Origin of the sequence: Dactylosporangium sp. NPDC000555, from assembly GCF_040300025.1 — a bacterium.
In the GTDB taxonomy this organism is placed as follows: domain Bacteria; phylum Actinomycetota; class Actinomycetes; order Mycobacteriales; family Micromonosporaceae; genus Dactylosporangium.
Genome location: NZ_JBEPDB010000028.1, coordinates 1 through 57671 on the forward strand (window position 1 = coordinate 1; position 57671 = coordinate 57671).

The 57671-nt window shown below is 73.0% G+C and carries 49 protein-coding genes and 1 pseudogene (1 of these 50 running past the window's edge); 31 read left to right on the forward strand and 19 right to left on the reverse strand.

Annotated elements, in window-relative coordinates; translation table 11 throughout:
* Both ABT297_RS18660 and ligD read left to right on the forward strand, forming a co-directional pair.
* Window positions 1-186, forward strand: a 186-nt coding sequence (locus ABT297_RS18660) for a hypothetical protein (RefSeq protein ID WP_350550819.1), incomplete at its 5' end; no start/stop codon positions are given.
* A 69-nt stretch (window positions 187-255) separates the two neighbouring features.
* Window positions 256-1269: a non-homologous end-joining DNA ligase gene (gene ligD / locus ABT297_RS18665; protein ID WP_350550822.1), complete on the forward strand. Its 1014-nt coding sequence runs from the start codon at window positions 256-258 to the stop codon at window positions 1267-1269.
* Between the two features lie 53 nt (window positions 1270-1322).
* Here ligD and ABT297_RS18670 read toward each other — a convergent pair whose 3' ends face one another.
* From ABT297_RS18670 to ABT297_RS18705, 8 genes are all read right to left on the reverse strand, one after another.
* Entirely contained in the window at window positions 1323-2897 is a 1575-nt protein-coding gene (locus ABT297_RS18670) for an alpha/beta hydrolase (RefSeq protein ID WP_350550825.1), read from the reverse strand.
* Window positions 2894-3979, reverse strand: coding sequence for an ATP-dependent DNA ligase (locus ABT297_RS18675; protein ID WP_502885591.1), 1086 nt, complete (start codon window positions 3977-3979; stop codon window positions 2894-2896). Before ABT297_RS18675 ends, ABT297_RS18670 begins: the two co-directional genes overlap by 4 nt.
* A gap of 79 nt (window positions 3980-4058) precedes the next feature.
* Window positions 4059-4910 (reverse strand): DNA-3-methyladenine glycosylase family protein, encoded by an 852-nt coding sequence (locus ABT297_RS18680; RefSeq protein WP_350551024.1) that lies wholly within the window; start codon window positions 4908-4910, stop codon window positions 4059-4061.
* A 32-nt stretch (window positions 4911-4942) separates the two neighbouring features.
* Complete coding sequence (locus ABT297_RS18685) at window positions 4943-5884, reverse strand: hypothetical protein (RefSeq protein ID WP_350550830.1); 942 nt, start codon at window positions 5882-5884, stop codon at window positions 4943-4945.
* A complete protein-coding gene (locus ABT297_RS18690; RefSeq protein ID WP_350550832.1) occupies window positions 5881-8358 on the reverse strand; it encodes an AAA family ATPase in 2478 nt (825 codons plus the stop codon). The genes ABT297_RS18685 and ABT297_RS18690 overlap by 4 nt, the downstream gene beginning before the upstream one ends.
* An 85-nt stretch (window positions 8359-8443) precedes the next feature.
* Window positions 8444-9592, reverse strand: a complete 1149-nt coding sequence (locus tag ABT297_RS18695; protein ID WP_350550835.1) for an exonuclease SbcCD subunit D — start codon at window positions 9590-9592, stop codon at window positions 8444-8446.
* Between the two features lie 29 nt (window positions 9593-9621).
* Complete coding sequence (locus ABT297_RS18700; RefSeq protein WP_350550837.1) at window positions 9622-11391, reverse strand: ATP-binding protein; 1770 nt, start codon at window positions 11389-11391, stop codon at window positions 9622-9624.
* 202 nt (window positions 11392-11593) lie between these two features.
* Window positions 11594-12304 (reverse strand): pyrimidine reductase family protein, encoded by a 711-nt coding sequence (locus tag ABT297_RS18705; RefSeq protein WP_502885589.1) that lies wholly within the window; start codon window positions 12302-12304, stop codon window positions 11594-11596.
* Between the two features lie 177 nt (window positions 12305-12481).
* On the opposite strand from ABT297_RS18705, the gene ABT297_RS18710 reads away from it, so the two are divergent.
* From ABT297_RS18710 to ABT297_RS18745, 8 genes are all read left to right on the forward strand, one after another.
* A complete protein-coding gene (locus ABT297_RS18710; RefSeq protein ID WP_350550839.1) occupies window positions 12482-13027 on the forward strand; it encodes a plasmid pRiA4b ORF-3 family protein in 546 nt (181 codons plus the stop codon).
* Between the two features lie 951 nt (window positions 13028-13978).
* A complete protein-coding gene (locus tag ABT297_RS18715; protein WP_350550841.1) occupies window positions 13979-15292 on the forward strand; it encodes an extracellular solute-binding protein in 1314 nt (437 codons plus the stop codon).
* A gap of 96 nt (window positions 15293-15388) precedes the next feature.
* A complete protein-coding gene (locus ABT297_RS18720; RefSeq protein ID WP_350550843.1) occupies window positions 15389-16366 on the forward strand; it encodes a carbohydrate ABC transporter permease in 978 nt (325 codons plus the stop codon).
* 5 nt (window positions 16367-16371) lie between these two features.
* Window positions 16372-17295: a carbohydrate ABC transporter permease gene (locus ABT297_RS18725; RefSeq protein WP_502885592.1), complete on the forward strand. Its 924-nt coding sequence runs from the start codon at window positions 16372-16374 to the stop codon at window positions 17293-17295.
* Entirely contained in the window at window positions 17292-18695 is a 1404-nt protein-coding gene (locus ABT297_RS18730; RefSeq protein ID WP_350550847.1) for a GH1 family beta-glucosidase, read from the forward strand. Before ABT297_RS18725 ends, ABT297_RS18730 begins: the two co-directional genes overlap by 4 nt.
* A 1-nt stretch (window position 18696) precedes the next feature.
* Window positions 18697-19749, forward strand: coding sequence for a LacI family DNA-binding transcriptional regulator (locus ABT297_RS18735; protein WP_350550849.1), 1053 nt, complete (start codon window positions 18697-18699; stop codon window positions 19747-19749).
* A gap of 135 nt (window positions 19750-19884) precedes the next feature.
* Window positions 19885-20952 (forward strand): LacI family DNA-binding transcriptional regulator, encoded by a 1068-nt coding sequence (locus ABT297_RS18740; RefSeq protein ID WP_350551029.1) that lies wholly within the window; start codon window positions 19885-19887, stop codon window positions 20950-20952.
* A gap of 60 nt (window positions 20953-21012) precedes the next feature.
* On the forward strand, window positions 21013-21495 hold the full coding sequence (locus ABT297_RS18745; RefSeq protein ID WP_350550851.1) for a hypothetical protein: 483 nt from the start codon (window positions 21013-21015) through the stop codon (window positions 21493-21495).
* Between the two features lie 50 nt (window positions 21496-21545).
* On the opposite strand, the gene ABT297_RS18750 is transcribed toward ABT297_RS18745, so the two are convergent.
* Together ABT297_RS18750 and ABT297_RS18755 are read right to left on the reverse strand one after the other, a co-directional pair.
* Entirely contained in the window at window positions 21546-22757 is a 1212-nt protein-coding gene (locus ABT297_RS18750; RefSeq protein WP_350550854.1) for an acyl-CoA dehydrogenase family protein, read from the reverse strand.
* Window positions 22757-23803 carry a phosphotransferase family protein gene (locus ABT297_RS18755; protein ID WP_502885593.1) on the reverse strand — a complete coding sequence of 349 codons (1047 nt, stop codon included), beginning with the start codon at window positions 23801-23803 and terminating at the stop codon, window positions 22757-22759. The genes ABT297_RS18750 and ABT297_RS18755 overlap by 1 nt, the downstream gene beginning before the upstream one ends.
* Window positions 23804-23955: 152 nt before the next feature.
* Here ABT297_RS18755 and ABT297_RS18760 point away from each other — a divergent pair, with 152 nt between their 5' ends.
* The 7 genes from ABT297_RS18760 (at window position 23956) to ABT297_RS18790 (ending at window position 31796) form a co-directional block, all read left to right on the forward strand.
* Complete coding sequence (locus ABT297_RS18760) at window positions 23956-24741, forward strand: ACT domain-containing protein (protein ID WP_350550859.1); 786 nt, start codon at window positions 23956-23958, stop codon at window positions 24739-24741.
* Between the two features lie 23 nt (window positions 24742-24764).
* Window positions 24765-25298: an ACT domain-containing protein gene (locus ABT297_RS18765; RefSeq protein WP_350550862.1), complete on the forward strand. Its 534-nt coding sequence runs from the start codon at window positions 24765-24767 to the stop codon at window positions 25296-25298.
* A 107-nt stretch (window positions 25299-25405) separates the two neighbouring features.
* Complete coding sequence (locus ABT297_RS18770; protein WP_350550865.1) at window positions 25406-26698, forward strand: cytochrome ubiquinol oxidase subunit I; 1293 nt, start codon at window positions 25406-25408, stop codon at window positions 26696-26698.
* Window positions 26695-27702 carry a cytochrome d ubiquinol oxidase subunit II gene (locus ABT297_RS18775; protein WP_350550868.1) on the forward strand — a complete coding sequence of 336 codons (1008 nt, stop codon included), beginning with the start codon at window positions 26695-26697 and terminating at the stop codon, window positions 27700-27702. The genes ABT297_RS18770 and ABT297_RS18775 overlap by 4 nt, the downstream gene beginning before the upstream one ends.
* A gap of 10 nt (window positions 27703-27712) precedes the next feature.
* Window positions 27713-29362, forward strand: coding sequence for a thiol reductant ABC exporter subunit CydD (cydD, locus tag ABT297_RS18780; protein WP_350550871.1), 1650 nt, complete (start codon window positions 27713-27715; stop codon window positions 29360-29362).
* Window positions 29359-31017, forward strand: a complete 1659-nt coding sequence (gene cydC / locus ABT297_RS18785) for a thiol reductant ABC exporter subunit CydC (protein ID WP_350550874.1) — start codon at window positions 29359-29361, stop codon at window positions 31015-31017. The genes cydD and cydC overlap by 4 nt, the downstream gene beginning before the upstream one ends.
* Window positions 31018-31070: 53 nt before the next feature.
* Window positions 31071-31796 carry a permease prefix domain 1-containing protein gene (locus tag ABT297_RS18790; protein WP_350550876.1) on the forward strand — a complete coding sequence of 242 codons (726 nt, stop codon included), beginning with the start codon at window positions 31071-31073 and terminating at the stop codon, window positions 31794-31796.
* A 25-nt stretch (window positions 31797-31821) separates the two neighbouring features.
* Here the strand turns inward: ABT297_RS18790 and ABT297_RS18795 are convergent, their stop codons facing one another.
* Window positions 31822-32157, reverse strand: coding sequence for a PadR family transcriptional regulator (locus ABT297_RS18795; RefSeq protein WP_350550879.1), 336 nt, complete (start codon window positions 32155-32157; stop codon window positions 31822-31824).
* 145 nt (window positions 32158-32302) lie between these two features.
* Here ABT297_RS18795 and ABT297_RS18800 point away from each other — a divergent pair, with 145 nt between their 5' ends.
* Window positions 32303-33601: a hypothetical protein gene (locus tag ABT297_RS18800; protein WP_350550882.1), complete on the forward strand. Its 1299-nt coding sequence runs from the start codon at window positions 32303-32305 to the stop codon at window positions 33599-33601.
* 28 nt (window positions 33602-33629) lie between these two features.
* Here the strand turns inward: ABT297_RS18800 and ABT297_RS18805 are convergent, their stop codons facing one another.
* Window positions 33630-34457 (reverse strand): hypothetical protein, encoded by an 828-nt coding sequence (locus ABT297_RS18805; RefSeq protein WP_350550884.1) that lies wholly within the window; start codon window positions 34455-34457, stop codon window positions 33630-33632.
* A gap of 221 nt (window positions 34458-34678) precedes the next feature.
* Complete coding sequence (locus tag ABT297_RS18810) at window positions 34679-35947, reverse strand: L,D-transpeptidase (protein ID WP_350550887.1); 1269 nt, start codon at window positions 35945-35947, stop codon at window positions 34679-34681.
* A 423-nt stretch (window positions 35948-36370) separates the two neighbouring features.
* Between ABT297_RS18810 and gltB the strand changes: the two genes are divergently transcribed.
* The 10 genes from gltB to ABT297_RS18860 all read left to right on the forward strand — a co-directional run bounded on the left by gltB (window position 36371) and on the right by ABT297_RS18860 (window position 50042).
* On the forward strand, window positions 36371-40915 hold the full coding sequence (gene gltB / locus ABT297_RS18815; RefSeq protein WP_350550890.1) for a glutamate synthase large subunit: 4545 nt from the start codon (window positions 36371-36373) through the stop codon (window positions 40913-40915).
* Entirely contained in the window at window positions 40908-42383 is a 1476-nt protein-coding gene (locus ABT297_RS18820) for a glutamate synthase subunit beta (RefSeq protein WP_350550893.1), read from the forward strand. The genes gltB and ABT297_RS18820 overlap by 8 nt, the downstream gene beginning before the upstream one ends.
* Before the next feature lie 120 nt (window positions 42384-42503).
* On the forward strand, window positions 42504-42896 hold the full coding sequence (locus ABT297_RS18825) for a hypothetical protein (protein ID WP_350550896.1): 393 nt from the start codon (window positions 42504-42506) through the stop codon (window positions 42894-42896).
* Complete coding sequence (locus ABT297_RS18830) at window positions 42896-44095, forward strand: hypothetical protein (RefSeq protein WP_350550899.1); 1200 nt, start codon at window positions 42896-42898, stop codon at window positions 44093-44095. The genes ABT297_RS18825 and ABT297_RS18830 overlap by 1 nt, the downstream gene beginning before the upstream one ends.
* On the forward strand, window positions 44092-45198 hold the full coding sequence (locus tag ABT297_RS18835) for a S8 family serine peptidase (protein ID WP_350550902.1): 1107 nt from the start codon (window positions 44092-44094) through the stop codon (window positions 45196-45198). Before ABT297_RS18830 ends, ABT297_RS18835 begins: the two co-directional genes overlap by 4 nt.
* Window positions 45199-45249: 51 nt before the next feature.
* The gene (locus ABT297_RS18840; RefSeq protein ID WP_502885590.1) at window positions 45250-46401 is read left to right on the forward strand and encodes a mechanosensitive ion channel family protein; all 1152 of its coding nucleotides are present in this window, start codon (window positions 45250-45252) and stop codon (window positions 46399-46401) included.
* Between the two features lie 211 nt (window positions 46402-46612).
* Window positions 46613-48034 carry a pyruvate kinase gene (pyk, locus tag ABT297_RS18845; protein WP_350550905.1) on the forward strand — a complete coding sequence of 474 codons (1422 nt, stop codon included), beginning with the start codon at window positions 46613-46615 and terminating at the stop codon, window positions 48032-48034.
* A gap of 47 nt (window positions 48035-48081) precedes the next feature.
* Window positions 48082-48951, forward strand: coding sequence for an acyl-CoA thioesterase (locus ABT297_RS18850; RefSeq protein ID WP_350551035.1), 870 nt, complete (start codon window positions 48082-48084; stop codon window positions 48949-48951).
* A 4-nt stretch (window positions 48952-48955) separates the two neighbouring features.
* Window positions 48956-49411: an RrF2 family transcriptional regulator gene (locus ABT297_RS18855; protein ID WP_350550908.1), complete on the forward strand. Its 456-nt coding sequence runs from the start codon at window positions 48956-48958 to the stop codon at window positions 49409-49411.
* Window positions 49412-49541: 130 nt separating this feature from the next.
* Window positions 49542-50042: an NADPH-dependent FMN reductase gene (locus ABT297_RS18860; protein WP_350550911.1), complete on the forward strand. Its 501-nt coding sequence runs from the start codon at window positions 49542-49544 to the stop codon at window positions 50040-50042.
* 41 nt (window positions 50043-50083) lie between these two features.
* Here the strand turns inward: ABT297_RS18860 and ABT297_RS18865 are convergent, their stop codons facing one another.
* Window positions 50084-50302 carry a hypothetical protein gene (locus ABT297_RS18865; RefSeq protein ID WP_350550914.1) on the reverse strand — a complete coding sequence of 73 codons (219 nt, stop codon included), beginning with the start codon at window positions 50300-50302 and terminating at the stop codon, window positions 50084-50086.
* Between the two features lie 139 nt (window positions 50303-50441).
* Window positions 50442-50897: an RrF2 family transcriptional regulator gene (locus ABT297_RS18870; RefSeq protein WP_350550916.1), complete on the reverse strand. Its 456-nt coding sequence runs from the start codon at window positions 50895-50897 to the stop codon at window positions 50442-50444.
* 1028 nt (window positions 50898-51925) lie between these two features.
* Here ABT297_RS18870 and ABT297_RS18875 point away from each other — a divergent pair.
* The 3 genes from ABT297_RS18875 (at window position 51926) to xylB (ending at window position 55592) form a co-directional block, all read left to right on the forward strand.
* On the forward strand, window positions 51926-52852 hold the full coding sequence (locus ABT297_RS18875; RefSeq protein WP_350550918.1) for an ROK family protein: 927 nt from the start codon (window positions 51926-51928) through the stop codon (window positions 52850-52852).
* Window positions 52853-53002: 150 nt separating this feature from the next.
* Window positions 53003-54163, forward strand: a complete 1161-nt coding sequence (gene xylA, locus ABT297_RS18880; protein ID WP_350550921.1) for a xylose isomerase — start codon at window positions 53003-53005, stop codon at window positions 54161-54163.
* 34 nt (window positions 54164-54197) lie between these two features.
* A complete protein-coding gene (gene xylB, locus ABT297_RS18885) occupies window positions 54198-55592 on the forward strand; it encodes a xylulokinase (RefSeq protein ID WP_350550924.1) in 1395 nt (464 codons plus the stop codon).
* A 291-nt stretch (window positions 55593-55883) separates the two neighbouring features.
* Here the strand turns inward: xylB and ABT297_RS18890 are convergent, their stop codons facing one another.
* The 4 genes and pseudogenes from ABT297_RS18890 to ABT297_RS18905 form a co-directional block, all read right to left on the reverse strand.
* Window positions 55884-56150 (reverse strand): DUF4235 domain-containing protein, encoded by a 267-nt coding sequence (locus tag ABT297_RS18890; protein ID WP_350550927.1) that lies wholly within the window; start codon window positions 56148-56150, stop codon window positions 55884-55886.
* A gap of 220 nt (window positions 56151-56370) precedes the next feature.
* A pseudogene (locus ABT297_RS43170) lies at window positions 56371-56505 on the reverse strand (DUF3618 domain-containing protein); the annotation flags it as partial.
* 89 nt (window positions 56506-56594) lie between these two features.
* On the reverse strand, window positions 56595-57068 hold the full coding sequence (locus ABT297_RS18900; RefSeq protein ID WP_350550933.1) for a phage holin family protein: 474 nt from the start codon (window positions 57066-57068) through the stop codon (window positions 56595-56597).
* A gap of 49 nt (window positions 57069-57117) precedes the next feature.
* A protein-coding gene (locus ABT297_RS18905; RefSeq protein WP_350550935.1) for an MFS transporter crosses the window boundary here: on the reverse strand, window positions 57118-57671 show its 3' portion. Its footprint extends 943 nt past the window's final position; only the last 554 of its 1497 coding nucleotides appear in the window; its start codon lies beyond the right edge, outside the window; the stop codon is at window positions 57118-57120.

The following is a 57671-nucleotide window of genomic DNA, read 5'->3' on the forward strand; positions in this document are numbered from 1 at the left end:
GGCCCGGCCCGCGTGCCGGGCCCGCGCCGCCGCCTCGCGCGCGGCGACCGCACCGGGCGGGGCGATCGCACCGCGTGGGACGAGAGCACCGGCACTGCCATCGCCACCTCCGCCGCCACGTCGGCCGCCAGCCCTGCCGGTGCCGCGCGCCGCCCGCGCCCGCAGCCGGCCCGGCGCACCCGCTGATGCCGGTCCCGCTCGTTGTGCCCCTCGTGTGACGGCCGCGGGGCGGTCCGGCGGCGTAAGGTCCTTGGCATGGCCGATGCGCTGGAGATCGAGGTCGCGGGGCGGGCGGTACGGCTCAGCAGCCCGGAGCGGATCGTGTTCCCCGAGCGGGGGTACACCAAGCGGGACGTGTTCGAGTACTACCTGGCCGTCGGGGACGGGATCATGCGCGCCCTCGGCAACCGGCCGACGACGCTGCAGCGCTTCCCCGAGGGCATCGGCGGCGAGGCGTTCTTCCAGAAGCGGGTGCCGACCCGCGGGGTACCGTCGTGGATCGAGACCGCGAAGATCGCCTTTCCCAGCGGCCGCAAGGCCGACGAGCTGTGCCCGGCCGACCTCGCGCACGTCGCGTGGGCCGCGCAGATGGGCACCATCGTGTTCCACCCCTGGCCGGTGCGCCGCGACCACGTCGACCACCCCGATGAGCTGCGCATCGACCTTGACCCGCAGCCCGGCACCGACTTCGCCGACGCCGCGGTCGTGGCCGGCGAGCTCAAGGCGGTCCTGGACGAGCTCGGCTTCACCGGCTGGCCGAAGACCTCCGGCGGGCGGGGCGTCCACGTGTACGTCAGGATCCAGCCCAAGTGGACGTTCGTCGAGGCCAGGCGTGCGGTGATCGCGCTGGCTCGCGAGCTGGAGCGCCGCCGCCCCGACCTGGTGACCACGAAGTGGTGGAAGGAGGAGCGCGGCGAGCGGGTGTTCGTGGACTTCAACCAGATGGCGCGCGACCGCACGATCGCATGCGCCTACTCGCTGCGCGCCAACCCGAGGGCGACCGCGTCGACCCCGCTACGGTGGGACGAGCTCCCGGACGTCGAGCCGGACGACTTCGACCTGCGCACGGTGCCGGCCCGCATCGCCACCACCGGAGACCCCCACGCCGGCATCGACGAGGTGGCGCACGACATCACCGAACTCCTGGAATGGTCGGAGCGCGACGCCGTCAACGGCGAGGGCGACATGCCGTATCCGCCGGAGTACCCAAAGATGGAGGGCGAGCCCATGCGCGTGCAGCCCAGCCGCGCGAAGAAGCCCGCCTCCTGACGCGACTCACTCGATGCGCGGCCCCGGCTCCGGCCGGGGCCGCGGCGGTGGCGTTACTTCGCGCAGGTTGTGCCGGCCGGGGGGACTTTCAGGTCGATCAGGTAGCGGTTGACGGCGTCGATGATGCAGCCCGTCTGGGGGTAGGCGGTGTGGCCCTCGCCCTTCCAGGTGAGCAGGGTGCCGACGCCCAGCATCTTGGCCAGCGCGGGGGCCTGCTCATACGGGGTCGCCGGGTCGCCCAGCGTGCCGATCACGAGGATGGGGGCGGAGCCCTTCGCGGGGCCCGTGGGGTAGGGGTCGCGCTTGCCCGGCCACTGGGCGCAGATCAGGTTCAGGGCCAGGGCGCCGCCGAACAGCGGGTACTTCGCGCGCCACTGGCTCTGCAGGGTGCGGGACTGCTCGACCGTCGGGGTGTCGTCGCTGTCGGCGCAGCCGACCGCCGAGTTGGCGTCGAACATGTTCGTGTAGTGGCCCTCGGCGTCGCGCTCGGCATAGGTGTCCGCCAGCTGGAACATTTTGTCGGGCTTGCCGTTGCGCAGGTCCTGCATCGCCTGGGCCAGCATGCGCCACGACGACTCGCTGTACAGCGACGAAACCACCGCCGTGAACACCCACCCGGTGGTCGCCTTGCGGCCGGTGCCCTGGACGGGGGCGGTGCGCGAGTCGGCGATCGCCTGCATGACCACGGCGCGGGCGTCGGGACCGATCGGGCAGTTGGCCGGGTTGTTCGAGCACCACGTGCTGAAGTTGGAGAACGCCAGCTCGAAGCCGGCCGCCTGCTTCTCCGCGGACTGCTGCATCGACTGCGCCGGGTCGACGGCGCCGTCGAGGACCAGCGCCCGCACGTTCTTCGGGAACAGCTGGGCGTAGACGGCGCCGAGCAGCGTGCCGTAGCTGTAGCCGAGGTAGGTCAGCTGCCGCTCGCCGACCGCGGCGCGCAGCGCGTCCATGTCCCGGGCGGCCTGCTCGGTGGAGAACAGCGGCAGCTTGTCGCCATACTTCTCGCCGCAGGACTGCGCCAGCTTCCGGGCCAGCGCCACGGTCTGCTGGAAGCCCTGGTCGCTGACCGGGTCGGGGTCGATGCCGAAGTTCTCGTCGAGGTCGGCGTCCGAGAAGCACTTGACCGGCGTCGAGCGGCCCACGCCGCGCGGGTCGAAGCCGATGATGTCGAAGCGGCGGGTGATCTCGGCCGGCAGGTAGACGGCCCGGTAGACGCCGTAGTCGAAGCCGGAGCCGCCGGGGCCGCCGGGGTTGATGAACAGCGAGCCGACCCGGTCGCGCTGGGTCGAGGACCGGCCGCGGACCAGGGCGATGTCGAACGTGCCGGAGTCCTTCGGGTGCGCCCAGTCCTGCGGGACCTTGACGGTGGCGCAGCTGAAGGTGACGTTCTGCGGCGGGGTCGGGAAGACGCCCTTGGACGCGTCCGGGCACGGCTTCCAGTCGGCCGGCGGGATGGTGAGGTCGCCCGACCGGGACACGGGGCCCGACGACGCCGCGGACGGGCTGCCCAGCGCGCGGCCGGACGTCGGCGTGGTGAACTGCGGGGGATTGGTGCAGCCGGCTAGCAGGGCCGCGACGAGCAGCAGGGGCGCCAGCCGGCGGGCGCGCCCGATCTTCGGCAACGTCACGGACGACCCGCCAGCACCGATTCGACGTCGAAGCGCAGCGGGCGATCGAGCTGCTCGTAGGTGCAGGATCGCGGGTCCCGGTCGGGCCGCCAGCGCTTGAACTGGGCGGTGTGGCGGAACCGGTCGCCCTCCATCGCGTCGTAGCCGACCTCGACGACCAGCTCGGGCCGCAGCGGCACGAACGACAGGTCCTTCTTGCCGGTCCACCGGCTCACCCCGCCGGGCAGCCGGGTGGCCGCGTCGCCGGCCGGCACCGACTCGATGCTCGCCGCCGGGCTGCCGGGGGCGAGGCCGGCCCAGTTCCACGGGTGGTCGACGACGCCCTCGCGATACGGCGCGAGCTCCTCGACCAGCTCGGCGCGGCGCTCGCGGGTGAACGACGCGGCGACGCCGACGTGGTGCAGGCGCCCCTCGTCGTCATACAGGCCCAGCAGCAGCGATCCCACGATCGGCCCGTCTTTGTGCCAGCGGAACCCGGCCACCACGAGGTCCGCCGTCCGGGCGTGTTTGATCTTGTACATCGCGCGCTTTCCCGGCTCGTAGACACCCTCGGCCGGCTTGGCGATGACCCCGTCGAGCCCGGCACCCTCGAAGCGCTCGAACCAGTCCCGTGCCACGTCGGCGTCGGTCGTCACGGGCGTGACGTGCACGGGTGGCTTGACGCCGTCGAGCGCCTCGACCAGCCGGGCCCGGCGCTGGGCGTAGCCCTGCCCGACGAGCGCCTCATCGTCGATGGCCAGCAGGTCGAACGCCACGAACGAGGCCGGCGTCTGCTCGGCGAGCAGCCGCACCCGGGAGGCGGCCGGGTGGATGCGCTGGCCGAGCAGCTCGAAGTCGAGCCGCGGCGCTCCCGTATCGCGCCGGATCACGATGATCTCCCCGTCGACGACGCAGCGGGCGGGCAGCTGGGCCCGCACCTGCTCGACGACCTCGGGAAAATACCTGGTCAGGGTCTTGCCGCCGCGGCTGGCGAGCTCAACCTCGTCGCCGTCGCGGAACACGATGCAGCGGAACCCGTCCCACTTCGGCTCGAAGCTCATGCCGGGCGCACTGGGCAGGCTGGGAATGCTCTTGGCGAGCATCGGCTCGACTGGCGGCAGGACTGGCAGCTCCACGTCGCCAAGTCAACCACACAGGTACGACAACTTTTCCGAACCGGTTTCAGAAGCGTGCGAACGACCGGACCGGCATCCGCGGCCCGAATCGGGGCGCGCCGATCCCGGCGGCGGCGATCAGCGCGCAGACCCGCCCCCGGTGCGGCGCGAACGGCGCCAGCAGCTCGAGCATGTGCTCGTCGGTGCCGCGGGCCGCCCCGGTCAGCGCGAACGCCACGTTGTTCTTGATGTTGTAGTCGCCGACGGAGACCGCGTCGGCGTCGCCGTACACGGCCCGGGTCACCTCGGCCGCCGTCCACGGCCCGATGCCGGGGATGCTGACCAGCCGCGCCGTGCAGGCGGCGGCGTCCGCGGACCGCTCCAGCGCCGCCGCCCGGGCGGCCGCCCGGCGCAGCGTCTCGGCCCGCTTCTGCTCGATGCCGAGCGGGTGGAAGGCCCAGTACGGCGTGGCGGCGACGACCTCCGGCTCGGGCGGCAGCAGCAGCCCCTCCCGCGGCCCGGGCGCCGGCTGCGAGAACTTCCGCAACATTCGGACGTATCCGTGGTGGGCCTCCTTGCCGGTCACCTTCTGCCCGAGGATCGCCGGCACAAGATGGTGGAAGACCCGCCCGGTCGCGCCGATGCGCAGCCCGGCGTGCTCCCGGGCGAGCCGGGCGACGAGCGGGTGCTGCCGGGACAGCTCGGCGAAGCCGGTGACGTCGTCGCGCAGCCCGGCGATGGCGTCGGCGCGCGCCAGGAGCCAGTCCGCCCCCGGGCCGTACGCCTCGAAGGAGAGCTCGTCGCCACCGAGCACGAGCCGCAGCGTGCCCGGGCCGTCGGGGGTGCGGGTCGCGAACCAGCACGAGCGGGGCGAGATTGACAGCGTCGGGTCACCCTGGATCAGCGCCAGGCCGCGCATGGTGCGGCCCAGGTCGTAGCGCGGCGGGACCTTCACGCCGCGACCCGGGACAGGGCGCGGTGCAGCAGCCGGGCGTCGCCGAGCATGGCGCGCAGCTTACGCTCCAACCCGGCGATCGGCACCAGGTTCTGCGGCGCCCGCGGGTCCTTGTACGCCTGCGACGCGAACCGCGGCAGCGTCACCGCCGACAGGTGCGCGAGCGCGACGGCGCCGGCGTGGGTCAGGTCGGCCGAGCACTCCGCCCGCACGATCCCGGACCACGGCGCCCCGGCCGGGCCGGGCAGCCGCAGGTACCACGCGAAACGGTGCCACGACGTGCCCAGCAGGAACACGGGCGTGCGCTGCCCGCCGCGCAGCGCGGTCACCACGGCGGTGAGGCCGGCCGGGAGGTACTCCACCCGGTGGGTCTTGATGTAGCCCAGCGCCCGGGGCAGGTGCCCGCGCTCCTGCAGCGGCCCGTCGACGATGAGCAGGTCGCCGTCGGCCCGCTCCTCGTTCGACACGCCCACCTCCAGGGCGCGCATGTGCCGCTGCACGCCCAGCGAGAGGTCCTTCGGCTCGCCACGGGAGACCCGCCGGCCGGGGTACCGGATGTTGCCCGCCACGACCGGCGGCAGGTCCTCGGCGGGCGTGAACAGCCCGCGCTCGATCCGCGTGGTGGCCACCCGCGCCGCGCCGCGGCCGAGCTCGCAACGCACCACCCCGGCGGCGTAGGAGGCCGCGACCCCGGGGTGGGTCGTGCCGGCGTCGTCGGTGATCCAGACCCGGGCGTCGATGCGCTGCACCCCGTCGACGATGAGCACGGTCCCCGGCGGTTCCAGGCCCGCCGGCGGGTCGAGCGGGCGCCAGGCGTCCGCGGGCAGCTCGACGTCGGGCTGGATCTGGGCGCTGCTCTGCGCCTGCGGCCCGGAGGTCTCGGCCGCCTCGAACGACAGCCCGTACGCCGGGTCCCACGCGTCGACGTGGAGCCTCACAGCCCCACCCGCTCGATGCGCGCGGTCCGGGCGTCGCGGCGCACCTCGAAGCGCACCGGTATCCGCTCGGCGAGCGCCCCGACGTGGGTGACGACGCCGACCATGCGGTCGCCGCGCGCGGCGAGGTTCTCCAGCGTCACCGCGACCGTGTCCAGCGTGGACGCGTCGAGGGTGCCGAAACCCTCGTCGAGCACGATCGACTCGAGGCTCGCCGACGCCGCCGACATGCCGGCGAGCTGCTCGGACAGGGCGAGCGCGAGCGAGAGGGAGGCCTGGAACGTCTCGCCGCCGGACAGCGTGCGCACCGCGCGGCGCAGCCCGGCGTCGTGGTGGTCCACGACGTAGAACTCGCCCTTGTCGTGGCCGAGGTCGTACTGGCCGCCGGAGAGCTCCCGCAGGGTCCGCGACGCGCCCTCGACGAGGGTGTCGAGGGCCTCGGCGAGCAGCCACCGCTCGAACCGGTCGGCCCGCAGGTGCTGGGCGAGGGCCTTGGCGACCTGGCCCTCCCGCGCGATCGCGTCGCGCTGGGCGCGCAGCCGCTCGGAGTCGGCGCGCCGCTCCTCGACGCGCCGCCGCGCCGCCTCCGCGCGTTCGACGGCGACGGCCGCCTCCCGCGCCGGGTCCCCGCCCGGCGCCGTAAGCCCGGCCCCGGTGAACAGCGCGGCGAGCTCGTCGCGCACCGCGGCGACGCGCCGCTCGGCCCCCCGGACCTCGTCGAGCGCGGCCGGCCGCCCGGCGCGGCGGCGGCTCGCCTCGCCGGTGGCCCAGCCGTGCAGCGTCGCCCAGGCGTCGGCGAGGTCGTCGCGGTTGGCCGGCGCCGGCCCGAACGCGGCGAGGCCGTCGCGGGCGGTGTCGAAGGCGCGCCACGCGGACCGCAGCCGCTCCTCGGCCCGGTCGGCGCCGCCGGCGGCGGCGCGGTGCGCCTCACGGGCCTTGCGCACGTCGGCGCCGGCCTTCTCCAGGCCCTTGGTGAGCCGGTCGATGCCGTCGAGGTCGCGCTGCAGCGCCTCGGGCTGGGGAGCGCCCTCCAGCTCGGCGTCCAGGGCGACGATCCGCTGCTCGACTTGCTGCGCGTGGGCGCGGGCGGCGGCGAGGGCCCGGTCGAGGTCCCGTAGCGTCCGGTCGCGCTCCTCCACGGTCCGGTCCGCGGCGTTGCTGCGCTTCCGGGCCAGCTCACCGGCGGCCTTGGCCGCGACCACGGCCGGCTCGTGCGGCAGATCGGGCAGGTCGTGGACGGTCTGGGTGCACACGGGGCACGCCTCGCCGGCCCGCAGCTGCGGGCGCAGGGCCGCGGCCTGGTCGACGGCCATCGCGGCGTTGTAGGCCTCGAAGGCCGCCTCCAATGCCCGCTTGGCCGCCGAAGCCTCGGCCCGAGCCGCCTCCACGGCCCGCGCGGCCCGGTCGTGCTCCTGGGAGGCCGAGGCGACCCGATCGTGGACCGTGGTGGCCTCCGCGGCCAGGCCTGCCCGTTCGGCGTGCCGGTCGAGCAGGCGGCGCAGCGCGGTCGCGTCGCCGGCGGCCCGCAGCTCGCCGCGCAGCTTCTCCTCGCGCTCCTCGGCGGCCCGGGCGCCATCCACCGCCCCGGCGACGGCGGCGCGCGCGGCCGCGGCCGCCGCGGCCAGCCCGGCCGCCTCGGCGGGCACCGCGACCGCGCGGAGCCGGTCGATCTCCGCGTCCAGGGTGGCCAGCGCGGTCGTGGCCTGCCCGGCGATCCGGCCGGCCTCCTCCAGCCGGGGCGCGATCGCGTCGACGGCCCCGGCGACGCCGCGCAGCGCCTCGACCCGCGCGGCCGCCGCGGTCAGCGCCGCTTCGTCGACGTCGGACAGCGCGGCGAGCTGCTCATCGAGCACCTTGAGCTTGGCCTCGGCGGCGGAGCCCTCGGCCGCGGCCCGCTCCCGGATCCGCCCATACACGTCCAGGCCGAGCAGGTTGACCAGGATCTTCTGCCGCTCGGCCGGCTTGGCGTGCAGGAACGCGGCGAACTCGCCCTGCGGGAGCACCACGCACTTGGTGAACTGCTCGTACGGCAGCCCGACGACGGTCAGCACCGCCTCGTCGACCTCGCTGGGGGTGCCGGCCAGCACCTCGGCGACGTCGTCGGCGTCCAGGCCGGACTCCAGCTTCGACAGGTCCAGCCCTGGCGCGAGCGCCTCCAGCCCGGCGTGCTTGGTGGTGACGGCGCCCTTGGCGTCGCGGCGCACCACCCGGGACAGCAAGTAGCGCACCCCGGCCGACTCGAAGACCAGCCGCACGCGCGCCTCGGCCGCCGACGGGGCGAGCGCGTTGGCGATCGCGCGCCGGTCGCCCCAGCGCGGGACCGTGCCGTACAACGCGAAACAGATGGCGTCGAGGACCGTGGACTTGCCGGAACCGGTCGGCCCGACGAGCGCGAAGAAGTCCGTGTCGGTGAAGTCCACGGTGGTCGGCTCGCGAAACACCGTGAACCCGTCCAGATCCACCCGAATAGGCCTCATGCCGTCACCTCCGCTTCGCTCCGGCGGCGGCCTGAGGATGACCTGCGCCCCTGATGAGCGGCCACTGCGCTTCGCTCCGTACCGCTCATGAATGCATCACCTCGTCGTGCAGGCGGTGGAACAGGGCCTCGGTCGCCTCGTCGGCGTGCCCGCGCTGGGCGAGATAGTCGGCGAACAGCTCCCCGGCCGACCGCCCGGCCCGCGCCCGTTCGGGATTGCCGCCGGCGTCGGGGCCGGGCAGCAGCTTGGGGTCGATGCGCACCTCGAGGGCCTTCGGCAGCAGCTGCTGTACCTCCTCGCGCAGCCCGGCGCGGGGCGCCTCCTGGACGTACACCCGCAGCCACGCCTCGCCGGTGTCCAGTGTGGACAGTTGGGCGAGGGTGCCCCGGACGGTGCGCAGCGGCGTCGCGACCGGCAGCGGGACCTCCCGCACCCGCGCCGCGGTCGCGGCGGTCACGTCGACGACGCTCGCGGTGACGAGGTTCTCCTCCTCGCCGAAGTCGATCGGCAGCGGGCTGCCGCTGTAGCGGATCGGGCACGGCCCGTTGACCTGCTGGGCGCGGTGCAGGTGGCCGAGGGCCGCGTAGTGCACCGAGGACGGGAAGACGCTGGCCGGCACCGCGTAGCCCATGATGGTGTGCGCCTCCCGTTCGCCGCCGCCCATGGTGGCGCCGATGACCGTCAGGTGCGCGGTGAGGAGGTTGACGGTGCCGCCGCCGAAGCCCTGCGCGAGCCGGCTGATGAGCTCGCCGATGTGGTGGGCGTACGACTGCGTGATCTCGGCGGCGGAGAGCTCGAACATCTCGCTGGCGCGCACCGCGTACCGCTGGGACAGGAACGGCAGCGCGACCAGGCGCCACTCCTCACCGCCCCGGGTCGTGCCGGACAGCAGGTGCTCCTCGGGCTTGCCGATCGCGCCGCGGATGGTGATCCCGGCCGCCTCGGCCCACGGGCGCAGCGCGTCGAGGGCGTTGCCGTTGTCGTGGTTGCCGCCGATGACGACGACCTCGGCGCCGCTGCGGCGCAGCGCGGACAGCCCGCGCGTGACGATCCGGGTCGAGTCGGCGGTCGGGGTCGCGGTGTCGTAGAGATCGCCGGCGACGACCACCAGGTCGGGCCGCTCGGCCTTGGCGACGTCGACGAGTCCGTTGATCGCCGCGATGTGGTCGGCCGCCCGCGACTGTCCCTTGAGGACCTTCCCGACGTGCCAGTCCGAGGTGTGCAGGATGCGCAAGCCGGCTCCTTGTCTAGGTCGGGATGTCTTCAGAACGGGATGTCGTCGTCGGACACGCCACCGGCGCCGACCCGCGCCACGACCGCGAACGGGTCGCTGGACTGCACGATCGAGCGCAGCGTCGAGCTGGGCGGGGCACCGGCCTCGGCGGGTCGGGTCGCCCACGACGGGAACGGGAACTCGATGCACAGCGGCACCGGAATCTCCGGCTGCGACACGAACATGGTGCCGGGCTTGGCCAGCAGCGCGCGCTGGCGCTGGGCGGGCGGGAGGAAGCCGTACTCCGGGCGGGCAGCCTCGGCCGGGTCGAGCCGCCCGACCACCCGGATCGCCGAGTTGGCCACGATGCGCCGCTCCACCTCGCTGGCGGTCTGCTGCGCGCCGATGAGCACGACACCGAGGGAGCGGCCCCGCTCGGCGATGTCGAGCAGCACCTCCTTGATCGGGCTGGTGCCCTCCCGCGGCGCGTACTTGTTCAGCTCGTCGAGGACGACGAACAGCAGCGGCTTGGCGGTGCCGGCCTTCTCCTTGCGCTCGAACTCGGTGCGCAGCGTCACGCCGACGACGAAGCGCTGCGCCCGGTCGGGCAGGTTGTGCAGGTCGACGACGGTCACCTGAGCGGACTCGGCGGTGTTGATCTGGTGCGGCTTGCGCGTGGCGAGGTCGCCGCGGATGAGCCGGGACAGGTCCTTCTTGCTGCCGATGAGCCGGCGGGCGAACGCGTTGACGGTGCCCAGGCCGACCGCGCTGCCGGCCCACTGCCCGCGGGTGGCGTCGTCGTTGAGCTGCTCGACGAGGTGGTCGACCAGGTCGGCGTAGGAGTTGAGCCGGGTGCCGTCGATCGCGACGCCACCCTCGGCCGGCTGGGCGACGCGCGCCAGGTGCGCGGTCACCGAGTGCACCACCATCGTGTACTGCTGGCGCTCGTCGTCGGCGTCGGCGAACACGTAGGGCAGCAGCCGGTCGGCGCAGAACTCCGCCAGGGTCCAGTAGAACGCGTCGACGCCGGTGAGGCGGCTGCTCACGTCGGGGGTGCCGGAGGAGTCCCCGGCGCGCGGCGGCGCGTAGACGCGCACGTCCGGGAACGGGCCCGCGGTCAGGCCGAGCCGGGCGTAGGCATCCTCGGTGGCGGCGTCGAGCCGGGCGTTGGGGTGGTCGAGGAACAGCAGGTCCTCGCCCTTGACGTTGAAGATCAGCGCGCGGGTGTTGGCGGTCTCGCCGGCGCCGCCGAGCACGCCGGAGCGGAACACGGAGTACAGCAGGAAGGTGGCGAAGCTGGTCTTCGTCGCCACGCCGGAGATGCCGGAGATCGACACGTGCGCGCCGCGGGAGCCGTCGAGGAAGTCGGCGTTGAGGAACATGGGCGCGCCGTCGCGGCCGAAGCCCATCGGGATCGTGCGGTCCATCCGGTCGAAGTACAGCGCGCCGGCCCGGGCGTCGCCCTGCGCGCGGTGCACCACCGCGCCGGGGGTCGGCGGCACGTACACCTCGGGGTCGACCCGGGTGGTGGTGATCTCGGCGGCCTCCTGGATCGTCGCCGGGAGCGTGCCGTCGGCGACGAGGAAGACGTCGGAGTCGAACGCGACGCCCTCGTGCCGGGCGCGCACGGCGGTCACCACCCCGGCGATGGTCACCGGGTCGCGCTCCGGAAGGTCACGCTTCGTGACGACGACGTCGTCGAGCTGGAGGTAGGCGCCGTCCTCGACGGCGACCCAGAAGGTCAGCGGGGTCGCGTCGGCGGTGCCGAGCACGCGCCCGACGACGGGCCCGCCCGGTGTGGGCGCGGATTCGTCCTCCATGGTGTCGACCCCCAGTACATGTGTTCGCCTGTGCATCGTGCCTCACCATCGGCCGTGGGTTGAAGGAACCACGCCAGTGGTGGATGCGTGAGTGTCCGATTCAAGCCCACAAATCGGGCCAAAGACGGGCATAGTGATCGGTTGTCCACAGGTTGCGGGCGGGTTGTCCACAGGCATGTGGACGGCACTGTGGATCGCGGGCTCACCGGCTGTACCGCAACAGGAGCAGACCCTCCGCGAGGAGTGCGTGACGCAGTGTGAGCAACTGCGGCATGTCGATCGGCGGCCCGGCGGTGATCCGGCCGGCGCCCGGCCCGGCCAGCAGTGGCGAGAGGGTCAGGCACAGCTCGTCGACGAGCCCGGCCGCGGTCAGCGACCCGAACAGCTGAGGTCCGCCCTCGCTGAGGATCTGCCGCAGCCCGCGCTCATGCAGCAGCCCGACGGCGGCGGGGAGGTCGACCTGGTCGTCGCCGGCCACGACGATGTCGGCGACCGCGGCGAGCGGGCCCGGCTCGGCGGCGGCCCGGGTGACGATGATCGGGCGCACCGGGGCGTCGGCGAGGGCCTCGTGCGCCGGGTCGAGATCGCAGCGGGCGGAGACCACGACGAGGGTCGGGTACTCGCTCATGCCGTGCGCGACCCGCCAGGCCCGCCGCTCGGCGTCCAGCCGCAGCGCGTGGTAGCCCTCCTCGCGCAGCGTCCCGGCGCCGACCACCAGCGCGTCGCACAGCATCCGCAGGATGCCGAAGACGCGCTTGTCCGCGGGCCCGGACAGCGGCTCGCTGCGGCCGTCCACGTGCCCGGCGCCGTCGAGGCTGGACACGAAGTTCAGCCGCAGCCACGGGCCGGGCGGCGTGCGGTAGAGCTCGGCGAGGTCGGGTAGCTCGTCGGGGGAGGGCCGCAGCAGCTGCACCCGACGACCTTACTCGCCGGGCGGACCCGTGACCGGTGGCGTAGGCTTCGGCGGCCGATGCTGGCAGTCGCACCAGTTCCCGCCGCGGCACTCGGCATGCCGTTTGTCGCGGCACGCTTGACAGATCACAGCTTCAGGCTGCGCCGCCGGGGCTGCCCGGTCAACAATGTCTGCACCATGGCTCGCATGATCTATCAGCTGCGCATCGCGCTGGACGGCGTGGACCCGCCCGTCTGGCGCCGCGTCCTCGTGCCCGGCGCCTTCACCCTCGACCGCCTGCACCGGGTGATCCAGTTCGCGATGGGCTGGAGCGACCGCCACCTGCACGTGTTCGACATCGACGGGGTGCAGTACGGCGTGCCCGACCCCGACGGCCTGCTCGAGGTCCGCGACGAGCTGGACACCCGCCTGGACGCGGTGGCGGGCAAGGGCACCCGGCTGCGGTACACCTACGACTTCGGCGACTGGTGGGAGCACGACGTCGCGATCGAGGACGTGGTGCCCGCCGACCCCGACATCCGCTACCCGATGTGCACCGGCGGCGAGCGAGCCTGTCCGCCCGACGACGTCGGCGGCCCGGAGGGCTACCACGACTTCCTGGCCGCGTACGTCGACCCGGCCCACCCCGACCATGTCGCGATGCGCGTGTGGCTCGGCCGCGCCTTCGACCCGGCCGCCTTCGACCCGGCCCCGCCGACGACGCTGCTGCGCCGGATGACCTGACCGGGGCCTGATCGGGAGAGGTCTTCCCGCCGCCCGGTCCGCCGCTCGCCGCGCCGGGCCGCCGCCCAGGCCAGCGCCGGCGGCGGTGCCGTATCGCCGGGCCGCTGCTGGGCCGTTCGCACGTCGGGCCGCTGCTGGGCCGCTCCCACGCCGGGCCGCTGCTGGGCCGCTCCCACGCCGGACCGCCGCCGGGCCGCCCCCGGGCCGCTTCCACGTCGGACCGCCGCCGGGGGCTGCTGTATCGCAGGACTGCCAGCGGCCGGCGCCGAGGCCGCTGCCGTATCGTGCCGCCGCAGTGCCGGACTGCTTGAGGCCGCCGGGCCGCCGCCGTGATCGATGATCGTTTTCAGCGCGACCGTCAATTCGCCGCTTGGCATCGCGAGAAGCCGAGTTCGGGCGGCGCAGGCCGCGCCTTCGATCCGCATCGCCCGACCATCATGTTCGCCATGATCACGGAGTAAAAATGCACAACCCGGCAGCGCGATCGCTCCGTGATCATGGAGAACCCCGCGCGCCGTGGACGCCGGACGCATGATCACGGAGACGTTGGGCGCGGCTGCCGCTACCAGCTCGACGTTTCGCCCCCTCGGTCCGCCCTTGTGGAACATGGCGGAATCCAGGTGGGCGCCGCCTAGCCATCTGGGTACAGGTCACCGTGCGTGACGGCGCAAATGGTACATAGCTCGATAAGTCCTGATAAAAATGCTCAGAAAAAGTTCTGATGTAACGAAATGGGAACGCTCCCATCACCCTATTGACACGCTGGCTGCTCGCGGTCCAGGCTCATGGGAGCGCTCCCGCGACTGTGGCCGGTCACACATCCCGCAGCCGCGGGACGCGTCGATTTCGCATGTCCTCCATACCCCGGCGGGCTTCACCCTGCCCGCCGCCACGCATCGAACACCCCACCCGCACCCGAACACCGCACCACGACCTGAGAGAGGGGTCAGGATGAGTTTCACCCCGCGCCGCGTGCGATCCGTCGCCGCGGCCGCGCTGACCGTCGGGCTCGCCCTCGGCATCGGCGCCTGCAGCGCCAAGAAGGACGGCGGCGGTTCCGACAGCGGCGCCGGCGGCTCGGCCAGGATCTCGCTGTCCTACTTCGGCACGCCCGGCTTCACCCAGGCGGTCAAGGACTTCGAGGCGGCCAACCCGAGCATCAAGGTCGACGTCAAGAACGAGGGCCAGACCAAGGACTTCACGCCGAAGCTGGCCCAGCAGCTGTCGGCCGGCAGCGGCGCGAGCGATGTGGTCATGCTCGAAGAGGGCATGCTGCTGCAATACCTGAAGGACAACAAGTCGTTCGCCAACCTGCTCGACCTCGGCGCCTCCTCGCTGGAGGACGAGTACCTGGCGTTCAAGTGGAAGAACGCGTTCACCACGGACGGCAAGAAGCTCGTCGGCCTCGGCACCGACGTCGGCCCCCTCGCGATGTGCTACCGCACCGACCTGTTCCAGAAGGCCGGCCTGCCCACCGGCCGCGACGAGGTCAGCAAGCTGTGGCCCACGTGGGCGGACTACATCAAGCAGGGCGAGGCCTTCAAGGCGAAGAACACCGGCGCGGCCTGGATCGACTCGGCGACGTCGATCATGCAGCCGTACATCATGCAGAACAGCGACACCTGGTTCTACGACAAGAGCGACAAGTACATCGGTGACACCAACCTGGCCGTGCGCAAGGCCTACGACCTGAGCATGGACATGGCCGGCAAGGGCCTGACCGCCAAGCTGCAGCGCTGGCAGGCGGACTGGGACGCCGCGTTCAAGAACGCCGCGTTCGCGACCGTGCCGTGCCCGCCGTGGTACACCGGCGTGATCAAGGAGCGCACCGGCGACGGTGGCAAGAACAAGTGGGACATCGCCACCATCCCCGGCAAGGGCGGCAACTGGGGCGGCTCCTACCTGGCCATCCCGGAGCAGAGCAAGAACAAGAAGGCCGCGTTCGAGCTCGTCAAGTTCCTGACCGGCAAGCAGGGCGGGCTGGACGCGTTCAAGGAGGCGGGCCCGCTGCCGTCGTCGGTCTCGGCCCTGGCCGACCCGTCGCTGACCGGTGCCACCAACGACTACTTCAACGACGCCCCGGTCGGCCAGATCTACGCGGGCGCGGCGAAGGAGCTCAAGCCGATCTACCTGGGCCCGAAGCACCAGGCCCTGTGGGAGAACGCGTTCGAGCCGGCCATGCAGGCCGCCGAGCAGGGCAAGCTGAGCGCTCAGGCGGGCTGGGACAAGGCCATCAAGGACAGCAAGGCGCTGGCCGAGGGCTGATCGGGAAGCGATCGACACCGGGCGGAGGTGGCGTCCGCACGCCGCCTCCGCCCCAGCGACCGGCAACCCGCACGCTAAGGAAGAAGGACCTCCACCATGACCACCAACGTCGAGGTCGCCCGGCCTCGTCACGGGCGAAAGGACCCGGTGACGCCGCCGGGGCGGCGCTCCGTGCGTCTCGGCGGGCTGGACCTCAGGCTCTCGCCCTATCTGTTCGTCGCGCCGTTCTTCCTGCTGTTCGCGGTGTTCGGGGCGTACCCGCTCGTCTACACGGCCGTGCTGTCGCTGCGCAAGAACACCCTGATCGGCGGCGACGCGGGTTTCGTCGGCTTCGAGAACTACCGCAAGGTCCTGGTCGACGCCCACTTCTGGACCGTCATCTACAACACGTTCGGCATGTTCATCGTCGCGACGGTGCCGCAGCTCATCCTGGCGCTCATGGTCGCCAGCTGGCTCAACAAGAACATGCGGGCCCGCACCGCGATCCGCATGGGCGTGCTCGTTCCCAACATCACGTCGGTCGCCGCCGTCGGCATCGTCTTCGGCCTGATCTTCGCCGACCGCTACGGCCTGGCGAACTGGCTGATCCAGTCGGTGGGCTTCGACCCGATCGAGTGGCGCAACCATCGCTGGTCGTCGTGGACCGCCATCGCGTTCATGGTCGACTGGCGCTGGACCGGCTACAACGCCCTCATCTACCTCGCCGCGATGCAGGCGATCCCGAAGGAGCTGTACGAGTCGGCCGCACTGGACGGGGCCTCGGCCTTCCGCCGGTTCTGGCGGATCACGGTACCGCTGATCCAGCCGACGATCCTGTTCACGGTGATCATCTCGACCATCGGCGGCATGCAGCTGTTCACCGAGCCGCTGCTGTTCAACTACGGCCGGATTCAGGGTGGCTCGCTGAACGAGTTCCAGACCGTCGCGATGTACATCTACGAGACCACGTTCACGAACAACTACAACGTGGGCAAGGGCGCGGCGATTTCCTGGCTGCTGTTCCTGATCATCCTCATCTTCGCGCTGGTCAACTTCCTGCTGGTGCGCCGCTCGGTTCGAGGAAACATGACATGAGCACGATGACCCGGACCGCCACGCCCCAACCGGCGCCAAGCGCACCGGAGAACCCGAAGACCCCGAAGCGGCGGTCCCGCCGCGTGCGCAGCGCGTCGGCGGCGCTGTGGCAGGCCAGCCCGCTGACCTATCTGGCGCTGATCATCGCGATCGTGCTGTCCGTGTTCCCGATCCTGTGGTCGTTCATCGTGGCCTCGCGGGACAACAGTGCGGTGACGGCCATCCCGCCGCCGCTCACGCCGGGGGCGAACTTCTTCTCCAACGCCGCCCGGGTGCTGGAGAACACCGACGCGAACTTCCTCTACGGCCTGGTCAACTCGGCCGTCGTGGCCAGCTCCGTGACGGTGTCGGTGGTGTTCTTCTCGACCCTGGCCGGCTTCGCCTTCGCCAAGCTGAAGTTCCGCGGCAAGAACGCGCTGCTGCTGATCATCATCATGACGATGATGATCCCGACGCAGATCAACATCATTCCGCTGTACCTGCTGATGGTGAAGCTCGACTGGACCAACACGCTGCAGGCGGTCATCGTGCCGTTCCTCGTGCAGGGGTTCGGCGTGTTCATGATCCGGCAGTACGCCGAGTCCGCGATCAGCGACGAGCTGATCGAGGCGGCCCGCATCGACGGGGCGTCGACCTGGCGCACGTACTGGAGCGTCGTGCTCCCCGCGCTGCGCCCGGCGGCGGCCGTTCTCGGCCTGCTCACCTTCATGCAGACCTGGAACGACTTCCTCTGGCCCTATGTTGTGCTCAACGGTGACACGCCGACGGTACAGGTTTCGCTGAACATCCTGGCGACCGGTTACTACAAGACCGACTACGTGCAAGTCTTCACCGGGACAGCTCTGGCGATCGTGCCACTGCTCATCGTGTTCATCGCGTTCGGCCGCCAGATCATCGGCGGCATCATGGAAGGTTCGGTCAAGGCGTGACCATCATCGACCCGCTGACGTTCCCACCCGGCTTCCTCTGGGGGGCGGCCACCGCGTCGTACCAGATCGAGGGGGCGGCCACCGAAGGCGGCCGCACCCCGTCCATCTGGGACACGTTCAGCCACACCCCCGGCAGGACGGTGGGCGGCGACACCGGCGACGAGGCGTGCGACCACTATCACCGCTACCGCGACGACGTCGCGCTGATGAGCGATCTGGGGCTCGGCTCCTATCGCTTCTCCATCGCGTGGCCGCGCGTGCAGCCGGGCGGGCGCGGGCCGATGAACAGCGAGGGGCTCGACTTCTACCGGCGGCTCGTGGACGAGCTGCTGGAGCGGGGCATCACCCCGTGGGTCACGCTGTACCACTGGGATCTCCCGCAGGAGCTCGAGGACGCCGGCGGCTGGCCGGCCCGCGACACCGCCGCCCGGTTCGCCGAGTACGCCGCGCTCGTGCACGGCGCGCTCGGCGACCGGGTCCGGCACTGGACCACCCTCAACGAGCCGTGGTGCTCGGCCTTCCTGGGATACGCCTCGGGCGTGCACGCCCCCGGCCGCCAGCACGCCCCGGACGCGCTCGCCGCGATGCACCACCTGCTGCTCGGCCACGGCGAGGCGGTCCGCGCCATCCGCGCGAACGACCCCGGCGCGCAGCTCGGCATCACGCTGAACCTGTACGCGGTCTCGCCCGCCGACCCCGGCAACGCCGGCGACCTGGAGGCCGCGCGGCGCATCGACGGCCTGGCCAACCGCATCTTCCTGGATCCGGTACTGCGCGGCGCCTACCCCGAGGACGTGCGGCGGGACCTGGCGGGGATCAGCGACTTCGGCTTCGTCCGCGACGGCGACCTGGACATCATCGCCACGCCGCTGGACCTGCTGGGCATCAACTACTACAGCCGGCACGTGGTCGCGGCGCCCGAGCCGGACGCGCCGGCCGAGCCCTACTGGCGGGCGCCGACGTCGTGGCCGGGCAGCGAGGACGTGCGCTTCGTCAAGCGGCCCGGCGTCCCGGTCACCGACATGGACTGGGAGGTCGACGCGCCCGGGCTCACCGAGACCCTAGTGCGCGTCGCGCGGGACTACCCGGGCGTCCCGCTCTACGTCACCGAGAACGGGGCCGCCTACGTCGACACCCCCGGTGCCGACGGGGCGATCGACGACGCGGAGCGGGTCGCCTACTTTGACGCGCACTACCGGGCCTGCCTCGCCGCGATCGCGCAGGGCGCCCCGCTGCGGGGCTACTTCGCGTGGTCGCTGCTGGACAACTTCGAGTGGGCGTGGGGCTATTCGAAGCGCTTCGGCATGATCGGCGTGGACTACGCCACCCAGCAGCGGACCATCAAGGCCAGCGGGCACCGGTACGGCGAGGTCGTCAGGCGCAACGGCCTGGCCGGGTAGCGTGCACCGCCCGACACTTGACGAGGTCGCTGCCCTGGCCGGTGTCGGGCGTGGCACCGTCTCGCGGGTCGTCAACGGCTCGCCGCAGGTGAGCCCGCAGGCGCGGGCCGCGGTGCACAAGGCGATCGAGGAGCTGGGCTACGTGCCCAACCGCGCCGCCCGCGCCCTGGTCACCCGCCGGACCGACGCGGTGGCGCTGGTCGTCTCCGAGTCCGAGGAGCGGGTCTTCGGCGAGCCGTTCTTCGCCGGCATCGTCCGCGGCGTCAGCTCGCACCTGGCCGACACCCGGATGCAGCTGTGGCTGGCGATGGCCCAGTCCACCGGGGAACGGCAGCTCGTGCAGCGTCACCTGCCGGACCAGCACGTCGACGGCGTGCTGCTGCTGTCCCTACACGACGACGACCCGCTGCCCGGCCTGCTGGCCGGGCGCGGGATGCCGACCGTCCTGGGCGGGCGCACCGCGCACATGATCGAAGCGGGCGCCGGCCCCGGAACCGGACGACCGGACCGCCCGGACGGGCACCGCGTCGCCTTCGTCGACAACGACAACGAGGGCGGCGCCCGCGCGGCCGTCGAGCACCTGCTCGACCTGGGTCGCCGTCGTGTCGCGGCGATCGCCGGCCCGCAGGACATGGGGGTCGGCAAGGCGCGGCTGCGCGGGTACCGTGCGGCGCTTCGCTCGGCGTCCCGGCCGTACGACGACCGGCTCGTCGCATACGGCGACTTCAGCGAGGCGAGCGGCGCCGAAGCGATGTACCGCCTGCTGCGTCTCAACCCGGAGCTCGACGCCGTCTTCGCCGCCTCCGACCTGATGGCCGCCGGGGCCATCCGAGCCCTGCGCGAGCAGGGCCGGCGCATCCCCGCCGACGTCGCCGTGGTCGGGTTCGAGGACTCCGTCGTGGCCCGGCAGACCCTGCCGCCGCTCACCACCGTGCGCCAGCCGGTGGAGGGCATGGGTCGCGAGATGGCGAGGCTTCTGCTGGCCCGCATCGCCGGCGGGCCGGCCCGCTCGACCGTGCTCGGCACGCGCCTCGTGGTGCGCGAATCGGCCTGAACCGGACCCTGATCCGGTGCTGCCGATCGCGCCCGGAGGCGTCGATGCTGAGACGATTCTGACGGTTTCTCTGAGAGAGATCGCGGGGCGGCGGGTGGCCCGATGACGGAATGTGCGCACAATGGGGCCGTGAACATCCCGTCCCCGGGCCGCCCGCGCTCCGCCGGCCGGCCCACCCTCGACGAGGTCGCGCTGCGCGCCGGCGTCGGCCGCGGCACCGTGTCGCGGGTGGTCAACGGCTCGCCCCAGGTGAGTCCCGAGGCCCGCGCGGCGGTGCGCAAGGCGATCGACGAGCTGGGCTACGTGCCCAACCGCGCGGCCCGGGCGCTCGTCACCCAGCGAACCGACTCGGTCGCCCTCGTGGTGTCCGAGTCCGAGGAGCGCGTCTTCGGCGAGCCGTTCTTCGCCGGCATCGTCCGCGGCATCAGCTCGGCCCTGGCCGACACCCAGCTGCAGCTGTGGCTGGCGATGGCGCAGTCCCCGGCCGAGCGCGAGCGCGTCGAGCACCACCTGACCAACCAGCACGTCGACGGCGTCATGCTGCTGTCCCTGCACGACGCCGACCCGCTGCCGGTGCTGCTGGAGCGCCGCGGTCTGCCGGTCGTGCTCGGCGGCCGCCCCGCCCGGATGCTCGCCGACGACGAGCGGCTCGACTTCACCGCCCAGCTGTCTCAGCTGTCCTATGTGGACGCCGACAACGAGGGCGGCGCCCGCATCGCCGTCGGCCACCTGCTGGACCGCCGGCGCCGGCGCATCGCCACGATCGCCGGCCCGCAGGACATGGCCGCGGGCGTGTCCCGGCTGACCGGCTACCGCGAGGCCCTCGAACGGGCCGGGCTCGGCGTCGACGAGCGGCTCATCGCGTACGGCGACTTCTCCGAGGCCAGCGGCGAGCGCGCGGTGCACGACCTGCTCGCCGCGGACCCCTCCGTCGACGCCATTTTCGCCGCCTCCGACCTCATGGCCGTTGGCGCCCTGCGCGCCCTGCGCGCCCTCGGCAAGCGGGTCCCCGACGACGTGGCGCTGGTCGGCTTCGACGACGTGGCGATCGCCCGGCAGACCGACCCGCCGCTGACCACCGTGCACCAGCCGGTCGAGGCGATGGGCCGGGAGATGGCGCGGCTGCTGATCGCCCGTATCGGCGGCGCGGCGTCCTCGTCGGTGATGGTGGAGACGCACCTGGTCCGCCGCGCCTCCGCCTGATCCGTCCGTTTGCCGATCTCGCCGGGCGGGCATCCGGAGATCGGAGGAGGTGGCAGCTTCATGAGCGCACAGTGGAAGCAGCGGAGGAGCCGCGCACAGAGCGTGGCGGAAGAGGCCTGGGACCATGCGGCGTCGGTGCTGCAGGGCGCCCGGGCCTTCAGCGGCACGGTCAGGGACCGCGCGTCTGACCTCGCCGGCGAGGCGTCGGAGCGCTACGGCGCGGCGTACCACACGGCGTCGGACCGCGTAGGCTCGGCGAGCGCCGAGGCGCGGAAGCGGGCCGGCCTGGCCCTCGACGCGCTCTCCGGCCGCAAGCCGCGCAAGCCGTGGGGCTGGATCGCGGTGGCGGTCCTGGGCGGCGTGGCGGTGGGCTGGGCGGTGGCCGCATCGGCGCCGAGGGTGATCAGGGCCGCGGCGGACCGTTTCGCTGCCGAGCCCGGCGAGCCCGACACGTTCCCGGCCACGGCCGGACTCCCGGCCCCCGACGAGCCCGTCCCCTGGCGAGCTGAGGCCCGTCACGGACAGATCGCGGACGAGTTCTGACCTGTCCGAGACGCCGCCGTGCGTCCAGCGGAACCGGCCGGCGCCGGCGGTCAGCCGTACTTGCGCAGCTCGCGGCGGGCAAGGGACGCGCGGTGGACCTCGTCCGGGCCGTCGGCCAGGCGCAGGGTCCGGGCAACGGACCACAGCTGCGCCAGCGGGGTGTCCTGGCTGACGCCCGCGGCGCCGTGGGCCTGGATGGCCTTGTCGATGACCCACTCGGCCATGGACGGCACGGCGATCTTGATGGCCTGGATCTCGGTGTGGGCGCCCTTGTTGCCGACGGTGTCCATGAGCCACGCGGTCTTGAGGACCAGCAGGCGCGCCTGTTCGATGCGGACCCGCGACTCGGCGATCCACTCCTGGATCACGCCCTGCTCGGCCAGCGGCCGGCCGAACGCCACGCGCTGGCTGACCCGGCCGCACAGCAGCTCCAGGGCTCGCTCGGCCATGCCGATCAGGCGCATGCAGTGGTGGATGCGGCCGGGGCCGAGCCGGGCCTGGGCGATCGCGAAGCCCAGGCCCTCGCCGGCGATGAGGGCGTCGGCGGGGACGCGGACGTCGGAGAAGATCACCTCGGCGTGGCCGCCGTGAGTGGCGTCGGTGTAGCCGAAGACGTGCATGCCGCGCTTGACGGTGATGCCGGGGGTGTCGCGCGGTACGCACACCATGCTCTGCTGCTTGTGCCGCTCCGCCGCCGGGTCGGTCTTGCCCATCACGACGAACAGGGCGCAGTTGGGGTTCATCGCGCCCGACGACCACCACTTGCGGCCGTTGATGACGTAGCCGTCGCCGTCGCGCTCGATGCGGGTGGCGATGTTCGTCGCGTCCGAGGACGCCACGTCCGGTTCGGTCATGCAGAACGCGGAGCGGATCTGGCCCTCCAGCAGCGGCTTGAGCCAGCGGTCGCGCTGCTGCGGCGAGCCGAACTGGGCCAGCACCTCCATGTTGCCGGTGTCCGGCGCGGCGCAGTTGAGCGCCTCGGGGGCCAGGTGCGGGCTGCGGCCGGTGATCTCGGCGAGGGGGGCGTACTGCAGGTTGGTGAGCCCGGCCCCGAGCGTGGCGTCTGGCAGGAACAGGTTCCACAGCCCGCGTTCGCGGGCGGAGCGCTTGAGGTGCTCGATGATCGGGGGCCGGGCCCACGGGTCGTCCAGGGCGGCGGTGTGCTCCTCGAGGACGTGCTCCGCGGGGTACACCTCCTCGTCCATGAAGTCGGTGAGCCGCTCGTGCAGCTCGGCGGTGCGCTCGTCGAAACCGAAGTCCATCAGCTCTCTCCGTTGATCGCTGCGATGCCCTCTTCGAGCAGGGGCGGGACGAGCTGCCCGATCTCGTCGAAGCCCGCGCCCACGGTCTGGCCCCGCGTGTAGCGGTAGTGGATGCCCTCGAGCACGACGGCCAGCTTGTAGCAGGCCATGCCGACGTACCAGTGCAGGTCGTCGCTCAGCGGCGCCGAGCGGGCGTAGCGGCCCAGCAACTCGTCGCCGGAGGGGAAGCCGGCGGCCGGACCCAGCCCGTCCGCGATCGGGTTGGGGCCGGTCCTGACGCGGTCCAGCACGTTCCAGTACGCCAGCAGCAGCCCCAGGTCGGTCAGCGGATCGCCGATCGTGGCCATCTCCCAGTCCAGCACGGCGGCGACGCGCAGCGTGTCCGGGTCGACGATGAGGTTGTCGAGCCGGTAGTCGCCGTGCACGATGCCCGTGCGCCCGGTGGCCGGGACGGTGGCGGCGAGCCGGTCGCGCAGCGCGTCGGCGGCCGGCAGGTCGCGGCTGCGGGAGCTCGCCAGCTGCCTGCTCCAGCGGCGCACCTGTCGCCGCAGGAATCCCTCCGGCCGGCCGAACTCCGCCAGCCCGACCGCGGCCGGGTCGACCAGGTGCAGCTCGGCCAGTGTGTCCATCATGGCGAAGGCGACCCGCCGCCGGCCGTCGTCGCCGAGCGGGTCGGTCTGGTCGCGGTGGCGCAGCACCACACCGGGGACACGGGCCATGACGTAGAACGGCGCGCCGATCACGCCGGCGTCCTCGCACAGCAGCAGGGCCTCCGGCACCGGTACCGCGGTGGCGCCCAGCGCCGAGATCACCCGGAACTCGCGCGCCATGTCGTGCGCGGTGGCCAGCACGTGGCCCAGCGGCGGGCGGCGCAGCACGAAGACCTCGTTGAGGACGTACGTCAGGTTGGACCGCCCGCCCGCCACGAGCTCGGCCGTCAGCGGCTCACCGACCAGGCCGGGTGCCTTGTCGCCGAGGTAGCTTCGCAGGCGGGAGAGGTCGAGACCGGGCGGCGTGGTCATCGGATCAGTCCAGGGCTGAGACACATTCTCTGTCAAGCTCAAACGTTCCGGCATCGACACCGCTGCGAAACGGGGTGGAAATCCGCGGTCGGCAGTCTGTTCGCAGTACCGGAGAACAAGGCGTACACCAACGGCGGCGTACATCCCCGGCCAAGGACGAACGGGAGGTCGACTCCATGCTGCTCAGGCTACGGGTTGTGCTGCCCGACCGTCCCGGCTCACTCGGGCAGGTCGCCCGGACGCTGGGTGTGGTCGGCGCGGACATCGTTTCAGTGGTCGTATTGGAACGGGTCGGCGGTCGTGCGGTGGACGACTTCACCGTGGTGTGGCCGGCTTCGGCCCAGGTCGACCGCGTACTCACCGGCCTCGCGGCGGTCCCAGGCGTGCGCGTGGACGGTGTGTGGCGCGGCACCGAGCTTTCGGAGCCGAGCAGTGGCCGCGAGGTCGCGCTGATCGGACAGGTGGCGGCAAACCCGGACCACGGACTGGCGACGGTCGTGGACGCGGCACCGGCACTGTTCGGCGCGGACTGGGCGGTCGCGATCCTCGTCGGTTCGGACTGGGCGGGCGGCGGCGCGCGCACCCAGTCCGTGCGCCCGGCTTGGTCCGAATCCTCGGTGGTATGCGCCAGTTGGCGCGCTCCGGTTGTCCCCCCTCAGGTGGACATCGCACCACTCCGGCCCCGCGCGGCGAGCGCAGCTGACGGCGTTCATCTCGCCGTCGCGCCTTTCCAGCGTGGGGGGCTGGTCCTTGTTGTCGGCCGCGGCGGGGCGGAAGGCGACGCTGGAGCACCACCGTTCCACGGATCCGAGGTGGAACGGCTGGCGCAGTTGGTCGGTGCAACCGCGTCTGTGCTGGGGGATCGGCTGGCGGGGCCCGGTTTGGCGGAACCGGGTAAGGCGGGGAGTCGCGTTGCCGGGACCCCCGCTCCCGCCGGCACAACATCGTCATGGGCGCCCTGAACCGCCGGCGGGAGGAAGCGGCCATGACGCTCTGGCGCATCCGGGCCACGGTCGACGACCGCCCGGGCTTCTTGTCGGTCCTCACGGCGAGCCTCGCCCTGCGGAAGGTCAACATCCTCTCCGTGCAGGTGCACAACACCGAGTCCGGCGCGGTCGACGACTTCCTCGTCGAGGCGCCCGACGCCCTCACCCGGGCCGACCTGGTCGACGCCGTGCAGCGCGGTCGCGGTCGCGACCCGTGGGTGGCCCGGGCCGACGTGCGCGGCCTCATCGACGAGCCCACCCGGGTCCTCGCGCTGGCCGCGAAGGTCCTCGACGGCTCGGCCACCCTGGAGGAGGCGATCGCGGCGCTGCTCGGCGACTGCGACATCTCCTGGCGGGCCGGCGCCTCGACCGGCGCGGTCGGCTTCACCACCACCGGCATGCAACTGCGGGACCCGGCGGGCGGCACCCTGTACGTCCGGCGGCCGGCGCCGGCGTTCACCCCGGCCGAATACGCCCGGGCCCAGGCCCTGGTCGAGCTCGCCCGCGTGGCCGAGAGGCGCACGGCGGCCTGAGAGCACGCTGAGAGCGCCCCCTCGATCGACGAGGGGGCGCTTCTCGCTGTATGCGTCTACGTGTAGGGTGGCGACATGTTGGTTGGGTACATGTCGGAGGGCGACGCGTGAATGCCCTTGAGTACGCCCGGCTGCAGTTCGGGCTCACCGCATCGTTGCACTTCCTGTTCGTCATGGTCACGCTCGGCCTGGTCGTGCTCGTCGCCGCCATGCAGACGCGGTACGTCGTGTCGGGCAACCCGGTGTACGGCAAGATGGCCCGCTTCTGGGGCCTGCTGTACGCGATCAACTACGCGGTCGGCATCGCCACCGGCCTCGTCATGGAGTTCGAGATCGGGCTCAACTGGGCCGGCCTGTCCCGGCTCACCGGCGACGTGTTCGGCGCGCCACTGGCGCTGGAGACGCTCATCGCGTTCGTGCTCGAGTCCACCCTGCTCGGGATGTGGATCTTCGGCTGGGGCCGGCTCGGCAAGTGGCTGCACCTCGCCCTCATCTGGGGCGTCGCCGCGACCGCGATGCTGTCCGCGTTCTGGGTCATGGTCAGCAACGCGTTCCTGCAGCATCCGGTCGGGTACGCGCTCGACGCCGACGGCATCGCCCGGCTCACCGACTTCGGCGCGCTGCTGTCCAACAGCGCCCTGTGGTTCGCCCTGCTGCACACCGTGTTCGCGGCGATGACGACCGGCGGCATCCTGCTGGCCGGCGTCAGCGCCTGGCGGCTGCGCCGCGCGCATCGAGCCCGCAGGCGGCGCGAGCTCGGGCCGGACGATCACGAGTTGTTCCGCCGCTCGCTGCGCCTCGGCATCCGGGTCGGGCTGATCGGCACGTTCTTCACCATCAGCTTCGGCTACGCGCAGTTCGGCCCGCTCGGCGACAACCAGCCGACCAAGCTCGCCGGCGGCGCCAAGGCGGCCGCCGAGCAGGCCGCGATGGTCGAGCGGTTCGGCCCCGGCGACTACCTGCCCAGCGAGTGGGTCATCCCCTCACTGGAGGCGATGACCGGGATCGCCAACCTGCTGTTCCTGCTGCTGTTCGTCGCGCAGGTGCTCACGTTCCGCGACACGCTGATCCGCCGTCGCTGGGCCCGGCCGGCGCTGTGGATGCTCACCGTCCTCATCCCGGTGCCGTTCGCCACCGCGATCCTCGGCTGGATCGTGCGCGAGGAGGGCCGCCAGCCGTGGGCCGTGTACGGCCTGCTGCGCACCGCGGACGCGGTGTCGCCGATGAGCGCCGGGGCACTGCGATGGTCGACGTTCGGCTTCACCCTGGCTGTCGCAGCCCTGGCCATCGTCGACTGGTGGCTGCTGGCCCGGGCCGCCGCGCGCACGCCCGGCGGCGAGTTCGGCACCGATGAGGAGACCGGCGAGAACCGGGAGCTGCAGCAGGAGGCGATGGCGTGAGCAATCTGTGGTACGGCATCCTGGGCTTCTGCCTGGTGGCCTACTTCGTTCTCGGCGGGCTCGACCAGGGCGTCGCCATGCTGCTGCCCGCGCTGCGCGGCGACGGCGAGCGGCGCGCCGCCCTCAACGCGATCGGCCCGATGTTCCTGGGCAACGAGGTCTGGGCGGTCGGCGCGGCGGGCGTGCTCGTCGCCGCGTTCCCGCGCCTGGACGGCGAGCTCTACGGCGCCACGTACCCGGCGGTGATCGCGATCGTGCTCGGCCTGCTCGCCCTCAACGCCGGCGTCCAGTTGCGCAGCCGCGGCCGGCGCCGGGCCGGCTTCGACGCGCTCATCGCCGCGAGCGGCCTGGCCCTGGCGCTGGGCTGGGGCCTGCTGCTCGGCGTCCTGCTGCACGGCGTCCCGCTCGACGCCGGCGGCCACCTGCACGGCTTCGCGCCGCTGAAGGACCCGCAGGTCTGGTTCACCGGGCTCGCCAACGTCCTGCTGGTCCTCGTCCACGGTGCGGCCTTCCTGGTCTGGCGCCTCGACGCGGGGCCGGCGCGGGAGCGGATGCGCCGGCTTGTCGTTCGGCTCGGTCCGGCCGCGGGCGGCGTCGCCGTGCTCGTCCTCGGCGGCTGGTACCTCAAGGCGCCCGCGGGCATCCGACACCCGGTCACCGGGACCGTTCTGGCCCTCGTGATCGCCCTTGCCGTCGTCGCCGCCGGGCTCGCGGCGAAGAGACTCACGGCGACGAGAGGTGGCGGGCGGGTGTTCGCGGCGAGCGCTGTGGCGTGCGCCCTACCCGTGCTCGCGGCGGCGTCGGCCCTGTTCCCGGCCGTGCTAGCGTCCACGATGGACCCGGGCGCGACGGTGACCGTCGACGACGCGGCCGCCGGCGGCGAAACGCTGCGGCTGCTCGCCATCGGCGCGGCGCCGCTGATCGCGGTGCTCGTCGCCGTCCAGGCCGCCTGCTGGTGGCTCTTCCGAGCCACGGGCAGTCGCCGGACGTCTCTGTACTGGTAGGTCGCGACACGTGGACAGACGACTGCTGCGGCTCGGCCCGGTGCGCCGCTACGCGGTGGTGCTGGCCGGGTCGGCGCTGCTGGCCGCGGTGCTCGTCGTCGCGCAGGCGGTGAGCCTCGCCACGCTGCTCGCCGCGGCCGTCGCCGGCCGGCTCGACCGCCCGCAGACGGCCGGGTGGCTGGCCGTCTGCCTGGCCGCGGTGGTGCTGCGCGGCCTGCACGCCGGCGCGCTCGGCTCGATCGCCGGCCGGGCCGCCGCGGGGGTCAAGGCGCACCTGCGGGAGGAGCTGCTCGACGCCGCCGCCCGGCGCGGGCCGGCCTGGCTCACCGGCCGGCGCGCCGGCGAGCTGGCCACCCTCGCCGGGCGCGGGGTCGACGGCCTCGACGGGTACCTCACCGGCTACCTGCCGCAGGTGTTCCTCGCCGCCTTCGTCCCGCTCGCCACGCTGGCCTGGCTGGCGTTCACCGACCTGACCTCGGCGGTCGTCGTCGCGCTGACGCTGCCGCTCATCCCGGTCTTCGGCGTCCTCGTCGGCAAGGTGACCGGCGCGCGCACCGCTCGGCAGTGGCACCTGCTCAGCCGGCTCGGCGGGCACTTCCTCGACACCGTGCGCGGCCTGCCGACGCTGCGCGCGTTCGGCCGCGAGCCGGCCTACGTGCGGCGGGTGCGCGAGACCGCGGAGGCGTACCGCGCCGCGACCATGCGCACCCTGCGCCTGGCGTTCCTGTCGGCGCTGGTGCTGGAGCTCGTCGCCACCGTCTCGGTCGCGCTCGTGGCCGTGCCGGTCGGCCTGCGGCTGCTGCACGGCGGGCTGACGCTGAGCGCCGCGCTCGTGGTGCTGCTGCTGGCGCCCGAGGCCTACCTGCCGCTGCGGGCGCTGGGCACGAAGTTCCACGCCAGCCAGGAGGGGCTCGCCGCGTCGGCGGAGATCCATGCGGTACTGCTGGATCGCCCCTCCGCCACGACCGAGCCCCGCCTGCCCCCGTCCGGCGCCGCCATCGCCCTGGACCGGGTCGAGGTCCGCTACGGCGACGTCGTCGCGCTGCGCGACGCGACCCTGCGGATCGAGTCCGGCGACCGGATCGCGCTGGTCGGCCCCAGCGGCGGCGGCAAGTCCACGCTGCTGTCGCTGATCCTCGGCTTCACCGCCCCGACCGCGGGCCGCGTCCTGGTCGGCGGGGCCGATCTCGCCGGCCTCGACCTGGCCGCCTGGCGCGCCCGGCTGGCCTGGATGCCGCAGCGGCCGCACCTGTTCGCCGGCACGGTCGCGGACAACATCCGCCTCGGGGCCCCGGACGCCCCACTGGACGCGGTGGTCGACGCCGCGGTGGCCGCCGAGGCGGACGGGTTCGTGCGGGCGCTCCCGCGCGGGTACGACACCGACCTCGGCGCGCACGGCCTGTCCAGCGGCCAGCGGCAGCGCCTGGCGATGGCCCGCGCCTGGCTGCGCGCCGATGCCTCGGTGCTGCTGTTCGACGAGCCGACCGCGCGCCTCGACCCGGCCAGCGAGGCCGCGGTGGTGGCCTCGGCGGCCCGGCTGGCGGCCGGCCGCACCGCTCTACTCGTGGCGCACCGCCCGGCCCTGCTGTCCATCGCGACCCGCACGGTGACGGTCGACGGCGGCCTCGCCGAGCTGCGCCCGGCGGTGGCGGCCCAATGACGTCGGGAGTCGTGGCCGGTTCGCTGACGCGCGGGGCCCTGCTCAGGCCCGGGGCGCTGATGCGGCTCGTGTTCGCCGGGCTGCTCGCGGTGCTCACCGAGGCGGCCGGCGTCGGGCTCGTCGGCACCGCGACCTGGATGATCGTGCGCGCGGCCGAGCAGCCGCCCCTCGCGGCGCTCGCCGTGGCCATCGCCGCCGTGCGGGCCTTCGCGCTGCTCAAGGGCGGCATCCGCTACGCCGAACGGCTCGCCTCCCACGACGTGGTCCTGCGCGTGCTCGCCGACCTGCGCGCCCGGGCGTTCGCCGCCCTGGCCGCGCGCCGGGACCCGGCCTGGCAGTCCTCCTCGCCGGGTGCCTCCCACGCCGACGCGCTCAGCCGCGTGGTGTCCGATGTGGACGCCGTGCAGGACCTGCTCCTGCGGGCGGTGCTGCCGGCCGCGGTGGCCGGCGTCGTCGGGGTGGCCGCCGTGGCCGGGGTCGGCGCCGCCGACATCCGCGCGGGTGCGCTGCTCGCCGCCGGGCTGTTCGTCGCGGGCGTCGCGCTGCCCCTGCTCGGCAACGCCCTCGCCCGGACCGGGCCCGCGTCGGCGGCGGCGATCGCCCGCACCCGCGGCGAGGTCGCGGAGTCTACTGTGGACCTCGTCCACGGGGCCGCGGAGCTGACCGCGTTCGGCGCCATGCCGGCCGCGCTCGCCGAGGCGTCGGCGCGCGGCCGGCGGCTGGCCCGCCTGGAGGCGCGCGCCGCGGCCGTGACCGGGCTCGTGACCGGGTTCGCGGCGGTGGTACCAGCGGCCACCGCCGTGGGCATCGCCGCGCTCGTGCACGGCCCCGCCGCCCCGGTGCTCGCGCTCGTGGCGCTCACTGTCGGCGAGGTGGTGACCCCGCTCGCCGCGGCCGCCGCCCGCCAGAGCGAGGTCGGCGGCGCCGTGCAGCGCGTCCGGGCGCTTGTCGGCGACCGCACCGGCGACCGCGACGACATGGCCGAAGGACCGCGGCGGCGGGCGTTGCGGGAGCCCGTCGACGTGCGGCTGCGCGGGGTCACGGTCCGCTATCCGCACGGCGTGCGGGCCGCGCTCGAGGGCGTCGACCTCGACCTGCCCGCCGGCCGGCGGGTCGCCGTCGTGGGCAGCAGCGGGGCCGGGAAGTCGACGCTGCTGGACGCCATCGCCGGGCGGGTGCCCGTCGCCGGCGGACGTGTCGACGGGGTGCCCGCCGGGGCCGAGCGGTGGCAGGTGGCCGGGGGCGTGTTCGCCGACGCGCACGTGTTCCACGCCACCGTGCGGGACAACCTCACGCTCGGCCGGGACGGGTTCGGCGACCGCGAGCTGCGGCGCGCGCTGGAGTCGGCGGGGCTGCCCGAGTACGGCGACCGCCTCGACGAGCTCGTCGGCGAGGACGGTGGGCGGCTGTCGGGCGGGCAGCGGCAGCGGCTGCTGCTGGCCCGGGCGCTCGTGGACGCGCCGCCGGTACTGCTGCTGGACGAGCCCACCGAGGGCCTCGACCCGGCCGCGGCGGACGCCGTGCTGGCCACAGCGCTGCGGGCGGCGGGGGAGCGCACGGTGGTGGTCGTCACCCACCGGCGGGCCGACCTGGCCCGCTTCGACGAGGTGGTGACTGTCGAGGGCGGCCGGCTGGCGGGCCCCGTGGCCGGCTGATGCTCCGGCGAGCGGTTGACGCGACCGACGGCCGGTGTGAGACCCTGGAACCCGTGGAGGGGGTGCCGCAGCGTGACGCGACCCGGATCGGTGCTGATCCGATCGGGGACTATGTCACGGTCCTGGCCGCCACGTTGCGCGGGCCGCGCCGCACACGCGCCGAGATGATCACCGAGGCGCGGCACAGCCTGGAGGACGCGGCCGCCGCCTTCGAGGACGAGGGCCTGGAGCCGCTGGCCGCACGGCGCCGGGCGGTGCGCGAGTTCGGCACGCACGGGCAGGTCGTCCCCGCATACCAGGCCGAGCTCGCCGCCCAGCAGGGTCGCCGCACGGCGACGTGGATCGCGCTTGCCCTGCCCCTGGTCAACCTGCTCGCGCCGCTGATGTGGTGGGACAGCCCGTGGGGCGCGGCCGAACCCGCCAGCCACCTGTACTGGGTGCTCGTCGACCACTTCAAGGCCGCGTCGTTCCTCGCCGCCGGGATCGCCGCCCTGGTGGTCGCGGGCTTCTCGTGGGGCAGCCGCTATCTGCGCGACGGCGTGCGGTACACGCGGATCGTCGGCCTCGGCGCCGTCACGTTCCTCGGGCTGCACGGGCTGGTCGGGGCCGCGGTGTTCGGGCTGAGCGTCTACCAGTGGCCAGCCGCGGCGACGTGGCCGCCGGCGCTGGCAGGCATGGCGGTCAACACGGCCGCGTTCGGCTACGCCGGCCTGCTCGCGGTTCGCTGCGTCCAGTGCACCCGCACGGCCCTGCGCAACCGCCACGCCGCCATCGCCTGAGCTGAGCCGCCAGAACGGGACCGCGTCACACCGATGGTGCGGGAGGCGGCAGGAGCACCGCGCCGATCGTGGCCGTGAACTCCTGCCAGGCCGAGCGCTCCTCGGACAGCACCCGCCGCCCGGCGTTGGTGAGGCGATACGTGCGCCGCTCCCGGCCGCCGACCGTGGACCACGCGCTCTCCACGTAACCGGCCCGCTCGAGCCGCCGCAGCGCCGGATAGACGGTGCCGGTCGGCAGCGACAGCGAACCGCCGCTGCGCTCCTGCAGGGCCTCGATGATCGCATACCCGTGGCGGGGTTCGCCGTCGAGCACCGCGAGCAGGAGTGCGTCGAGATGCCCGCGTAGCGCGTCCGCCTTCATGTGTAGCGAGTCTACGGGTTAGCGTGCCGCCGCGCCACGGCAGGGTTTAGCTGGCCGGCTGTTGGGCAGTCCCGTCGCACACATGGGACGGGGGAGCGGGCGGGATGGCGCGGCAGGAACGGACTTCGACGACTGGGCGGCGGTCGTGAGGCGGCGATCGGAGGCCGCGCGGGACATCGACCTGCAGTGGCCGACCGGCCTGGGCACCGCCCTCGCCCTCGCCTCGGGCCGTGCGCTGTCGTACCGGCGCGGCGTGCCCCGGCCGGTCCTTGCCGCGCCCCGCTGGAGCGCCGCCCGCGGCCGGCACGCCCGCCGCGACCCCGGCACCACGCTCGACGCGGGCGTGGTCGCACGGTGGCTGGCCGGGCAGCTGCCGCCGGGCCGCTACAACGGCCTGGTCGTGGGCTCCCCGCACGGCGCCGCCCTGCACCTGGCGGCGGCGCTGGGCGTGCCGTGGCTGCCGGCGGCGTTCGAGCTGCCGACGTCCGACATCGCCGCCGCCGAGGGCAGCGGGGTGGCGGCGGCCGGCGAGCGGCACGCCCGGGTCATCCTCGACGCCAACCCCGACGTGACGGTCCGGCAGGTCTACGACCCGGTGTGGCGCGGCTGGAACCCGGCCGCGACCGCCTACGCGGTGGTCCGCTGGCGACGGCTGCCGGAGGCCTATCGGGACCTCATCGCCGACCGGCTGCGCCCGGGCGCCCCGATCGTCGTGATGCGCGACGTGAGCCGCTGGCTGACCGTGTCCGGCCCGGAGGGGTACACCTTCCAGCTCGGCGGCCGCTCCACCGGCCTGGCCGCGTCCGACTACTACGACCGCCGCACCGCGCCCATGCAGAGCGACCTGCCGGAGGACAGCGACGGCGAGCGCAGCGTGGACCGCGGGTTCGTCGAGGACCTGCGCCGGTACGCCTCCGCGCACGGCCATCCGGTCCGCCAGATCCTCTACCGCCACCCCGACGTGCTCAGCGGCTCGGTCGCCGACCTCTACCGCGACTGGCTGCGCGCCGGCGCCCGCACCGGCAACCGGCTCGTCGTCGAGTGCGGCCGGTTGTTCGACCCGTGGCACGTGGTGCGGGCGGGCCTGGTGCCGTACTGGTGCGAGCACCCGCTGCGCTCCGCGGTGCGCGCGGTGTCGTGGTGGCTGGCCGGCAGCGAGCCGTTCACGTCGGTCGACGTGCTGCCGGAGCCGCCGGGGGTGCCGCTGCCGACGACCGCGCCGCTCGCGGAGTGGCAGGCGGTGGCGGCGTTCGGGACCCGGCACGCGCTCGTCGACGGGCGGTGCGCCCGCGCGTACCCGTCCGGCTCCGTCCCGGCCCATCACGCGACGCAGGTGCTGCGCTCGCATCCGCACGACCTGCCGTACCTGCCGTTCCTGGAGGCCGACGCGGCGCTGGCCGGGCTCGCCCAGCGCGGCCAGACCGACGGCCTGCTGGTGCTGTGAGCCCGGCCCCGGGCGCCGGGGCGTGGGCTCAGGCGGCCGTGGTGTCCTCGGACTTCTCCTTGTTCTTCTGCACCTTGCTGATGACGTCGTGCAGCGGCTTCGTCCCGCTGCCGACCACCACGCCGGTGATGATCGCGTCGACCCAGACCGGGATGCCGTGCCAGCCCTCGCCGGCGATGGAGTGCAGCAGGTACAACCCGCCGGACGCGGAGGCGACGGTGGCCAGCGCGACCGCGACGCCCCACGAGATCAGCCCGCGGCTGGCGCGGCCCTTGTCGACCAGCGACTTGGCGTGCGCGACCTGGATGAGGTCGTCGAGGGTGGCGTCGTGGTACTTGTTCGCCATGTTCGCCACGGCCCGCTCCAGTTCGCCCTTGGCGTGCTGACCGGGCATGAACCTGGCGAAGGGCTCGAGCACCCGCTCGAGCGCGGCGGCGAACGCGAACAGCACGCCGAAGAGGGCGGTCGCGTCCGGCAGGTGGATCTCTTCGGCGTTGACGCCGAAGTGGTACAGCGCCCAGGAGCCCGCCCCGCCCGCCGCGACGAGCAGGAACGCCGCGATCAGCGCGCCGATGCCGGCCGGCTGCGACGCCACCGCGGCCGCCTCGCCGCCGCGTGCCGCCACGCCGTCGTCCCCGGCCGCCGCCACGGCCGCGCCGATCCCGGCCCCGGGCACATCGGGGGCGGGCACTCCCGCGACCGGCCCGGGCGCGGGGATGCGCTGGGTGACGTCGCCGTCCGGTCCGGGCTGGGTGGGCACGGGCGGCCGGACGAGGTTGGGCGGTGCGACCGCGGCCGCGGCCACGACCCGGTTTCCTGTGTTGCCGAGAACGGCGTTGCGCCGGACCAATGCCATGCGTGGGACGTTAGCTCCCGTCGATGCCCCGGTTCATCCGGGGATCGTTCAGCTTCAACTCGTTCCTTCGGGGGCTCCTGGGCGTTGTCGCCTCGGGGTGCGACAGCGGCGGGGCCGCCGTCCGCCCCGTGTGGAGTGGACGGCGGCCCCGCCGACGTCTGTTGCTGCCCTGTGTCAGTGCTGTGTTGCCGTTTGCGCTGTGTTGCCGTTTGCGCTGTCGCTCACGCGGCCGGCGCGGAGGCCGAGCCGGATGCCGAGGCGCTCGCCGGCGCCGAGCCGCTCGGGCTCGCGGTGGCGGTTTGCGGCGGCAGCGCGCTGCCCTTCACATACTCGTCCCAGGACTTGTCCCAGTCGGTCCAGCCGTTGCCCCAGGCGAGCTTGCGGGGCGTGTTCTTCACGATCACGATGTCGCCGATTTTGGTCAGGTTGTACAGGAACTTCGCGTTCGACTCGGACACGTTCGTGCAGCCGTGCGACACGTTGCGCTTGCCCTGCGAGTCGACCGACCACGGGGCGGAGTGGATGTACTCGCCGCCGCTGGTCATGCGCTGCGTCCAGTAGACGGTCTCGCGGTACGGGTCGTCGGGGTCGGTCCCCACGAACAGCTCGGACTGGTTCTTGTCCATGACCACCATGTGCCCGCTGGACGAGGGGGTCTTGGCCTTGCCGAGGCTGACCGGGATCGTCTTGACGACCTGGCCGTTCTGTTCCACCGTCATCTGGTGGGTCTTGTCGTCCGTGGTCATCACGATCTTGTCGCCGATGCTGAACGTGCTCGTGACGTCCTTGGTGCCCCAGCCGGTCTTGGTGAGCTGGAGGCCGCCGACGGCGAGCCGCACGTTGATCTTCGTGCCGGTCGTCCAGTACTCCTTCGGGCGGTAGTGGATCTCGCCGCCGTTGAACCAGTGCCAGGTGCCGACCTGCGGCGGGTCGGCGGTGACCAGCAGCCGCTTCTCCACCGAGGCCCGCAGCTCCTGCGGGACGCTGGAGCCGAACCGCACGACGATGGGCATGGCCACGCCGTACGTCTTGTTATCGCTGATCCCCGTCGAGACGTTGACCGTCTTGCCGGGCTTCGCCATTGTGGTGAACGTGATCTTCTTACCGGCAGTGTCGCCGGCAGAGGACACGGTCGCCGTGTATTGCGTGCCGTATTTGAGCTGCGCGGCGGGGACCCAGGTCGTCCCGTCGGGGCGGAGCCCGCCCGCCACCGTCGCACCGGAGGCGTCCGTGAGCGACACCTGGGCGTTGGCGCCCGGTGTGGCCTGCAGGGACAGCTCGGTGGCGGTGGAGACGTCGCTCGCGCCGTCGGTGGGAGCGGCAAAGGCCGCCTTGGGCAGCTCGGCGGACGCGGAAGCCGAGGGGCCGCCGCCACTGGCGTCAGTGCCGGTCCATTTCGGCTTGACCTCGTCGTTGCTGCAGCCCGCAGCCAGAACGGCGACGCCCGTGAGAGCGGCGATCGTGGCCAGTGCGCGTGCGGAGACTCCCATGTCCACACCTCCTTCGTTGGGCTAGAGCATGCACCGGTTGCAACGCCGGTGTATCCCGTGTTTGTGCCACCGGTCCAAATTTGCGCGAACCCGTGGTGGCGAGTGATCTTGCAATGCAACATCGTAGGAAGGAACTGATGGTCGCAGCCATCCGCTGTTTCGACGTGTTCCGGACTGCCTGAGGTTGCGTGACAGTTCGGTAACAGGCCCCCGGCCTGCCGCTCGTGGGATTTCTCACGAGCACGCGGCTGGTCGGCCGCCGGTACGCACGGTACGTTGTTGCGCGCGGCGGGCTCGCCGGCATGGGGTACGGACTCGAGTACCGATCATGCGAATTGCCCTCGTTCTTCGCGTACACTGGCAAGACCGCTCCCCAGGGCCGACGTTGTCCCGATTTGCACTCGATAACGTCAAGGAGGCCCGATGGTGTATTCCCGACCGGAGCGGCAGGGCCTGTACGACCCTGCCTTTGAGCACGACGCCTGCGGGGTCGCCTTCGTCGCTGACATCCACGGCCGGCAGTCCCACGACGTCGTGTTCAAGGGGCTCACGGCGCTGCGCCGGATGGATCACCGAGGCGCCCGCGGTGCGGAGCCCAACACCGGTGACGGCGCCGGGATCATGATCCAGATCCCGGACGCGTTCCTGCGCGAGGTGGTGCCGTTCGCGCTGCCGCCCGCCGGGCAGTACGCGACCGGCCTGGCCTTCCTGCCGACCGACGACGAGGCCGCCGAGCGCGCCCAGCGGGTGCTGGAGAAGTACGCGCTGGTCGAGGGCGCCCAGGTGCTCGGCTGGCGGGACGTGCCCATCGACGCCACCGACCTCGGCGCCACCGCTCTGGTCGCCATGCCGCGCATCCGCCAGGTGTTCCTCAGCGCTGAGCGGCTCGGCTCGCCCGGCGTGGTGCTGTCAGGCCTGGAGCTGGACCGCGTCGTCTACTGCGTGCGCAAGCAGGCCGAGCGGGAGACCCGCGAGCGCGGTATCAAGCTGTACCTGCCGTCGCTGTCCTCGCGCACGATCACGTACAAGGGCATGCTCACCCCGGACCAGGTCGTGTCCTACTTCCCCGACCTGTCCGACGAGCGGGTGGCCTCGGCGATCGCCCTGGTGCACTCGCGCTTCTCCACCAACACGTTCCCGTCGTGGGAGCTCTCGCACCCGTACCGCATCATCGCCCACAACGGCGAGATCAATACGATCCGCGGCAACCGCAACTGGATGGCCGCCCGCGAGGCGCTGCTGGCCACGGAGCACCTGCCCGGCAACATCCGCCGGCTGTTCCCGATCTGCACGCCCGAGGCGTCGGACTCGGCGAACTTCGACGAGGTTCTGGAGCTGCTGCACCTGGCCGGGCGGAGCCTGCCGCACGCGGTACTGATGATGATCCCGGAGGCATGGGAGAACGACCCGCGCATGGACCCGCTGCGCCGGGCGTTCTACCGCTTCCACGCCTGTCTCATGGAGCCCTGGGACGGCCCGGCCAGCGTCGCGTTCACCGACGGCACCGTCGTCGGCGCCGTGCTCGACCGCAACGGCCTGCGCCCCGGCCGCTGGTGGCAGACGAGCGACGGGCTCGTCGTGCTGGCCAGCGAGGCCGGCGTGCTCGACCTCGACCCGGCCACGATCGTGGCCAAGGGCCGCTCGGCGCCGGGCAAAATGCTGCTCGTGGACACCGCCGCCGGGCGCATCCGCACCGACGACGAGATCAAGGCCGAGCTCGCCTCCGCCGAGCCGTACACGGAGTGGCTGCACGCCGGGCTCATGGACCTCGACCAGCTGCCCGAGCGCGAGCACATCGTGTACACCCACGACTCCGTGCAGCGCCGGCAGCAGACGTTCGGGTACACCGAGGAGGAGCTCAAGATCCTCATCGGCCCGATGGCCCGGACCGGCGCCGAACCGCTCGGCTCCATGGGCACCGACACCCCGGTCGCGGTGCTCTCCACCCGGCCGCGGCTCATGTACGACTACTTCACCCAGCTGTTCGCGCAGGTCACCAACCCGCCGCTGGACGCGATCCGCGAGGAGCTGGTGACCAGCGTCGCCGCCACCATCGGCCCGGAGGGCAACCTCCTGCGGCCCGGGCCGGCGTCCTGCCGCCAGATCGCCCTGCCGTACCCCGTCATCGACAACGACGACCTGGCCAAGATCCTGGACATCGACGACGACGGCGACCTGCCCGGCTTCAAGGCCGTGCGGGTGTCGGGCCTCTACCCGGTCCGCGACGGCGCGACCGGCCTCAAGCGCCGCCTCGTCGAGATCATGCGCGGCGTGTCCGAGGCCATCGAGGACGGCGTGCGGATCCTGGTGCTGTCCGACCGCGACTCCACCGCCGACCTGGCCCCGATCCCGTCGCTGCTGCTCACCGCCGCGGTCCACCAGCACCTGGTGCGCGAACAGACCCGCACCCAGGTGTCGCTCATCGTCGAGTCCGGCGACTGCCGCGAGGTGCACCACGTGGCGCTGCTGTCCGGCTTCGGTGCGTCGGCGGTCAACCCCTACCTGGCCTTCGAGAGCGTCGAGGACCTCATCGCCACCGGGGCGCTGGCGGGCATCGACCCGGACAAGGCGATCCACAACTACGTCAAGGGCCTCGGCAAGGGCGTCCTGAAGATCATGTCCAAGATGGGCATCTCCACCGTCTCGTCGTACTGCGGTGCTCAGGTCTTCGAGGCCGTCGGCCTCGACCCGCGGTTCGTCGAGCGGTACTTCACCGGCACGCCCACCAAGATCGGCGGCATCGGCCTGGCCGAGGTGCACGCCGAGATCGCCGTCCGGCATGCCCGGGCCTACCCGGCCAACGAGGCCGAGCGGGCGCACCGGCGGCTCGAGGTCGGCGGCGAGTACCAGTGGCGCCGCGAGGGCGAGCTGCACCTGTTCAACCCGGAGACCGTGTTCCTGCTGCAGCACGCGACCCGGTCCCGGCAGTACGACGTCTTCCGCCGCTACACCGCCAAGGTCGACGAGCTGGCCGGGCGGGCCGGTTCCCTGCGCGGGCTGTTCGAGCTGCGCACCGGCACGCGGCCCGCGGTGCCGCTCGACGAGGTCGAGCCGGCCACGGAGATCGTGAAGCGGTTCGCGACCGGAGCCATGTCCTACGGCTCCATCTCGGCCGAGGCCCACGAGACGCTCGCGATCGCCATGAACAACATCGGCGGCAGGTCCAACACCGGCGAGGGCGGCGAGGACCCGGAGCGGCTGCACGACCCGCGCCGCCGCTCCGCGGTCAAGCAGGTCGCCAGCGGACGCTTCGGCGTGACCACCGAATACCTGGTCAACGCCGACGACCTGCAGATCAAGATGGCCCAGGGCGCCAAGCCCGGCGAGGGCGGGCAGCTGCCCGGCAACAAGGTGTGGCCGTGGATCGCCAAGACCCGCCACGCCACCCCCGGCGTCGGGCTCATCTCCCCGCCGCCGCACCACGACATCTACTCCATCGAGGACCTGGCGCAGCTCGTCTTCGACCTCAAGAACGTCAACCCCGCGGCGCGCGTGCACGTCAAGCTCGTCTCCGAGGTCGGCGTGGGCACCGTCGCCGCCGGCGTGGCCAAGACCAAGGCCGACGTCATCCTGATCTCCGGGCACGACGGCGGCACCGGCGCCTCGCCGCTCAACTCGCTCAAGCACGCGGGCACGCCGTGGGAGCTGGGCCTGGCCGAGACGCAGCAGACGCTGCTGCTGTCGGGCCTGCGCGACCGGGTCTGCGTCCAGGTCGACGGGCAGCTCAAGACCGGCCGGGACGTGGTCGTGGCGGCGCTGCTGGGCGCCGAGGAGTTCGGCTTCGCGACCTCGCCGCTGATCGTCTCCGGCTGCATCATGATGCGGGTCTGTCACCTCGACACCTGTCCGGTCGGCATCGCCACGCAGAACCCGGAGCTGCGCAAGCGGTTCAACGGCTCGCCGGAGTTCGTGGAGAACTTCTTCTGGTTCATGGCCGAGGAAGTCCGCGGCTACCTGGCCGAGCTGGGCTTCCGCACGCTCGACGAGGCGATCGGGCACACCGAGCTGCTCGACGTGCGCCCGGCGGTCGACCACTGGAAGGCCGGTGGACTGGACCTGACGCCGCTGCTGCACGTTCCCCCGCTCGCCGACGACGCGGCGCGGCGGCAGACCACCAAGCAGGACCACCGCCTGGAGCGGGCGCTGGACAACCAGCTCATCGCGGCGGTGTCGCCGGCCCTGGACGCCGGCGAGTCGATCCGGCTCGAGATCGCGGTGCGCAACGAACACCGCTCCGTCGGCGCCATGCTGGGCGGCGAGATCGTACGACGGGTCGGCGGCGGCGCCGGCCTGCCCGACGACACCGTGGACATCACGTTGCGCGGCACCGCCGGGCAGTCGTTCGGCGCCTGGGTCCCCCACGGGGTCACCCTCCGGCTGGTCGGCGACGCCAACGACTACGTCGGCAAGGGCCTGTCCGGCGGGCGGCTGATCGTGCGGCCCGACGAGCGCGCGCCGTTCGTCGCCGAGGAGCAGATCATCGGCGGCAACACCGTGCTGTACGGCGCGACCGCCGGCCGGCTGTTCATGCGCGGCCGCGCCGGCGAGCGCTTCGCGGTGCGCAACTCCGGCGCCGTCGCGGTCGTCGAGGGCCTGGGCGACCACGGGTGCGAGTACATGACCGGCGGTACCGTCGTCGTGCTCGGCCCCACCGGCCGCAACTTCGCCGCGGGCATGTCCGGCGGGGTCGCCTTCGTCTGGCGGCTCGACCGCGCCCTGGTCAACCCGGAGCTGGTCGACCTGCGCCCGGTGTCCGACCCGGAGGCGCTGCGCGCCCACGTGCGCGAGCACCTCGCCGAGACCGGCTCGGCCGTGGCCGAGCGGCTGCTGGCCGACTGGGACTCCGCGGTCGCGGAGTTCACCGAGGTCATGCCGCGCGACTTCGAGCGCGCGATGGAGGCGATACGGGCCGCCGAGGCTGCCGGCCGCGACGTCGACGCGGCCGTCATGGAGGTGTCGCGTGCCTGACCCGAACGGTTTCCTGCGCCACGAGCGGCGGCTGCCGGCCCGCCGGCCGGTCCCGGTCCGACTGCGGGACTGGCGGGAGGTGTACCCGTCCGCCTCCGACGAGCTGATCCGGGAGCAGGCCGGCCGCTGCATGGACTGCGGCATCCCGTTCTGCCACGACGGCTGCCCGCTGGGCAACCGCATCCCGGACTGGAACGACCTGATCCGCACCGGCGACTGGGACTTCGCGATCGAGGCGCTGCACGCCACGAACAACTTCCCGGAGTTCACCGGCCGGCTGTGCCCGGCGCCGTGCGAGGCCGCCTGCGTGCTGGCCATCGCCGGCGGCCAGGCGGTCACCATCAAGCAGGTCGAGGTCGAGATCATCAACCGGGCCGTGGCGTCCGGCCGGGTCACCCCGCGCCCCGCGCCGGAGCGCACCGGCAAGAGCGTCGGCGTCGTCGGCTCCGGCCCCGCCGGGCTCGCCGCCGCGCAGCAGCTGGCCCGGGCCGGGCACGACGTCACCGTCTACGAGCGCGACGACGCGCTCGGCGGGCTGCTGCGATACGGCATCCCGGACTTCAAGCTCGAGAAGGAGCACATCGACCGGCGCCTGGAGCAGCTGCGCGCCGAGGGCGTGAAGTTCCGCACCGGCGTCAACGTCGGCGTGACCGTGTCCGTGGAGGAGCTGCGGGCGTCGCACGACGCCCTGCTGCTGGCCTGCGGCGCCCTCGCCGGCCGGGACACGCCCGAGACGCCGGGCCGGCAGCTGCGCGGCATCCACCCCGCGATGGAGCACCTCGTCGAGGCCAACCGCGTCGTCGCCGGCAAGCAGCCGTCCGCGTCGATCACCGCCGCCGGCAAGCACGTCGTCATCATCGGCGGCGGCGACACGGCCGCCGACTGCCTCGGCGTCGCGCACCGGCAGGGCGCGCGCTCGGTGCTGCAGCTCGACCAGTACCCGGTGCCCCCGCAGGAACGCGACGAGTCCCGCGACCCGTGGCCGACCTGGCCGTGGATCCTGCGCAACTACCCCGCCCATGAGGAGGGCGGGGAGCGCGCCTTCGCCGTCGCCGTCACCTCGTTCGAGGGCGACGCGGACGGCAACCTCACCGCGGTCCGCATCGCCGAGGTCCAGGTCTCGAGGGCGGACGGCCGGCGGACCGTCACCGTCGTGGAGGGGACCGAGCGGGAGTACCCGGCCGACCTCGTCCTGCTCGCCATCGGCTTCGAGGGCACGGAGGAGGGCCCGCTGCTGACCACGCTGGGCCTGACCCGCAACCGCCGGGGCGGCATCGACACCGGCTCCGACTGGCAGACCAGCGCCCCCGGCATCTTCGTCGCCGGCGACATGCACCGCGGCGCGTCGCTCATCGTGTGGGCGATCGCCGAGGGCCGCGCCGCCGCCGCGTCGATCCACGCCTACCTCGGCAGCGACGGCCACCTGCCCTCGCCGGTCGACCCGTCCGCGGCGGCCCTGTCCGCCTGAGAGACCCTTACCAGCGCCGGATTCGCGCGTTCTGCGGGAACGAACGCGCGGGGTCGCCGGCGTCGCGGAGCCTCCGGTACCGTCACGGTGTTCGATGCGCATCGTGGCGGGGAGGGTGCGATGAGCGAGCAGGGCTTCACGGTCGACTCGCAGGCGGTACATGGCTTCGGCACTGAGCTCCGGCGCGACCTGGACGTCCACCTGTCGTCGGAGAAGCTCCAGACCCTGCACATCTTCGCCGGACTCCCGACGTTCGGCGCCCGGACCGCAAGCCCGGCCGTCCAGCAGGCCGCGCGGGATTACCACGCGCGCCTGCTGGAGCTCTACGAGGTGATGGACGCCCTGCTGTACAACGGCGAGGTGATGGCACGCGCGGCCCACACCATCGCCGACGCATACGCCACCGCCGACACCCTCTCCGGCGAGGACATCACCACCGTGCTCCGGGGCGCGAAGGAAGCGGTGGCCGCGGACGCCGCCGCCGTCGACCCGAGCACGCGCAGGCCGATCTGATGACTCAGACCTACGACGGCTACACGCTGCCCAAGCTCTGGGAGATGGTCAAGGACGAGGATCCCGAGACCGGCTTCACGCACGTCAACGCCCTGAACCGGATGCGCGCCGCCTTGGAGCAGCAACGCGACAACTTGCGGGCGCAGCGGGACCGCCTGACCGAGGGCTGGCCCCCGGACCGCAGCGAGGCCGCGATGGCGTTCGTCGGGCGAATCAACGACATGATCGATGTGATGACGTACACCGCGGCCGCCGCCGGCCGCATCTGCACGGGCGTCGACGAGGTGTTCGCCGCGATCCGCGAGGCGAGGCGCCAACTGGAGCCATTGATGGACGAGTACGCCGGCCGCAGCCCCGGCCAGGGCCTGTCGGTCGCGAACGCGGACCACGCCGCGTTGAACCAGCACGGCCGAAACGTCTTGATCGCGGCCGACACCAAGGTGGCCAAGGCGTCCGGGTTGATCAACTCCAGCCCGCCGCCCTATCGGCGCATTGACAACCCGGGCGAATCCATCACCCCGATCACGGCGGGTTCGGGAGGCGGTCCGGGCTCCTCCGCCAGCGGTCGAGCGCCCGGAGGCGGCCAATCGGTGCTGCCGGCGCCCGTGTTCCATCCACCGCCGCCCATGTCCGTAGGCGGCGCGCTTCCCGATAGCGGTTCCGGCGCCGGATCGTTCGGCGCTGACGGCACGCCCGCCCTGGCCGGCGACGTCTCCGGCCAATCGAGCACGGCCGGCGGTGGAGGGGCTGGCTATTCCGTGCCAGGCCAGGTGGGAGTCATCGGTGGCGTGGACCCCGGCCACCCGACGCCGGGCACGACCAGCGCCGTCGCTTTCCGTCCCGGCGGCATCGGGCCGGGCGGTGTGATCGGCGCACTCCGGCAGTCCGATCCCGCAGGCGGCCAGTTCACCACCACGCCGATGGCCGGCGCTGGTCCGCGGGCCGGGTCCACGCAATCGGCGCGGCGTCAGATGACCGGAAGGCCGGCTGTGTCGCGCGAGCCCAAATCGAGAGGAACCGGCGGCACGATGGGCGGGTACAGCGACCACTCCTTCGAGCGGTATGCCGAGCGCCGCCGGTCGAAGCGCACCGACAGCGACGAGCTGTGGTCGGTCGACGAGGGGGTGTCTCCGGTGCTCGATGCAACCAGTCCGCAGAGCCATGACCCGGGTCCGGGTGTGTTGGGGATCGACCGTTGATCGTTTCGCTCCGGCGCGCGAGCGCCACGGTGCTTGCGATCGTCCTGGTGGTGATGGGGGCTGCACGCCCAGTGGCCGCTGACAACATCCGGACTCTGCAATGGCACCTCGCCGCACTGTCCATTCCGGAGGCGCAGAAGATCAGCCAGGGCGAGGGGGTGGTGGTCGGCCTTCCGGACACTGGGGTCGACGTCAAGCACACGGAGCTGGCCGAGGCGGTGTTACCCGGGAAGGGTTTCGGGGAGGGCAACGACACCGACGGGAGAGTCGACTTCCTCGGCCACGGCACCGCGATGGCCGGCCTGATCGCCGGGCGCGGCCTTCCGAACGGCGGTGGTGTGCTCGGCGTGGCGCCGAAGGCCATGGTTCTGCCGCTGCAGACCTTGCGTAACGACGACGGACATGGGGTGACGGCGTTTCTCGCGGAGGGCATCAACTGGGCCGTCGATCACGGTGCGAAGGTTATCTGCGTGGCTGCGGTCACCGGCGAGGACTCCCAGGTCCGGGACGCCGTTGAGCGTGCCCTGAGATCGGACGTCGTTGTGGTCGCAGGAGTCGGCAATACGCCGGATGCGGCCACGGTCGGATTCCCCGCGAAGCTGCCGGGAGTGCTGGCGGTGGGTGGCACAGACCGTAACGGCGACCACGCGTCGATATCGGCGACCGGGCCTGAGGTGCTGGTCGTCGCACCTGCGGTGGATGTTGTCTCGACGAGGCCGTTCGGCAAGTACGCCCCCGCCACGGGCACGAGCGACGCTACCGCGATCGTGGCCGGGGTGGTGGCGCTGGTGCGGGCCAGGTTTCCGGGGCTCTCCGGGGCCGAGGTCGTCCACCGGATCACGGCCACCGCTACCGACATGGGTAAGCCCGGGCGGGACGACGAGTACGGCTTCGGGATCGTGAACCCCGTGGCCGCGCTCACCGCCGATGTGCCGTCCGTGGCGGTCTCGTCGTCGGGGGGTGGATCGGTGGTGGATGCCGGCGGCGCACAGCCCGCGGGGGGTGACCGGGCGGTCCGGGCCGTCTTGCTCGTCGGCGGGGTGGTGGTGCTCCTCGGGGGGCTGGTGATCGCGGTGCGGAGGCGGCGGCTGCCGCGAGGGTGATCACCTCCAGTTAGCGTGTGGCGGTCACCCCTGGCGGGTAAGGCGCGCAGAATGGGGAACACGGTCGTTGACACGCTCGCGCCGCTGGGCGTTGCGCTCGGGGCCGCTTTGCTGGGGCTGCTCGCGGTCCAGGTCCTGCACAAGATGATCCTGCGGGTCGGACGGCAGTCGAAGTTCTTCTGCGAGCTCGCCAACCGGATCCACCGGCCGATGCAATGGGTCGTCGTGCTCTGCGCCGTGTACTTCGCGGTGCGCGCCACCGCCAACGGGGCGGCCTGGCGGCACGCGTTCCTGCGTGCCGATCAACTGGTCATCATCGCGGCGGCGGCCTGGCTGCTCGTGTCGCTGCTCGTGGTGCTCGAGGATACCGCGCTGTCGCGGGTGCGCACCGACGTGCCGGACAACCGTACGGCCCGGCGCGTGCACACGCAGGTGGTGATGATGCGGCGGGTCACGGTGGCCGTCGTGGCGGTGCTCGCCGGCGCGGTGATGCTCATGACGATTCCCCAGGCGCGGCTCGTGGGCACGAGCGTGCTCGCCAGCGCCGGTTTCGCGGGCGTCATCGCCGGTCTCGCGGCGCAGAGCGTGCTGCGCAACATGTTCGCGGGGCTGCAGCTGGCGTTCTCCGACGCGGTGCGCCTCGGCGACGTGGTCATCGTCGAGAACGAGTGGGGGCGCATACAGGAGATCACCCTGTCGCACGTGGTCGTGCACGTGTGGGACGACCGGCGGCTGATCCTGCCGACCTCGTACTTCACCGAGAAGCCGTTCGAGAACTGGACCCGCACCGAGTCGGCGCTGCTCGGCGCGGTCATGTTCGACGTGGACTGGTGGCTGCCGGTGCCGGAGATGCGCGAGGAACTGCGCCGGGCGCTCGAGTCGACGGATCTGTGGGACGGGCGGGTGTCGGTGCTGCAGGTAGTCGAGGCCACCGGCCAGGCGATGCGGCTGCGCGCCCTGGTCAGCGCCCCGGACGCGCCGAAGCTGTGGGACCTGCGCTGCTTCGTGCGCGAGCACCTCGTGACCTGGCTGCGCGACGCGCACCCGTCGGCGCTGCCGCGCATGCGGGCCGAGATGAACTCCGCGATGCCGCTGCACGCGACGCTCACCGGTCAGACCGTCACCACCGACGGGGACTCGCGGGTGTTCAGTCACAGCGTCGACGGCCGGGCCCGCGCGGAGGCGTTCACCGGGCGCGAGTAATGATCCGGGCAGAGACCAGCCGGCCGCCCACAAAACTGTACAGTTCATGACAAAAGCCCAGAAGTGGATCAGTCGCCCGCCGGCAGGGCCGCCGCCGGTACGGTGGCCAACGGACCAGTATCGGGGAAACCCCCGGTGGACGGCGTCTCAACTGATGGCGTGTGGCCGGGGCAGCCGAAACGCGCGGTGGCGAAGGGGCTAGCCTCGAGATGTGACTCGACGCGCCAAAATCGTCTGTACGCTCGGCCCGGCGACATCGTCGGCCGAGCGGCTCCGTGGCCTAGTCGACGCCGGGATGGACGTCGCGCGGCTCAACTTCAGCCACGGTAGCCATGAAGATCATGCCTCGGTATACAACCTCGTCCGGGAAGCCGCCATCGCCGCCGGCCGCCCCGTGGGAGTTCTCGCGGACCTTCAGGGTCCCAAGATCCGTCTCGGCCGCTTCGCAGACGGACCGCACGAGTGGCGGAACGGGGACACCGTCGTCATCACCAGTGACGACATCCTCGGCACCGCCGACCGGGTCTCGTGCACGTACAAGAAGCTTCCGCAAGAGGTCAAGCCCGGCGACCGGCTGCTCATCGACGACGGCAAGGTCGCCGTCGAGGTGGTCACCGTCACCGGCAACGACATCTCCGTCCTCGTCACCGAGGGCGGCCCGGTCTCCAACAACAAGGGCGTCTCGCTGCCGAACGTGGCCGTGAGCGTGCCGGCGCTGTCGGAGAAGGACGCCGAGGACCTGCGCTTCGCGCTGCGCCTCGGCGCGGACTGGATCGCGCTGTCCTTCGTGCGCTCGCCCGACGACATCAAGCTCGTCCACGAGATCATGGCGGAGGAGGGCATCCGCCGCCCGGTTATCGCGAAGGTCGAGAAGCCCGAGGCGGTCGCCTCCCTCGAGGCCATCGTCAACGCGTTCGACGGCGTCATGGTCGCGCGCGGCGACCTTGGCGTGGAGATGCCGCTCGAGCAGGTGCCGCTGGTGCAGAAGCGGGCCGTGCAGCTGTGCCGCGAGCAGGCCAAGCCGGTCATCGTCGCGACCCAGATGCTCGACTCGATGATCGAGAACGCGCGGCCGACCCGGGCCGAGGCCTCCGACGTGGCCAACGCGGTGCTCGACGGCGCCGACGCCGTCATGCTCTCCGGGGAGACCAGCGTCGGGAAGTACCCCATCCTGACCGTCTCCACGATGGCCCGCATCGTCGCGACCACCGAGGCCGGCTCGCTGTCCGTGCCCCGGCTGCAGCACGACCCGCGCACCAAGGGTGGCGCGCTCACCTCGGCGGCCTCCAACATCGCGCGCAACATCGGCGCGAAGGCGCTGGTCGCGTTCTCCCAGACGGGCGACACGGTGCGCCGCCTCGCCCGGCTGCACTGCGAGCTGCCGCTGCTGGCCTTCACCCCGGAGCCCACGGTCCGCAACCAGCTCACCCTCAGCTGGGGCGTGCAGACGTTCGACGTGCCGTTCGTGGCGCACACGGACGAGATGTTCAAGCAGGTCGACATGGCCCTCGTCGGGCTGCCGTGGCTCGCGCCCGGCGACGACGTGGTCATCGTCGCCGGCTCGCCGCCCGGCACCCCGGGCTCGACGAACACGCTGCGGGTCCACCAGCTGGGAGCACTGTCACACGACTGAGCGGACCCGGAGGGTCGGCCCTTGCGTAGATTGTCCGTGTGACCGAACTGGTGAGCGGGCAGGCCGCGGTGGACGAGCTCGTCCGGCTCCTGGATCTTGAGGCACTGGGGGACGACCGGTTCCTGGGCATCAGCCCGCCGGTCGGCCCCCAGCGTGTCTATGGCGGGCAGGTGGCCGGCCAGGCCCTGGTCGCCGCCGGGCGCACCGTCGACCCGCAGCGGCGGGTCCACTCGCTGCACGGCTACTTCGTGCGCCCGGGCGATCCGAGCGTGCCGATCACGTACACCGTGGAGAACATTCGAGACGGCCGGTCGTTCTCGGTGCGCCGCTCCGTCGCCGAGCAGCACGGCAAGGTGATCTTCTTCATGTCCGCCTCGTTCCACCGCCACGAGGAGGGCCTGGACCACCACGAGCCGGCCCCCGCGGACGTGCCCCCGCCCGACGAGTTGCCGACGATGGCGGAGCGCATGGCGAAGTACGAGGAGCGGGCCGGGATCTGGGCGGTCATCCCGCGCCCGATCGATGTCCGCTACGTCGGCGAGCCCGGCTGGGTCCCTCCCGGCGACCGCCCGGCCGAGGCCCGCCAGCGGGTCTGGATGCGCCTGGACGGCAAGCTGCCCGACGACCCGGTCCTGCACACCTGCGTGCTCACGTTCGCCTCCGACATGACGCTGCTCGACTCGGTCCTGGCCGCGCATGGCGCCGTCTGGGGACCAGGCGGCTTCGTCGGTGCGAGCCTCGACCACGCGATGTGGTTCCACCGCCCCTTCCGCGCCGACGAGTGGTTCCTCTACGACTGCGCGAGCCCGTCCGCGTCCGGCGCGCGCGGCCTGGCGGAGGGCCGCATGTTCACCCTCGACGGACGTCACATCGCGACAGCCGTGCAGGAAGGCCTGTTGCGGCGCGTGGGAGGATGAGAACATGCGCCTTTCGGCCAGAGTTGACTACGCGCTGCGCGCGGTGAGCGAGCTGGCGGCCACCTCCGCGGACGGCAAGCTGGTGACCGCGGACCGCCTCGCCTCGGCCCAGGAGATTCCGCCGAAGTTCCTGGAGAGCATCCTGCTGCAGCTGCGCCGGGGCGGCATCGTCGTGGCGCAGCGCGGCCCCGAGGGCGGCTACCGACTGGCCCGCCCGGCCGGCGACATCTCCCTGGCCGAGATCATCCGCGTGATCGACGGCCCCCTCGCCAACGTCCGCGGCCAGCGCCCGGAGGAGCTCGGCTACCATGGCGCCGCCTCCGCACTGCAGGACGTGTGGATCGCGCTGCGCGCCAACGAGCGGCTGATCCTGGAGACGGTCACGATCGAGGACGTGGTGACGGGCGAGCTGCCGGAGCGGGTGCGCAACCTGGTCGCCGACCCGCGCGCCTGGGTCTGAGGGGCTTGCATTCCGGGACTCGGGTCCGCTTCACTCGCGGACCGTTCCTCCCGCGAGACATCGGGTCCGCGGTGCCAAGAGGCCCGTACTCGCTATTTTCGATCGGGTTTATAGGAGATAGGATCGGCGCATGATCGTCGTGCTCTCCGGGAACCCGCGCCCTCACTCGCGCACGTTGCACCTGGCCGAGGAGGTCGGCGCCGCGCTCGCCGAGCGGCTGTCCCAGCCGGTACCGCACACCATCGACGTCGCGGCCCTCGGCACCCGCCTGCTGCAGCCCGGCGACGGCGTGGTCCTCGACGCGCTCAGCCGGCTGCGCCGCGCGAGCCTGCTGGTGGTGGCGACCCCGACCTACAAGGGGACCTACACCGGCGTCCTGAAGGTCCTGCTCGACCAGCTCCCCGCCGACGCCCTGCGCGACGTCGCCGCCGTCACGGTCGTCACCGCCGGCGTCCGTCCCCAGGCCGAGGCGACCGAGCGCCACCTGCAGGAGCTGCTCAACGAGCTCGGCGCCGTGCCAGTGCAGCCCGGCCTGGCCGTGGTGGAGCCGGAACTGGCCAACGCCGGCACCGCCGCCACCGAGTACGTGGCGCGGATCGGCGACTCCTTCGCCGCCGCCGAGGCGCCCTGACCGGCGCCGCTGCCCGCGTGAGCGGCCCGCCCGCCCCGGCGTCAGTTGTGCAGCGAGGCGGCCATCATCGGCGCCGCCGTGCCACCGGTGCCGTGCTCGATCAACTCGTTGAGCGACCGGGCGATGCTGACCAGCGCATAGGTCTGCGTCACCCGCAGCGTCCGGTCCAGCTCGAGATCGTCGGCCATGTCCAGCTCGGCGCGGATGCTGTGCAGGAAGCCCTCGGCGGCCTGCAGATACGGGTCGTGCGCTTTCGACATGATCCGAGCGTAGGGCGCGGCCCCGCATCTGCGGGCACGGTTCGCCCAGACCGGCACCTCCGGCGCCGCTCCGGTCTGCGCCCGTGGCCGCCGTGTTGCCACGGCGGCCGGGCTGTCGGGGCTATTGGGGTTGTCGGGGCTATCGAGGCTGCCAGGCCGCCGGTGGGGTGGTCAGCCGGCGCACGTGGGCCGGCATCCGCCCGCGCACCACGTCGGCGAGGCTGACCTCGTCGAGCACGTTGCGCACCGAGGCCCGCACGGCGACCCACAGCTGCTGCAGGTGTTCGGCGGTCCCGGAGTACAACGCCTCCTCGGGCCGCACTCCGCGGACCTCCGCGAGCGGCCCGTCGACGGCGCGTAACACGTCGCCGACCATGATCTCCGACGGCTGGCGGGTGAGCACGTACCCCCCGTCGACGCCTCGTTGCCCCCGAACCAGGCCGGCCCGGCGAAGGTCGCCGAGCACAGCCTCGAGGAATTTGCGGGGCATGTCCTGTTCGTCGGCGAGGCCGGCGGCCGAGACCACCGCCGGATAGGCGGCGGCGAGCCCGAGGGAGGCTCGCACCGCGTAATCCCCGCGCGCCGAGATGTGCATCGAAAGACTGCCTTTCCGGCCGGGCTTGTGGTACTGGATTTCCTATACCAATGTAGGGTGCCCGCTCACGGGCGATCCCCGGGGTAGCTTGTCGGACTATGCGATCCGATGAGCCACGCCGCGGCGCCGACCACAACGTGATGCGAGAGGTCAATCGCTCACTGGTGCTTGCCCTGGTCAAGGAGGGTGGCCCGGTCTCGCGGGCGAGCATCGCACGCTCGACGACCCTGGCCAAGCCCACGGTGTCCGCGATCGTCGACGAGCTCATCGCCGACGGCCTGGTGCGCGAGATCGGCCCCGGCTCCACCGCGGTCAGCGGCGGGCGCCCCCCGATCCTGCTGGAGTTCAACGCCCGCTCCCAGTTGGTGGTGGGCGTGCACATCGGCGCCCGCCGCACCGCGATCGCGATCGGCGACGCCGCCGGCGAGGAGATCGCCCGCCGCGAGTTCCCGACCCCGCGCCCCGGCATGACCCCGCCCGCCGGCGCACCCTCCGTGACTTCCGCCGATCCGCCGACCCCCGCGGCGCCCCGGCCGCTCGCTGCCGGTCCAGGCGCGGCCACTCCAGATGGCGCCACTTCGGATGGCGCCACTTCGGATGGCGCCACTTCGGATGGCGCCACTGCGGATGGCGCCACTGCGGATGGCGCCACTGCGGATGGCGCCACTTCGGATGGCGCTAGGTCGGATGACGCCCGGTCGGATGGCGTCAGACCGGATGGCGTCGAGCTGGATGGCGCCGGTCCGGATGGCGCCGCTGCAGACGGGGGCGGCCCGGGTAGGCGTGTTCCGAGTGGTGCCGCTCCGGGTGCGGCGGGTCCGGGTGGTGCCGCTTCGGGTGGGGTTGGGTCCGGTGTGGCGGGTCCGGGTGGGGCCGGGTCGGGTGCAGCTGCTCCAGGTGGTGTCGCTCTGGACGAGGCTGGGCCTGGTGGGATTGCTCCGGATGGTGTTGCTCCGGACGGGGTCGAGCCGGATAGCGCCGCTCTGGACGGGGTCGGGCCTGGTGGGGCTGCTCCGGGTGGTGCCGCTTTGAACGGGGTCGGGTCGGGGGGTGGGCCGGCGGCGGGTGCGTTCCGGGACGAGCCCGCGCCCGCCGATCCCGAGGTGGTGTTGCGGCTCGTGGCGGCCGAGGTGCGCGCCGCGATCGCCGGGGCCGGGCTGCCGGGTGCGAAGATCGCCGCGGTCGGCGCCGTGCTGCCGGGGCTCACCGACTTCCACACCGGCGTGTGCCTGCTGGCGCCCAACCTGGGCTGGCGCGACGTATCGGTCCGCGACATCCTCGCCGCCGAGCTCGGCGCGCCCGTCTACGTCCACAATGCCGGGCAGGCCGCGGCCGTCGCCGAGAACCTCGAGGGGGCCGGGGGGCGGGTGGGGGACCTGGCGCTGCTGTACGCCGGCACCGGCCTGTCCGCCGGGATCCTCTCCGACGGCCGGGTGTTCCACGGCGTCGGCGGCACCGCCGGGGAGATCGGGCACAACGCGGTGCCGGGCATCGACGAGCCGTGCAACTGCGGCAACGTCGGCTGCCTGGAGACGGTGGCGTCGGGACCGGCGATCGTGCGGGCCGCGCGGCGCGCGCTGGCGGCGGGGGAGGCCTCGGCGCTGGCAGAGGCGGACGGGTTCGACGCCCGCGACGTGGCGGCGGCCGCGCAGGCCGGCGACGACGTGGCCGGGCGGGTCATCGCCACGGTCGGCGAGCACCTCGGCCTGGCGGCGTCGTGGCTGATCAACGCGTACAACCCGGCGCTCGTCGTGGTCGGTGGCGGCCTCGCCGCGATCGGTGACCTGCTGCTCGACCCGCTACGCGCCGCGGCGGCCCGGCACGCCCTGGCGCCCGCGCTGCGCGGCGTGGAAATCCGCGCCTCGGTCCTGGGCCCGGACGCCGAGGTCCGCGGAGCGGTGCTGCTCGCCCTGCAGCACTCGGAGACGTACTACCGCGTGGTCTTCCGCGCCTGACCTTCCAGAACGCGGCGCTCTGTTCCGCCAGGCGGGGATGGGCGGTGGGCCGGTCCGGCTCGGGGTTAGTTCTTTTCTTGAACTAACCCCGGCTCGCGGCGTAGCCTGAGGCCCACATCCGCCAACACCCCGCCTGCGAAGAGGTAGCTCATGAACGATTACCAGCCCAGCCGCGAGGACAAGTTCTCCTTCGGGCTGTGGACCGTCGGCTGGCAGGCCCAGGATGTGTTCGGCGGGCCGACGCGTGCGCCGCTGGACTCGGTCGAGGCGGTGCACCGGCTGTCGGACCTCGGCGCCGCCGCGGTGACGTTCCACGACGACGACCTGATCCCGTTCGGCAGCGACGACGCGACCCGCGACAAGCTCATCGGGCGCTTCAAGGACGCGCTGCAAGAGACGGGCCTGCGGGTCGAGATGGTCACCACCAACCTGTTCAGCCACCCCATCTTCAAGGACGGCGGGCTCACCTCGAACGACCGCGCGGTCCGGCGGTTCGCGCTGAAGAAGGTGCTGCGCAACATCGACCTCGCCGCCGAGCTCGGGGCCGAGACGTATGTGCTGTGGGGCGGGCGCGAGGGGGCCGAGTCCGGCGGGGCGAAGGACGTCGCCGCGGCGCTGGACCGCTACCGCGAAGGGCTCAACCTGCTGTGCGCCTACGTGCGCGACCAGGGGTACGACATCCGGTTCGCGCTTGAACCCAAGCCCAACGAGCCCCGTGGCGACATCCTGCTGCCCACCATCGGCCACGCCCTCGCGCTCATCGCGACGCTCGAGGAGCCCGCGCGGGTGGGGCTCAACCCGGAGGTCGGCCACGAGGAGATGGCGGGGCTGAACTTCGCCCACGGCATCGCCCAGGCCCTGTGGCACGGCAAGCTGTTCCACCTCGACCTCAACGGCCAGCACGGGCCGCGCTTCGACCAGGACCTGCGCTTCGGCGCCGGAAACCTCCGCGGCGCGTTCTGGACCGTCGACGTGCTCGAGACCGGCGGGTACACCGGCTACCGCCACTTCGACTACAAGCCGCCGCGCACCGAGGACTACGACGGGGTGTGGGAGACCGCCCGCGCCTGCATGCGCAACTACCTGATCCTGCGCGAGCGGGTGCGCTCGTTCCGCGCCGACCCCGAGGTGGCCGCGGCGCTGGCGGCGGCCCGGGTCGAGGAGCTCTACGAGCCGACGCTGGCCGAGGGCGAGACGATCGAGTCGCTGCGCGCCGAGGAGTTCGACGTGGACAAGCTCGCCGCGCGCGGCGGCGCGTTCGAGCGCCTCGACCAGCTGGCGATGGAGCACCTGCTCGGGGTGCGTTCATGACCGGCCCGGAGCGCAGCGGAGCGGAGATTTCGGCATGACCCTCGTCGCCGGGGTGGACACGTCCACCCAGTCGACGAAGGTGCTCGTGTGTGACGCGGACACCGGCGCGGTCCTTCGGGAGGGCCGCGCCGGCCATCCGGACGGGACCGAGGTCGCGCCCGAGCACTGGTGGCGCGCGTTCCAGGAGGCGATCGCCGGTGGGCTGCTCGACGGGGTCGCCGCGATCGGCGTCGGCGGGCAGCAGCACGGGATGGTCCTGGTCGACGAGGCCGGCGAGGTCGTCCGCGACGCGCTGCTGTGGAACGACACCCGCTCCGCCGGCGCCGCCGAGGACCTGATCGGCGAGCTGCCCGGCGGCGCCGCCGGCTGGGCCGAGGCCGTCGGGCTGGTCCCGGTGGCGAGCTTCACCGTCACGAAGCTGCGCTGGGTGGCCCGCAACGAGCCCGACGTCGCGGCCCGCGCGGCGGCCGTCATGCTGCCGCACGACTGGATCACGCACCGGCTGCGGGCCGGCCGCGGTGCGGAGCCGACCACGGACCGCGGCGACGCCTCCGGGACCGGGTACTGGTCGCCGTCCACCGGGCGGTACCGCACCGACCTGGTGCGCCTGGCGTTCGGGCGGGACCTCGCGCTGCCCCGGGTCGCCGGGCCGGCCGAGGTCGTCGGCGAGACCGAGGGCGGCGCGCTGCTCGCCCCCGGCACCGGCGACAACATGGCCGCGGCGCTCGGCCTCGGCCTGCGTCCCGGGGACGTGGTGGTGTCGCTGGGCACGTCCGGCACCGTGTTCGGGGTCTGCGCGACGCCGGTGGCCGACCCCGGCGGTACGGTCGCCGGATTCGCCGACGCGAGCGGCCGGCACCTGCCGCTGGTCGCGACGCTGAACGCGGCACGGGTGCTCACGGCGGCCGCGGACCTGCTCGGCGTGCCACTGTCCAAACTAGACGAGCTGGCGCTGTCGGCGGAGCCGGGAGCGGGCGGGCTGACGCTGCTGCCCTACCTCGACGGCGAGCGCACCCCCAACCTGCCCGACGCCCGCGGCCTGCTCAACGGCCTCACCCGCGCCAACGCCGGGCCGGCGAACCTGGCCCGCGCCGCGTACGAGGGCATGCTGTGCGGCCTGGCCGACGGGCTCGACGCGGTCCGCGCGGTCGGCGTGCCGGTGGAGCGGGTGCTGCTCATCGGCGGCGCCGCGGCCTCGGCGGCGGTCCGGGCGATCGCGCCGGCGCTGCTCGGGATGCCGGTGAGCGTGCCGGAGCCGGGGGAGTACGTGGCGCTCGGCGCGGCCCGCCAGGCGGCGTGGGCGCTGCGCGGCACGGCCGAGGCGCCGGCGTGGCCGGTGTCCGCGGCCGAGGTCACCGCCGTTCCCGCCGAGGGGATCCGCAAGGTGTACGCCGAGGTGCGCGACCGCGCGCAGGCCCTGCTGCGGTGACGGGACCGCGGCTGACGCGGCCGCACGGATGACGAGAGCGCTGTGGTGACGGGCCGGGGTTCGCGCCCCGGCCCGCACCGCGGTCGCGGCGGGCTGCGGCGCCGGTCGTTCGCAGCCCGGCTCCGCAATCCCGCGCGCCGGGCCGCTCCCTCGTGCGGCCGGGCGCTGGATCGCGTCCGCAGCAATGACTCTGGGGCGTCCCGGTTGCGCGCGGCGGTTCCCGGCCGGGAGTGCGAGCGTTGCCGCGGTAGCGAGTCGTGTGTAAGAAATGGCTGCCATGGCAGCCATTTCTTACACACACAGCTCAGCGCGGCCGGTGAGCCGGCGCACGCCGGCGGCGCCGCCGCGGTCGATGGCCGCCTTCACCACCGCGAAGATCGCGCCCTGGAGGGCGGCGGCGGCCAGGACCTCGGCCCAGCCGTACTCCCGCGACGTCGCCTCGGGCGCGTACTCCTCGCCGGCCAGGCGCTTCCACACCTGCTTGAACACGAAGCCCGCCGCCACCCCGCCGGCGATGCCGGACGCGATGCTCAACGGCTTGTACAACAGCTTGCTCACCTGGGCTCCATCCGTCGGGGTGGCGGCGTCACGGCCGGTGGTTGCGGTAGCGGATGAGCGCGGCCAGGATCAGCAGCGCGGAGCCGACGACCCACGGCGCCGGGCGTTCCCGCGCCGAGCGGACCACCCGGCGCATCCCCGCCTCGACGCTGCGCCGCGGGTTGGTGCGCAGCTCGCGGCCCGCGTAGGCGGCGTTGACCGCCACCTGCTCGACGCCCTCGCGCATGCGCAGCCTCGCGGCCGTGACCGAGGAGTGCATCGTCTCCTGGGCGCGGGCCTTCACGTCCGCCTTCGCGGCGAGCGCCTCGACGGTCTCGCCGAGGCCGGCACGGGTCCGGGCGATCTCCTCGCGCAGCGCGGCCGCGTCGAGGGTCGCGTTGTGCCCGTTGTGGCTGTACCGGTCGCCGCCGCGGCCGGAGCGGTCGTATCTGGGTTCGGCCGCGGTCATCGTTGCCCCCCATGCTTGACCGAGGCGGCGATGACGTCGATGTCGGCGCGGACGCCGGCGACCGCGCCCTCCGGCATCGGCGATCCCGCCTTGCGCATCTGGCCGCGGCCGAGCATCGCCAGCACGCCGGCGATGACCAGCAGTACCGCGCCGATGATCAGGGCCGACAGCCACGCCGGCACGGCCGCGGCCAGGCCGATGACGGCGGCCGCCAGCAGCGCGCCGACGCCGTAGAACGCGACGACGCCTGCGCCGCCGAACATGCCGGCCCCGACGCCGGCCCGCTTGCCCTTCTGGGTGAGCTCGATCTGGGCAAGCTTCAACTCGTCGCGCACCAGCGTGGACATCTGCTCGGCGGCGAGCCTGACGAGCTCTGCCGTGGACCGGTCGCCGACCGGTGTCGCGGGGCCGGCGACCGGGTTCTCTACGCGCGGCGGAGCGGCCGGGCGGTCGTTCAGGGTGTACGTCATGGTTTCTCCTCTCGGCCGTACTTACCTGATTCCCCGCCCGGGCCGGGACCTAACCCGCAACTGTGGCCGCGGGCGCCCCACTGGCCCCGGGCGTCCCGTGCGGCGACTCCGGCTCCTCGCGGGCCCGGGCCGGCAGCAGGAATGCGAGCCCGCCGGCGAGGGCGAGCAGGCCGATCTCGAGCCACAGCACGCGCTGCAGCGAGCCGGTGAAACCGCCGCCGGTGCCGAGCCAGGAGAAGAACGCGGTGCCGAGCACGGCGACGCCGACCGCGCCGCCGACCTGCTGCGCGGCGGTGAGGGTGCCCGACGCGGAGCCGACCTCGTGCTCGTCGACGGCGGCGAGGACGATATCGAAGTACGGCGCCATCGACGCGCCCATGCCGGCGCCGAGGACGAGCAGGGCCGGCACCAGGGGCCACGGCGTGCCGAGACCGGTCCCGCCGGTGGCGGCGAGGGTGGCCAGCAGCGCCGCGGCGCCGAGGCCGACGACCGCGGTACCGCCGACGAGCAGCCGCCGGCCGCCGAACCGGGCGCCCAGGGCCTGCGAGGCGACGGCCCCCACGGCGGTGCCGAGTGCCCACGGCGCCTGGGCGAGGCCGGCGC

Coding starts and splice junctions, on each gene's coding strand:
- ABT297_RS18825 (WP_350550896.1), top strand. CDS start 42,504: ATGAGCGAGCAGGGCTTCACGGTCGACTCGCAGGCGGTACATGGCTTC.
- ABT297_RS18750 (WP_350550854.1), bottom strand. CDS start 22,757: ATGGACTTCGGTTTCGACGAGCGCACCGCCGAGCTGCACGAGCGGCTC.
- ABT297_RS18860 (WP_350550911.1), top strand. CDS start 49,542: ATGATCGTCGTGCTCTCCGGGAACCCGCGCCCTCACTCGCGCACGTTG.
- ABT297_RS18870 (WP_350550916.1), bottom strand. CDS start 50,897: ATGCACATCTCGGCGCGCGGGGATTACGCGGTGCGAGCCTCCCTCGGG.
- ABT297_RS18840 (WP_502885590.1), top strand. CDS start 45,250: ATGGGGAACACGGTCGTTGACACGCTCGCGCCGCTGGGCGTTGCGCTC.
- cydC (WP_350550874.1), top strand. CDS start 29,359: ATGACGTCGGGAGTCGTGGCCGGTTCGCTGACGCGCGGGGCCCTGCTC.
- ABT297_RS18765 (WP_350550862.1), top strand. CDS start 24,765: ATGACGCTCTGGCGCATCCGGGCCACGGTCGACGACCGCCCGGGCTTC.
- ABT297_RS18675 (WP_502885591.1), bottom strand. CDS start 3,979: ATGCTCGCCAAGAGCATTCCCAGCCTGCCCAGTGCGCCCGGCATGAGC.
- ABT297_RS18830 (WP_350550899.1), top strand. CDS start 42,896: ATGACTCAGACCTACGACGGCTACACGCTGCCCAAGCTCTGGGAGATG.
- ABT297_RS18700 (WP_350550837.1), bottom strand. CDS start 11,391: ATGGAGGACGAATCCGCGCCCACACCGGGCGGGCCCGTCGTCGGGCGC.
- ABT297_RS18795 (WP_350550879.1), bottom strand. CDS start 32,157: ATGAAGGCGGACGCGCTACGCGGGCATCTCGACGCACTCCTGCTCGCG.
- gltB (WP_350550890.1), top strand. CDS start 36,371: ATGGTGTATTCCCGACCGGAGCGGCAGGGCCTGTACGACCCTGCCTTT.
- xylB (WP_350550924.1), top strand. CDS start 54,198: ATGACCCTCGTCGCCGGGGTGGACACGTCCACCCAGTCGACGAAGGTG.
- xylA (WP_350550921.1), top strand. CDS start 53,003: ATGAACGATTACCAGCCCAGCCGCGAGGACAAGTTCTCCTTCGGGCTG.
- ABT297_RS18710 (WP_350550839.1), top strand. CDS start 12,482: ATGGCTCGCATGATCTATCAGCTGCGCATCGCGCTGGACGGCGTGGAC.
- ABT297_RS18725 (WP_502885592.1), top strand. CDS start 16,372: ATGACCCGGACCGCCACGCCCCAACCGGCGCCAAGCGCACCGGAGAAC.
- ABT297_RS18760 (WP_350550859.1), top strand. CDS start 23,956: ATGCTGCTCAGGCTACGGGTTGTGCTGCCCGACCGTCCCGGCTCACTC.
- ABT297_RS18680 (WP_350551024.1), bottom strand. CDS start 4,910: ATGCGCGGCCTGGCGCTGATCCAGGGTGACCCGACGCTGTCAATCTCG.
- ABT297_RS18900 (WP_350550933.1), bottom strand. CDS start 57,068: ATGACGTACACCCTGAACGACCGCCCGGCCGCTCCGCCGCGCGTAGAG.
- ABT297_RS18690 (WP_350550832.1), bottom strand. CDS start 8,358: ATGAGGCCTATTCGGGTGGATCTGGACGGGTTCACGGTGTTTCGCGAG.
- ligD (WP_350550822.1), top strand. CDS start 256: ATGGCCGATGCGCTGGAGATCGAGGTCGCGGGGCGGGCGGTACGGCTC.
- ABT297_RS18855 (WP_350550908.1), top strand. CDS start 48,956: ATGCGCCTTTCGGCCAGAGTTGACTACGCGCTGCGCGCGGTGAGCGAG.
- ABT297_RS18805 (WP_350550884.1), bottom strand. CDS start 34,457: ATGGCATTGGTCCGGCGCAACGCCGTTCTCGGCAACACAGGAAACCGG.
- ABT297_RS18865 (WP_350550914.1), bottom strand. CDS start 50,302: ATGTCGAAAGCGCACGACCCGTATCTGCAGGCCGCCGAGGGCTTCCTG.
- ABT297_RS18810 (WP_350550887.1), bottom strand. CDS start 35,947: ATGGGAGTCTCCGCACGCGCACTGGCCACGATCGCCGCTCTCACGGGC.
- ABT297_RS18745 (WP_350550851.1), top strand. CDS start 21,013: ATGAGCGCACAGTGGAAGCAGCGGAGGAGCCGCGCACAGAGCGTGGCG.
- ABT297_RS18720 (WP_350550843.1), top strand. CDS start 15,389: ATGACCACCAACGTCGAGGTCGCCCGGCCTCGTCACGGGCGAAAGGAC.
- ABT297_RS18715 (WP_350550841.1), top strand. CDS start 13,979: ATGAGTTTCACCCCGCGCCGCGTGCGATCCGTCGCCGCGGCCGCGCTG.